Source organism: Blastococcus sp. CT_GayMR16 (assembly GCF_004570875.1).
Taxonomy (GTDB): Bacteria; Actinomycetota; Actinomycetes; order Mycobacteriales; family Geodermatophilaceae; genus Blastococcus_B.
On record NZ_SPQK01000005.1, the window covers coordinates 56703 to 114373 of the forward strand.

The window sequence follows — 57671 nt, forward strand, 5'->3', positions numbered from 1 at the left end:
GACACCGGCGGTGAGGTCGATGATCCCGGCGGTGGTGAGGATCGGCTGCTCGACGACGGAGAGGCAGCGCGCCGCCAGGCGATCGGCGTCGGCGTCGGTTCCCTCGGTGAGGACGGCGAACGCACCGCCGCCCATGCGTGCCACGGTGTCCTCGCCGCGCACGGTGGCCCGCAGCCGCCGGCCGACCTCGGCCACGACCGTGGAGACGATCTCGCGGCCGGCGTTCTCGCGGGCGGCCGCGAGGCCGTCCAGCTCGATCACCAGCAGTGTCATCGACGGGTCCGCGGCGTCGGCCAGCGTCTGGCGCACGAGGCCGAGGAAGCCGGCCCGGTTGGGCAGGCCCGTCATCGGGTCGGTGAAAGCGACGCTCTGCAGCGCCTGCTCGCGGGCATGGCGGTCGGTCATGTCGCGGCAGTGCAGGACGACCCCGGCGACGTCGGCGTCCCCGCGGAGATCGGAGACCCCGGCCTCGAGGTAGCGCCACTCCCCCGACGCGTCGGCCAGGCGCAGAGTGAGCAGGCCCGCGTCGGCCGGCACCGGGGCGGACTCCGCGCCCGACGTCGGCAGGACGGCGGCCAGCGCGGCGATGTCGTCGGGGTGCACCGCCGCGAGGAGCGGCCGGCCGAGGAGCGCGTCGGCCTCGGGGCCGAGCGAACGCTGCAGGGCCGGTGAGGACCACGTGATGCACAGGTCGTCGTCGAGGATCACGACGGCGTCGCCGGCGGTCTGGACGAGGGAGCGGAAGTGCGCCTCGCTGCGCCGCAGCCGCGCGCCCATCTGCTGCTCCTCGCGGGCGGTCAGCCAGCGGTGCACGGCGGCGAGGGTCACGCAGGCGACGAGGCCGACGATGGTGCCCGGGCTCGGCCGGACCCCGGTCAGGGCCACCGAGCCACACGTGACGACGGCGACCAGCAGGGCCACGTGCGGGAGCAGCTGGCCGACGTCGGCCAGCGAGCGGGCGGGCCGATCGGTCTGCGGAGCGGACGGCTGCCCGTCCAGGAGGGCGGCCCAGCCCAGCAGGAACAGGCCGGCACAGATCAGGAACCGGGCGGCATCGAGCGGGACCGCTGCGCCCGAGAGCATCGCCGATGTGCCGAGTCCACGGCCCATCGTGAGGAAGGCGGCGGCGGTCAGCAGCACGAGCGCCATCGGACGGCGCCCGGTCTCGATGACGCCCAGGACGGTCAGGGCAGCGGCCATCGTGGCCGACGTCGCCAGCACGGCGGCGGCGAGGATCAGCTTCTCGTCGAGCTCGAGCCCGGTCCAGCGGCCCGCAGGCCCCACGACGAGCAGCTGCATGACGACCAGGCAGGCGCCGAGGAACAGCGCGACCTCGGCGGCGAGCCTCGGGCCGGTCCGCAGCCGGGCCCGATCGACCATGGCCAGCAGCGCCAGGATCGAGATCAGGTAGCCCGGGACGGTGGGGATCCACCGCAGGACGGCGAGCTGCACGGGTTCGTGCGTCCCGACGATCGCCGCGCTGATCGCGCCGGCGACCGGGAAGAGCGGGGCGATGGCCATCAGGCGCCAGGCCCGCGGCCTCGTCGTCCGCCCGGCGTAGGCCAGGATCAGGACGGCGACGAGGAGTCCGCCGGTGGAGACGGCGAGATCGCCGAGAACGCGCAGGGCAGGGTTGCTGGCTGCGACGGCACAGGCGACGAGCACCGGCACGGCGCAGACGAGCAGCCACCATCGACGCGGGTCCACACCCGTTGTCTCGGCACGATCACCCAGCGTGACAAGCCGGGCCGGTACCTCCGTCACCCGTTCGGGGGAGTGCCCCCGATCGGGCTCAGCGGCTGGTGCTCAGCCGCAGACGGCTCCCTGGGAGGCGGACCCGACCAGCTTCGCGTACTTCGCGAGCACACCGCGGGTGTAGCGGGGCGGGGGCGGGGCCCAGCCCTCCCTGCGACGGGCCAGCTCGGCGTCGTCCACCTGCAGGTCGAGCGTGCGGGCCACGAGGTCCAGGCGGATCCGGTCCCCGTCGCGGACGAAGGCGATCGGCCCGCCGTCGGTCGCCTCGGGGGCGACATGGCCGATGCACAGGCCCGTCGTCCCGCCGGAGAATCGGCCGTCGGTCAGCAGCAGGACGTCCTTGCCGAGGCCGGCGCCCTTGATCGCGCCGGTGACGGCCAGCATCTCCCGCATGCCGGGGCCACCGCGTGGGCCCTCGTACCGGATCACCACGACGTCACCGGGCTTCAGGGTGCCCTCGGTGACGGCGTCCATCGCGCCCTGCTCGCCGTCGAAGACGCGAGCGGTGCCCTCGAACGCCTCGGAGTCGAATCCGGCCGACTTGACGACCGCACCCTCGGGGGCCAGCGAGCCGCGCAGCACGACCAGCCCCCCGGTCGCGTGGATCGGGTTGTTCATCGCGTGGATGATCGCGCCGTCGGGGTCCGGCGGAGCGATCTCGGCCAGGTTCTCGGCCATCGTCTTCCCCGTGACGGTCAGCGTGTCGCCGTGCAGCAGACCAGCGTCGAGCAGCGCCCGCAGGACGACCGGCACCCCGCCGATGCGGTCCACGTCGGTCATCACGAACCGGCCGAACGGCTTCACGTCGGCCAGCAGCGGGGTCCGGTCGCCGATCCGGTTGAAGTCCTCGAGTGCGAGGTCGACCTCCGCCTCGTGGGCGATCGCCATCAGGTGCAGCACCGCGTTGGTCGAGCCACCGAGCGCCATGACGATGGTGATGGCGTTCTCGAATGCCTCCTTGGTCATGATCTGCCGCGCGGTGATGCCCTTGTGCAGCAGGTTGACCACGGCCTCGCCCGAGGCGACGGCGAAGGCGTCGCGGCGGCTGTCGGGAGCCGGCGGCGCGGCACTGCCGGGGAGCGCCATGCCCAGGGCCTCGGCGACGCTGGCCATCGTGTTCGCGGTGTACATGCCGCCGCAGGACCCCTGGCCGGGGCAGGCTGCCTTCTCGATGGCCGTGAGCTCGTCGCGCGTGATCAGGCCGCGGGCGCAGGCCCCGACGGCCTCGAAGACGTCGATGATCGTCAGGTCACGATCGCCGAGCTTGCCGGGCATCGTCGACCCGGAGTAGAGGAAGACGCTGGCGAGGTCGAGGCGCGCGGCGGCCATCAGCATCCCGGGCAGCGACTTGTCGCAGCCGGCCAGCAGCACCGAGCCGTCGAGCCGCTCGGCGAACATGACCGTCTCCACCGAGTCCGCGATGACCTCGCGGCTCACCAGGGAGGCACGCATGCCCTCGTGGCCCATCGAGATGCCGTCGGAGACCGAGATCGTGCCGAACTCCAGCGGGTAGCCGCCGGCGGCGAACACGCCCTCCTTGGCCCGCTTGGCCAGCCGGTCCAGGGACAGGTTGCAGGGCGTGATCTCGTTCCAGGACGACGCGACGCCGATCTGCGGCTTGGCGAAGTCGTCGTCGCCCATGCCGACGGCGCGGAGCATGGCGCGGGCCGGCGCCTTCGTGTCGCCGTCGGTCACCTCCCAGCTGCGCGGCTTGAGCGGGCTGTGGGTCTGGCTGCCGGCGTGGTCACCAGCGGGGCGGTCCTCGACGGTCGTCACGAGGATGGATGCTAGGCCGGTGCCCGGCGGGGACAAGGAGAGCGGTGATACTGGTACCAACACCACCACCGACCTCCGGAGCGCTCGTGCCGTCCCCTGCCCGCCGTGAGCTGGCCGAGTTCCTCGTGTCGCGCCGCCGTCAGGTCGATCCCCGCGAGTCCGGCCTCCCGGCCGGCGGGGCCCGCCGCACTCCCGGCCTGCGCCGCGAGGAGGTCGCGCTCCTGTCCGGGGTGAGTCACACCTGGTACACGTGGCTGGAGCAGGGCCGCGACATCCGGCCGTCGCGGCAGGTGATCGACGCCCTCGCGCGAACGCTGCGGATGTCCCCCGCCGAGCACGAGTACGTCCGCCGCCTGGCCGGCCACGGGGGGTCGGTCCCGGCGAGTGCGCCGGAGGGCATGCCCGCCCACGTCCAGCGGCTGGTGGACGCCCTCGGCTCCTCCCCGGCCTACGTGATCACCTCGAGCTGGTCGATCCTCGGCTGGAACCGGGCCTACGAGCGGTTCTACCCGGGCGTGGCAACGGTGCCGCCCGCCGACCGGAACCTGCTGTGGCTGGTCTTCACCGACCCCGGCGTGCGGACCCTGCTGGGCGACTGGACGACCGACAGCCGTCGCTTCCTGACCCAGTTCCGCGCCGAGGTCGGACCACGTCTGGCCGACCGCGAGGTGGTGGACCTCGTCGCCCGGCTGGAGGCAGCCAGCCCGCACTTCCGCTCCGGTTGGGCCAGCCACGACGTCGACCGGTTCAGCTCGGGCGAACGACGCTTCGAGCACCCGGAGGTCGGCACGCTGCTCCTCGAGCACCATCAGCTGACCCCCGCCGACGCGCCCGGCCTGCAGCTCGTCGTCTACACGGCCGCCGAGGACAGCGACGCCGCCGCCAAGCTCAGTCGCTTGACGGCGTGAGCCGGGGCGCGCCGCCCGGCTGACCGCGCTCTCGCGGGTGGGAGGATGGGCGGTCGTGGACGCCCCTGCCCGCCTGCGGATGAACCGGACCGCGCTGTTCCCGGTCGGTCTCCTGGCCCTCTGCACGGTGCCCCTGGCCTTCGCCGCGCCCTGGACGCCGATCCTGCTGCTCATCCCCCTGGCGGTCGCCGTCTGGGTGCTGCGCGTCGGCGTGGACATCTCCGACGACGGGCTGACCGTGCGGTCCCTGGTCGGCGAGCGTCGGGTGCCGTGGGGTGAGGTCGCCGGCATCCGGGTGGCGCCGCGCGGCGAGCTGTGGCTGGTCACCACCGGCGGCACCGAGGTGCGCATGCCGGTCGTGCGCGCCCGCGACCTGCCCCGCCTGGCCGCTGTCTCCGGCGGCCGGATCGACGTTCCGCAGCCGCCAGCCTGAGCCTCAGTAGCGGTCGACCACGTTCACCAGCGGCTCCCCGGCCAGCACCCGGGTCAGCTGGTCGGTCACCGCGGCCGCGGCCCGCGCGTTGGTGTCCGGCACCGCTCCCGCGACGTGCGGCGTCAGCAGCAGGCCCGGAGCCGACCACAGCGGATGACCCTCGGGCAGCGGTTCGGGGTCGGTGACGTCGAGGGCCGCGCGCAGCCGGCCCGACGTCAGCTCGGCGAGGAGGGCGTCGGTGTCGACGACGACGCCCCGCGCGGCGTTGACCAGCAGCGCGCCATCGGGCATCGCGGCGAGGAAGGCGGCGTCGACCAGGCCGGTGGTCTCCGGTGTCACGGGAACGATGACGATCACCACGTCGGCATGCGGCAGCAGCCGGGGCAGCTCGACGGTGCCGCGCACGCCCTCGCGCGCGGTCCGGCCGACGTAGGTCAGCTCGACGTCGAAGCCGGCCAGCATCCGGCCGATCGCCGTCCCGATGTCACCGGCGCCGACGACGAGGACGCGGGCGCCGACCAGCGAGCGGTGCGTCGAGGACGACCACCGCCCGGCCTCCTGCTCGCGGACGAAGAAGGGGATGCCGCGCTGGGCGGCGAGGATCGCCGCCACCGCCCACTCCGCGGTCGACGGCGTGTGCGCACCGCGGGCGTTGGCCAGCACGACGCCGTCGGGCAGCCGGCCGACGAACGTCTCCGCGCCCGCGCTCAGCAGCTGGACCAGCTGCAACCGCGGCAGCCCCTCCAGGAAACCGTTGCCCGGGATCTCCGCCCCGCCCCCGCGGGGCACCCACACCTGCGCAGCGGCTGCCTCCCCGGTCGGGGCGCCGTCGGCGGGGTCGATGCGGTGGGCGCGGACCCGGGGCGAGAGGCCCTCCACCGCGGCCGCGAGGGCGCGGGAGGGCACGAGCACGTGGAGGAGTTCGTCGGGAGCGAGGTTCAGGCGTGGCACGGAGGGCGACTCTAGGCGGACCTCCGGCGAGCGCACGTACTGTCGTCGGGGTGCGGAGAGCGGCGGCGCGAGTGTTCGGGGTCCTCCTCGCGGGCGCGCTGCTCAGCGGCTGCGGCGACGACGGGTACCACCCGGTCGGCCCGTTCCGCCCGCTCCCCGAGGGCGCGCCGCCCGAGGTGGGGCCACCGACGTCCCAGGCCCCGATCCCGGGAGACCCCGCCCAGCCGGAATCGGGTGGCGACGGCGGCGATCCCAGCGTCGTCGCCTCCGGGCTGAACGTGCCGACCGGGCTGGTGGTCCTGTCCGACGGCAGCGCGATCGTCGGCGAGCGGGAGACCGGCCGCCTCCTGCACGTCTTTCCCGACCGGTCGCCCGCGAAGGAGCTCATGACGGTCCCCGGGGTCGACACCGCCGGTGACGGAGGACTGCTCGGGCTGGCCCTCTCCCCCACCTACCTCGAGGACGGGCTGCTCTACGCCTACCTCTCCACCGCGACCGACAACCGGGTGGTCCGCTTCCCCCTGGGAGGCACCCCGAACCCGGTGCTCACCGGCATCCCGCGCGGGGAGACCGACAACGGCGGCGCCCTGCTTTTCGGGCCCGACGGCGCCCTGTTCGTCGGCACGGGCGACACCGGGAACCCGGCCCTGGCCGCGGACCCGAACTCGCTGGCCGGGAAGGTCCTCCGCATCGACGTCTTCGGGCGGGCCCTCGGGGCCACCCCGGTGTACAGCCGCGGCCACCGCGACGTCACCGCGCTCTGCCACGACGGAGCCGACACCCTGTACGCCACGGACGCCACGCTGGACGGGCCGGACGAGCTGAACACGATCACCGACGGGGGCGACTACGCCGCCCCGCGGGGAACGGCGCCGGTGGCCGAGATCCGTGCCGACGAGGGGGGTCTCGGTGGCTGTGCGGCCGCGGGCGGCGGGGTGTTCCTCGGCGCCATGGACGGCCAGCGGGTGCACGCCCTCCTGGTCGACGACAGCGGGGCGGCGACCGGGGATCCCGAGGAGTTCCTCACCGGCGAGTACGGCCGGCTGCGCACCGTGGTGCTCGACCCGGAGGGCGCCCTCTGGATCACCACGTCCAACCGCGACGGCATCGGGACGCCGGGCGAGGACGACGACAAGGTGCTGCGCATCCAGCCGCCGAGCACCGCCGGCAACTCGCCGCTATGACATTGCGGCCCTCCGGACCGCACCGCGGCCAGGAGCCGTCCCCCAAGTGAGCTGAGCCGATCCGTCGTCCCCGGCGGGAGCCTTCCGGGCCCCGCGCCGGGTACGACCATCACCCTGCCGTCAACCTTGCTTCGAGCATGCGCTTGACGGTTGCGGCGTCGGCCTTGCCGCGGGTGGTCTTCATGACGGCGCCGACCAGCGCGCCGATGGCCTGCACCTTGCCGCCGCGCACCTTCTCGGCGACGTCCGGGTTGCCCTCGATCGCGGCGTCCACGGCGGCGACCAGCTCGTCGGACTCACCCATGACGGCCAGTCCGCGGGAGGCCACGACCTCGGTGGGGCTGCCCTCGCCGGCCAGCACGCCGTCGAGGGTCTGGCGGGCGAGCTGGTCGTTGATCGTGCCGGCGCCCACCAGCGCCACGAGCTCGGCCACCTGGGCCGGCGTCACGGCGAGTTCGGCCAGCTCGACGTTCGCGTCGTTCGCGCGGCGGGCCAGCTCGCCGAGCCACCACTTGCGGGCGTCGGCCGGCGTCGCCCCGGCCGCGACCGTGTCGCTGACGAGTTCGACCGCGCCGGCGTTGACCAGCCAGGCCATCTCGGTCGGGGCGATGCCCCACTCCTCCGACAGGCGCGTCCGGCGGGCGGCGGGCAGCTCCGGCAGGGCCGCGGCGAGCTTCTCGACCCATTCCTCGTCGGGTGCGATCGGCACCAGGTCGGGCTCGGGGAAGTACCGGTAGTCGGTCGCCTCCTCCTTGCTGCGACCGGGCGAGGTGCTGCCGGTGTCCTCGTGGAAGTGCCGGGTCTCCTGCACGATCCGCCCGCCGTCGTCGAGGACGGCGGCCTGGCGGCGCATCTCGAAGCGCACCGCCCGCTCGACCGAGCGCAGCGAGTTCACGTTCTTGGTCTCGGTACGGGTGCCCCACTCCAGGCTGCCGATCGGGGCGAGGGAGACATTGACGTCGCAGCGCAGGTTGCCCTGCTCCATCTTGACCTCGGAGACGCCGAGCGCCAGCAGGATCTCGCGCAGCTCGGCGACGTAGGCCTTGGCCACCTCGGGAGCCTTGGCGCCGGCTCCCGGGATCGGCCGGGTGACGATCTCGACCAGGGGGATGCCGGCCCGGTTGTAGTCGATCAGCGAGTGGTCGGCGCCGTGGATGCGGCCCGTGGCACCACCGACGTGCAGGTTCTTGCCGGTGTCCTCCTCGAGGTGCACCCGCTCGATCTCCACGCGGTAGGTCTCGCCGTCGACCTCGACGTCCAGGTGCCCGGCCGTGCTGAACGGCTCGTCGTACTGGGTGGTCTGGAAGCCCTTGGGGATGTCCGGGTAGAAGTAGTTCTTGCGCGAGAATCGGGACCAGGTGGCGATCCGGCACCCCAGCGCGAGTCCGATGCGGATCGCGGACTCGATCGCGACGGCATTGGCGGCCGGCAGCGAGCCGGGCAGCCCGAGGCACACCGGACAGGTCTGGGTGTTGGGCTCAGCACCGAAGGTCGTCGAGCACCCGCAGAACATCTTGGAGACCGTGCCGAGCTCGACGTGGGTCTCCAGGCCGATGACCGGCTCGTACCGGGTGAGGACCTCGTCGAAGTCGACCAGCTTGTCGGTGCTCACGGCGTGGGGCCCTCCTCGGATGCGGTGCGACCGGTCACCAGTGCCCCGATGCCGGTCAGCACCCCGAGCACGATGAAGACGGCGAAGACGGGGCGGTCGTAGACGATCCAGAGCACGATGCCCGCGACGACGACGAACGCCGTCAGTGCCCAGGCGGCCTTGAGCGCGCCGTTCATGCGGCACTCCCCCGTCGAGTCGCGAGCTGGTCGAGGAACCCGCGGTCGCCACGGTCGGCGGTGAGCGCGGCCTCCAGCGCGGCGGCCACGCGGTAGCAGCGGTCGTCGGCGAGGGCCGGGGCCATGATCTGGAACCCGACCGGCAGTCCCTCGGAGAGTCCGCACGGCACCGAGATGGCCGGCACGCCGGCCAGGCTCGCCGGCAGCGTGCACAGGTCGGCGGCGTACATCGCGATCGGGTCGTCGACCCGCGCGCCGATGGGGAAGGCGACGGTCGGCGTGGTCGGGCTGACCAGCACGTCGACGCCCTCGAACGCGGCCGAGAAGTCACGGCTGATCAGCGTGCGCACCTTCTGCGCCTGGCCGTAGTAGGCGTCGTAGTAGCCGCTGGACAGCGCGTAGGTGCCGAGGATGATCCGGCGCTTGACCTCTGGGCCGAAGCCCTGCTCGCGGGTGAGCGCCATGACCTCGTCGAGGTCGCGGCTGCCGTCGTCCCCGATGCGCAGGCCGTAGCGGACGCCGTCGAAACGCGCGAGGTTGGACGACGCCTCGCTCGGCGCGATCAGGTAGTACGCGGCGAGGGCCAGGTCGAACGCCGGGCAGGAGATCTCCCGGACGTCGGCACCCATCGCCTCCAGCCGGGAGACGGCCCCACCGACGCCGGACAGGACGCCGTCCTCGTAGCCGTCGGTGTGTCCCTCGCCGCCGAGCTCACGGACGACGCCGACCCGGAGGCCGGCCAGGTCGCCGCCGGCACCGCGCCGGGCCGCCTCGGCGAGCACCGGCTGGGGGGCGTCGATGCTGGTGGAGTCCAGCGGGTCGTGCCCGCCGATCGCCTCGTGCAGCAGCGCCGCGTCGAGCACGGTGCGGGCCATCGGACCGGCCTGGTCGAGGCTCGAGGAGAACGCGATGAGGCCGTACCGGGAGACCGAGCCGTACGTCGGCTTGTGCCCGACGAGCCCGGTGAGGGCCGCGGGCTGGCGGATCGAGCCGCCGGTGTCGGTGCCGATCGCCCACGGCGCGAGGCCGCCGGCGACCGCGGCGGACGAGCCGCCGGAGGAACCCCCGGGGATCCGGTCGAGGTCCCAGGGGTTGCGGGTGACGCCGTAGGCGGAGTTCTCGGTGGAGGAGCCCATGGCGAACTCGTCCATGTTGGTCTTGCCCAGCAGGACGGTGCCGGCCGCCTTGAGCCGGGCCGCAACGGTCGCGTCGTACGGCGGCTTCCAGCCCTCGAGGATCTTCGAGCCGCTCGTGGTCGGGACGCCCTCGGTGACGACGACATCCTTGAGCGCGACGGGGAGGCCGGCGAGGCCGGTGCCCCGCGTGCCGCCGGCGTCGATCTCGGCCGCCCGCGCCAGGGCGGCCTCGGGGTCGACGTGCAGGTACGCGCGGAGCTCGCCGTCGGCGGCGTCGATGCGGTCGAGGTAGGCCTGCGTGAGGTCGACCGAGGTCGTGCCGTCGGCCAGGGCGGCCTGCAGCTCGTCGACGTTCATCGCCGTGAGGTCGCTGCTCACACCTCCTCCTGCAGGATCCGCGGCACCCGGATCCGGCCGTCCTCGGCCGCGGGGGCGCCGGCCAGGACGACGTCACGGGGCAGGCTCGGGCGGACGACGTCCTCGCGCATGACGTTGGTCATCGGCACCGCGTGCGTGGTCGGCGGGACGTCCTCGACCGCGGCCTTTCCCACCTGCGCGACGGCATCGAGCACGGCGGCGAGCTGGCCGGCGAAGAGGTCGAGCTCCTCGTCGGTCACCGCCAGCCGGGCGAGGTGCGCCAGGTGCGCCACCTCGTCACGGGAGAGTTGGCCCTTCCGGGAAGGCGTGCTCATGCTGGGGCGGGACTCCACTTCGGCGGTGCGACGGCTCGGTTCTCGGCCGGGGACGTGACCGGGCCACTCTACGTGGGGCCGTCCGGGCGCCGTCCGCCGCGGAACCGGCGTGAGAGGCTGCACGCATCGCGATCGACGGAGATCGAACAAGGACCCCCTGCACCCCCGCCGCTCGCGCGCTCGCGTCGGGCCCCTGCGGGGGGCCGACGACCCGGAGGAACCGTGTCCTATCTCCTGCGCCTCGTGGTGCCCGACCGGCCCGGCATCCTGGGCGCCGTCGCGACGGCGCTCGGTGACGCGGGGATCGACATCGTCTCCCTCGACGTCCTGGAACGGGGCAACGGCGTCGCCGTGGACGACGTCGTCGTCGAGCTCCCCCGTGACCGGCTTCCCGACAGCCTCATCACCGCCGCCCAGGCCGTGCCGGGAGTGACCGTGGAGTCGTTGCGGCCCTTCGCCGGTCCGCTGGACACCCACCGCGAGCTCGAACTCCTCGATGCCCTCGCGCGGACCGACCAGGGGACGACGGCGAAGCTGCTGGCCGCCGAGCTGCCCCGGGTCTTCCACAGCGCGTGGGCTGTCGTCCTGGCGTGCGGGCCCGACACGTGGGCTGTGGCCGCCGCCTCGGACGCCGCCCCGGCCTTCGAGGGCGTACCGCTGCCGTGGATGCCCTTGCGGGCCCCGCGGCTGCTGCCGAGCGACGACGACTGGCTTCCCGAGCGCTGGCGGGACATGGCCATCGAGATGATGGCCGCGCCCTACGGCGGCGAGGCGTGCGCGGTGGTGCTCGGCCGCTCGGGCGGGCCGGCGTTCCGTCGGTCGGAGCTGCTGCGGCTGGTGCACCTCACCGGCATCGCGTCGACCGTCGCCGAGCTCCCGCCCGTCTAGCTCCCGTCGCCGACCGAGGCGACCTCGCGGGCGGCGTCCGGACCGTCCTCGAGCAGCACCCGGAACCCGTCGTCGTCCAGGACCGGCGCCTTCACCTGGACGGCCTTGTCGTACTTGCTGCCGGGATCGGCCCCGACCACGACGAATCCGGTCTTCTTCGACACCGAGCCGGTGACCTTGCCGCCGCGCTCCTGGATCGCCGCGATGGCCTGGTCCCGGCTGTAGTCGCGCAGCGACCCGGTCACGACGACGGTGACGCCGGTCAGCGGCCCGGGCGGGGCGTCCTCCCCCGCGTCGGCCATGCGCACGCCCGCGCTGCGCCACTTCTCGACGAGGTCGCGGTGCCAGTCGACGGTGAACCAGTCGGCGACCGCCTTGGCGATCGTCGGGCCCACGCCGTCGGCGGCGGCGAGCTCCTCCTCGGTGGCGGCGACGATGCGGTCCATCGAGCGGAAGTCGCGGGCGAGCGCCTGCGCCGCGGTCGGCCCGACGTGCCGGATCGAGAGCGCCACCAGCACCCGCCACAGCGGGACGTCCTTGCGGCTCTCCAGGTTGGTCAGCAGCTTGGCCCCGTTGGCCGACAGGGCGCCGTCCTTCTTCGTGAAGAACGCCGAGCGGGACAGCTTCTCGGCGTCGAGGAAGAAGAAGTCGCCCTCGTCCTGCAGGAGTTGGCTCTGCAGGAGCGCGATCGCCGCCTCGTAGCCGAGGTTCTCGATGTCGAACGCGCCGCGGCCGGCGACGTGGAAGACCCGCTCCCGGAGCTGCGCCGGGCACGACCGGGCGTTCGGGCAGCGGATGTCTGCGTCGCCCTCCTTCTCCGGGCGCAGTTCCGTGCCGCACTCGGGGCAGTGCGACGGCATGACGAACTCGCGCTCGGAGCCGTCCCGAGCCGCCACCACCGGGCCGAGCACCTCGGGGATCACGTCGCCGGCCTTGCGGATGACGACGGTGTCGCCGATCAGCACCCCCTTGCGCCGGACCTCGGAGGCGTTGTGGAGGGTGGCGAGCTGGACGGTCGACCCGGCCACCTTCACCGGCTCCATGTAGGCGAACGGCGTGACCCGGCCGGTACGCCCCACGTTGACCTTGATGTCGAGGAGCTTGGTCGTCGCCTCCTCCGGCGGGTACTTGAAGGCGATCGCCCAGCGGGGGGCGCGCGAGGTCGAGCCGAGCCGCCGCTGCAGGGCGTACTGGTCGACCTTCACCACGACGCCGTCGATCTCGTGCGCGACCGAGTGCCGCTGCTCCTTGGTCTGCTCGATGAAGGCCCAGACCGCCTCGAGGTCGTCGACGACCCGGAAGCGGTCGCTCACCGGCAGTCCGAGATCGCGCAGCCGGTCGTAGGCCGCGGACTGACGGTCGGCGTCGAAGCCGCGGTGCGCCCCCACCCCGTGCACGACGAGCCGCAGCGGCCGGGAGGCGGTGACCCGCGGGTCCTTCTGCCGCAGGGAGCCGGCGGCGGCGTTGCGCGGATTGGCGAAGGGCGCCTTGCCCTGGGAGACCATGCCGGCGTTGACGTCGGCGAACGCGGCGACCGGGAAGTAGATCTCGCCGCGCACCTCGAGCAGCTCGGGCACGTCGTCCCCGGTCAGCTGCTGCGGGACGTTCTCCATCGTGCGGACGTTCGCGGTGACGTCCTCCCCCGTCGTCCCGTCGCCCCGCGTCGCGGCGCGGACCATGCGGCCCTGCTCGTAGACGATGGCGACCGCGACGCCGTCGACCTTCAGCTCGCACAGGTAGCTCGCCCCCGCCGCGCCCTCCCGCTCGACGCGGGCGGCCCAGGCCGACAGCTCGTCGCTGGAGAACGCGTTGTCCAGGCTCTGCATCCGCTCCAGGTGCTGGACCGGGGAGAACGTGGCGGTGAACCCGCCGTTGACCTTCTGGCTGGGCGACTCGGGGGTCACCAGCGCCGGGTGGGCGGCCTCGATCGTCTTGAGCTCGCCCATCAGCTCGTCGTACTGGCCGTCGCTGACCAGCGGCTCGTCGCGGACGTAGTAGGCGAAGGCGTAGCCGTCGAGCTCCTCGGAGAGGTCGCGGTGCCGGGTGCGGGCGTCGTCGGGGACCTCGGTCAGGTCCTCCCGGTCGGCCGCGGCGCCGACCGCGGGCTGGTCCAGTTCCGCCTCTGTGCTCACGGGCGAACGGTATCCGCCCGGTACGACGACGAACCGGCTGTCACCCGGACGGCGTCACGTCCGCGGGTGCGCGCTGGGCGGCCTGCTGGGGATCGACGCCGCGCCGGCGCGGCGGCAGCGTGCCCCAGAGCGAGCCCAGCAGGCCGATGATCACCAGCCCGGTGAGGGTGCCGAAGAGCCGGCCCTGGAGGCCGTGCGAGCCGGCGAACAGCAGCACGAGCAGCACGGCGCAGACCACGGCACTCGCGCCGTTCGCGATGCGGTACCACGGCGGCCGGTCCCGGTTGAGCCGCTCCCACTGCGCGATGCCCCCCGTCGTCCCCGGCGGCGGGTCGAACTCACCGCGCACCGATGCCCGGAAACCGCCCAGCGCACCTCGCCCGACGACGTGCTCGCCGGCGACCGGTGCGCCGGCCAGCAGGGCGGGCACCTCCGGAGGCAGCGCGAGCGCCTGGACCGCGTGGGCGGCGACCTCGTCGGGCGTGCCGATGACACCATGCAGGTAGGTGATGTGGTGGTCCGGCCGACCGGTGGCCTCCGCCAGCGGCCGCGGGTCGCCAGGCGTCACGCCCCACTGGTGGCGGGCGATCTCCGTGCCGCCCCGAAGCAGGACGTACGCCAGGTCGGCGTGGGTGCGCCGGAGCACGAGCGCGACGGAACGACGGCCGAGGACCGCGGTCAGCTCGCCGAGGCGAACGGCGGTGGACACCGTCCCGTCGGGCACGACCACCGTCCACTCCCCGTTGTAGACGATCGTCGCGTCGTGCTTGGACAGGCCGACGGCCTCGCGCACCTTGTATGCCGGGGCCCGGACCACGAGGAGGCCCTCCCCCTCGTCCGCGTCGTCGTCGGTCACCTGGAGCTCCCCCGGGACCGCCGCCTGGACGAGGGCGACCGCCTGGTCGCCGTCCCGCCAGTCGGCGGCGGAGACCGGCAGGGTGAACCCGTCCCGGCCGAGCAGGAGGAATTCCCCCGGCTCGGTCTCCACCAGCCCGACGGCCTCGGCCCACCGGACCGTGCTGCGCTCGGTCTCGCTCAGCACCACGCTCGCGCCCTGGGTCCCGACGACCAGGCGTGCGTCCTTCGGGACACCCCGGAGCCTCTTGCGCGTGAAGACCCGGCCCTCGACCACGTCGGCGGACCACTTCGGCAGGCGGGGCAGATCGCCCGGCGCCGGTTCCAGGGGCTCGGGAACACCCAGCACGGCGGCATCACGCATGGTCGCGGCGGCGTCGCGCACTTGGTCGGCGGTCAGCGCGGCCACGTCGCGGCGGAGGTCCGCGGTGCTGCGGGCGGGGATCCCGGTCACGTGGGCCTCGGCGACGGCGCGTGCCTCCTCCGCACCGCACCGCGGGTCGTCCAGCTGGCCGGTCAGCACCGCGCGCTCGTGGTCCAGCTCCCCTGGTGTCGGGCCCTCGTGCGCCAGGCGCTGCAGTTCCCGCCACAGCACCGTCGCGGCGAGGGCCTCGTTGCCGGGGCGCACATCGCTCACCACGACGGCGAGACGGTGCGCGGCGTCCAGTGGGAGACGATCTGCCTCGACGGCGTAGGCCACCCCGCGGCGGTGGCGCAGCTCGTCCTCGACCCTGCGGCGCAGTACCTCGAGCCCGACGGCAAAGTGCGTCCCGGGTGGGATCTCCGCGGCCAGTGCGACCTGGCCCTCGATGGGCAGCTCGGTCCACGCCGGTGTCCGGAGGGCCGTCCGGTGCCGGGCCGTCCGGGCGGGAGGAACACCCTCGGGCAGGGGGAGCGTGATGCCCTCCGGCACCGGTCCGGCCAGCCACAGCGCCGCGTTCTGCCGCGTGAACCAGCTGCTCGTCCAGTGACGTACGTCGTCCGTCGTCAGTGACCGCAGCGCGGGCTCGCGCACCGAGGCCAGGCCCGGGCCGGTCATGCCGTAGAGCTCACCGAGCAGGCCACCGACGACGGGCGGGGCAGCACGGCCGCCCTCGGCCCGCAGGACGTCGACCTCGACGGCCAGTCGGTCGGTGGGGAGGTCGCTGAGCGCCGCACAGACCCGGCGCAGGAAATCGACGACCTGGTCGGGTGCGCCCGACGCGACGAACTCCGTCCTCGAGAGGTCCACGGAGGCGTTGGAGTCGATCGTCGTCCGGCCGACCGCGCCCATGGCCAGGTGCTCGACCAGGTGGGTCAGGCCCCCGCGGACGAACGTCTCGTCCGCTCGTCCCACGCCGAAGACCAGGCCGGCGGTCAGGGGCGGCGGGGCGTCGGCGACGAACACGGGGATGCCGTCGATGGAGGTCTGCAGCACCGCCGCAGGTTAGGGGTTGACGCGCCGGGTCGGCGCGTAGCACCGGGACGTCGTCGCGTCGGTCATTCCGGTTGCAGGTACTTCGCCGCCTCGCGGACGTGAGCCATCGCTGCCCGGGCGTAGTCGGGAGTTGCCCCCGCCAGTCCGCAGGAGGGGGTGAGCGTGACGGCGGAGGGCAGCTGGTCGGCCAGGAAGCCGAGCTCGTTCCACCATGCCCGCACCCGGGACGCCGTCGCCTTCGGTGCGGGTAGCGGAGTGTCGGTGCCCGGCACGACACCGGGGAACAGGTGGGTTCCGGCCTCGATCGCGGTGCCCACGGCGTCGAGGTCCTGGACGAGCCCCAGGTCGAAGGAGAGCCCGGCGGCCCCGGCCGCCCGGAAGAGGTCCATCGGCATGCGTGCCGCGCAGCAGTGCAGGACCACCGGGACGGCGAGCCGCCGCACCAGGTCGGCGAGCTCCTGCTCGACCACGTGGGACTCGACGGCGGCCAGCTTGCCGAAGCCGCTCACCGTCGGCAGCCCGCCCTGCAGGACCGCCGGGAGCGAGGGCTCGTCGAGCTGGACGAGCACGGTCGCACCGGGCACCCGGGCGGCGACGGCGGCCACGTGCCCGGCGAGGCCCTCGGCCAGGGACTGCGCCAGGTCGCGGCGGGCGCCCGGGTCGACGACGGCCCGGTCGCCGCGAGTGCGTTCGAGCCCGGCCGCCAGGGTCCACGGTCCGGCCGCCTGCAGCTTCAGCGGACCGTCGTAGCTGCCCGCGACGTCGTAGAGGGCGTCGAGGTCCCGCTCGAGGAACTCCTGCGCGCGCCGCTGGTCCACGCCGGGACGCGGGACCAGCCGCCAGCCGGCGGGGGTCAGGTCGAAGGCGAGGTCGACCAGCAGCGCCGCGCTCCGGCCGATCAGGTCTGCCCCGGGCCCGCGTGCGGGGAGTTCGGGCAGGTGGGCGAAGCCCGGCAGCTCACCCACCACGAGGCGGACGGCCTCGGCCGGGTCCGCGCCGGGGAGGGAACCGACACCTGAGGCCGGCCCCCACGGGATGGGGACCGGCCTCAGGTCGTCAGTGCTGTCCGGGTCGTTCCGGTCGTTCGGGGAGGCCACGACGGCGACGGTAGCCCGCCGCCGTCGTGGCTCCGATCAGCCCGTCGGTCAGCGGCCGCGCAGCCAGGCGAGCAGCTTCGTGATGAGGGCGGTGACCACCGTCTTCACGTCCGAGCCGACCGTGCCGAGGGTGAAGGTGGTGGACGCCTTCTCCCCCGAGGTGCTGGTCAGCGTCACGGTCTGCTGACCGGCCGGCAGGTCGACCGGCACCCGGAACGCCACGGTGACGGCGCCGGTCGCGTCCGCGGTCGCGGTGCCGAGCACCCGACGGTCGGCCAGGGTCGCCGTCACCGGCTGGTTCGGCGCGAACCCCGCACCGGTGACCGTCACCGACTCGCCACGGGTCGGGGTGGCCTTGCTGATCGTCGCTGTCGCGTCGCACACCGGGCTTTCGAGGCCAGGGTCGGCGTCGACCGTGGTCACCGGGGCGACCGGGGCCGTGGGCAGGTTCACCGGGTCGGCCGGACGGCTCGATGGGGTAGGCACGCCGTGGTCGGCGGCCGGCGGCGTCGTCGGGTTGTGGGCCTTGAAGAAGCTCACCGCCGTGTCGACGTCCATCGGGCCCGTCGCCTGGCCCGTGCCCTTGGTAAAGGAGGTGAAGCTGTCCCCCCCGTTGATGAGGAACGAGTTGGCGACGACGCGGTACTTCTGCGTCGGAACGATCGCCGTGCCGTTCAGCGTGATGGAGGCCGGGTCGACCTTGTCTCCGTACGGACGGCTCGCGTCGTACTGGTAGCGGAAGCCGTTCGAGGTGCCCAGGATCAGTTGGGTCGTCCGGCCGCCGCCGACGAACTGCTGCTCCAGCAGGCCGCGGATATCGGTACCGGTCAACGTGATGCTGTTGACGCTGTTGCTGAACGGCTGGACGGCGAATGCCTCGGCGTAGGTCACCGCGCCGGCGTCGATGTCCGCCCGGAGACCGCCGGGGTTCATGAACGCGATGGTCGGTGCACCCACGGCCGGGTCGGCGTGGGCCGGGTCTGCCACCAGCGCCTCGAGCTGGGCCTGCGCGACCAGGTTCCCCAGCCGGGACTCCGCGCCACGGTTCTCCGTCCCGTTGGCGTTCTTGGCCCGCGCCGCCGCCTCGACGAGCGAACCGACGACCACGTTGCCCGTCTCCGCCGCACGGGTCGTCCAGTACTGGACGATTGACGCGACCTCGGGGTCACCCGTGCCGCTCCGGTACACCGGGAGGTTGTTGGCCTCGTAGCCGGCGGAGCAGTAGCGCACGACGTCACCGGTGGTGCCGTCCAGCGTTAGCCGGATGTCGCTGACCAGGCGGCCGTAGTAGCCGGCCTGCGTCACGAGCCGCGGCTGGCCGGCGGAGTCGGTGAGCATGCAGTTGTATGCCTGGTGGCTGTGCGCACTGATGATCAGGTCGACCGCCGGGACGACGGCATTGTTGATGTCGACGACCGGACCACTGAGCTTGTCGCAGCCGTTCGCGAACTTGCTGTCCGCCGTTGCTTTGCCGTCAGCACCGGCGTTCGTACCGCCCTCGTGGACGAGCACACCGATGGCCTGGACGCCCTGCCGCTGCAGCTCCGGGACCCAGCGGTTGACCGCCTCCGCCTCGTCGATGAACGTGACGTCGGCGACTCCCGCGCCGGCGACGATCGTGGGTGTGGTGTCGGTGACGACACCGATCAGCCCGACCTTCTTGCCGCCGCCGACGTTGAAGACCTGGTACGGCGGGAGCATCGGCTGCTGCGTCGTCTTCGAGATCACGTTGGCCGCGAGGTAGGGGAAGTCCGCGCCGTCGAACGCGTGCTCGCCGGTGCCGAAGCATCCGGTCGAGCCCACCACGATGCCCTCGCAGGCGGTGACGTCGTCGGTGTAAGTGCCGTCGGTCGCGCCGGAGATGCGGCGGAGCTCCTCGGTGCCACGGTCGAACTCGTGGTTGCCGACGGACGAGACGTCGAGTCCCATCGCGTTGAGCACCTCGATGGTGGGCTCGTCCTTGAAGGCGCTGGAGTTGAACGGGGAGGCACTGATGAGGTCACCCGCGCCAACGAACAGCGACGATGCGTCCGTGCCTCCCGCGCCGATGAACGCGCTGCGAGCGTTGTTCACCGTGGTCGCAATGTGCGCTGCGCCGCCGACGCTCTCGATACCGTCGTCGGCGGTCCCCGCAGTCTTGTCGGGACCGGGGCCGACACCCGTGAACAACTGGCTGTCACCGGCGGTGGTCTCGGAGATCCGGCCGTGGAAGTCGTTCATGGCCAGGAGCTGGACGGGTACGTCCGCCGAAGGCGTGGCGGGCGCCGGCGCGGCGGAGGCTGCGGTCGGCAGCGCCACCACAGCGGCGGAGGTCGTCAGCGCCAGGGCGACGACCAGGGAGAGGCGCGATCTGCGCAAGGGGGTCCTCCAGAGGACATGCGGGAACAGGCCACCCCGCGGGGCGACCTCGTCAGCGGCGTAATTCGTGAGCCGAGCTCAGATGTTCACGCTCGGGAAGCGGCTCGTCACAGAAGCTAGCCGCTCTCCGGCTGGAAGCCAAGACCTAGTGACGAACCGTTTCGTTACGTTCGCGTGCCGTCTGCACGGCGGCCTGCCCGAGTACACGGTCGCCCCGCGCCGGGTCCGGCTCGTAGAGCACCGCGGACTGTCCAGGAGCCACCCCGCGCTGCTCCTCGGCGAGCACGATCCGCAGTCCGCCGTCGTCGGCCAGGACCTCGCACGGCACCGGGGTGCCGTGCGCACGCAGCTGGACGTGGGCGGCGAGCGGCAGCGCGGGCGCCGGACCGGTCCACGTCGGCACGCCGGTACGCACCTCGCCGATCCCGGTCAGGTCCTGCGTCCCGATCGTCACCGTCCGGGTCACCGGCTCGATGCCCAGCACGTAGCGGGGCCGCTGGTCACCGACGCTCACCCCGAGCCCCTTCCGCTGCCCGACGGTGAACCCGTAGGTCCCGTCGTGCTGCCCCACCGTCGCCCCGGTGGCGGCGTCGACGACCGGACCGGGCCGGCTGCCGAGCGTGCGGGCCAGGAACCCCCGGGTGTCGCCGTCGGGGATGAAGCAGATGTCGTGCGAGTCCGGCTTCCCGGCCACCGCGAAACCGCGCTCGGCGGCGATCTCGCGGACCCGGTCCTTCGTGATCGACCCGAGCGGGAACATCGCCGAGGCCAGCTGGTCGGGCCGCAGCACCCCGAGGACGTAGGACTGGTCCTTGCCCGCGTCGACCGAGCGACGCAGCTCGCCCTCGTGCAGCCGCGCGTGGTGGCCGGTGACGACGGCGTCGAAGCCCAGCGCCTGCGCCCGGTCCAGGACCGCGGAGAACTTGATCTTCTCGTTGCAGCGCAGGCACGGGTTCGGCGTCCGGCCGGCCGCGTACTCGGCGACGAAGTCGTCGACGACGTCCTCGCGGAACCGGTCGGCGAGGTCCCAGACGTAGAACGGGATGCCCAGCTCGTCGGCCACCCGGCGGGCGTCGTGGGCGTCCTCCACGCTGCAGCACCCCCGGGCGCCGCTGCGCAGCATCTGCCGGTCCGGCGACAGCGCGAGGTGGACGCCGGTCACGTCGTGGCCCGCGTCGACCGCGAGCGCGGCGGCGACCGCGGAGTCCACTCCCCCGCTCATCGCGGCGAGCACCCTCATCGCTGATTCATCCCGGCCCGCCGGGCGCGCTCGACCACCGGCCCGATCACCTCGAGCACCGCGTCGACGTCGTCGTCGGTCGAGGTGTGCCCGAGGCTGAACCGCAGGGAGCTGCGGGCCCGGTCGGTGTCGGCACCGGTCGCCAGCAGGACGTGGCTCGGCCGCGCCACGCCCGCGCTGCAGGCCGAGCCGGTGGAGCACTCGATGCCGCGCGCGTCGAGCAGCATGAGCAGGGCGTCGCCCTCGGCACCCGGGAACGACAGGTGCGCGTTGCCGGGCAGCCGGCCCGGGCCGCCGCCGATCCGGTCGTCCAGCGGCGCCCCGTTGAGCTGGACGTCGGGCACCTGGGCGACCACCCCGGCCACCAGTCGGCCGCGGAGGTCCGCAAGTCGGGCGGCACGCTCCTCGCGGGAGTTCACCGAGGCCACGGTGGCCACGGCGAGCCCGACGATCGCGGCGACGTCGAGTGTGCCGGACCGCACGTCGCGCTCCTGACCGCCACCGTGGAGCAGCGGCGTGCACTCGGCGTCGCGGCGCAGGAGCAGTGCCCCGGCGCCCATCGGGCCGCCGAGCTTGTGCCCGGTCATGGTCAGCGCGTCGGCGCCACTGGCACCGAAGTCGACCGGCACCTGCCCGACGGCCTGGACGGCGTCGGTGTGCAGTGGGACTCCCACCTCGCGGGCGAGGGCGGCCAGCGCCGCGATGTCGGTGACGGTGCCGATCTCGTTGTTGGCCCACATGACGCTCGCGACCGCGACGTCGCTGCCGTCCCCGAGCGCCTCGGCGAACGCGTCGGGGGTGATCCGGCCGGTCGGCTCGACCCGCAGCCAGGTGACGTCGGCGCCGTCGTGCTTCGCCAGCCATTCGACGCTGTCGAGGACGGCGTGGTGCTCCGCGGGGCTGACCACGATCCGGCGTCGGCGGGAGTCGGCCTGCCGCCGGGCCCAGAACAGCCCCTTGACCGCGAGGTTGTCGCTCTCGGTGCCGCCCCCGGTGAACACCACCTCCGAGGGCCGCGCGCCGAGCGCCTCGGCCAGCCGCTCGCGCGACTGCTCGGCGGACCGGCGGGCGGCGCGGCCGCTGGCGTGCAGCGACGAGGCGTTGCCCACCCGGCCCAGCTGCTCGGTCATGGTGGCCAGCACCTCGGGCAGCATCGGCGTCGTGGCCGCGTGGTCGAGGTAGGTCATGGCGCTCCCGAGGGTAGACGCGCGTCGAGCGCCGACCCCTGGGGGATCGGCGCTCGACTGGCTGTTCGGCCCCGTCCCGGGGCTCGCGGCGAGCGAAGCGAGTCGGGAGGAGGACGGGTCCTCTACTTGCGGGCGGTGATCTGCTCGGTGGCCGCCGGGACGACCGCGTTCAGGTCACCGATGACCCCGAAGTCGGCCAGCTCGAAGATCGGCGCCTCGGGGTCCTTGTTGATGGCGACGATCGTCTTCGAGGTCTGCATGCCGGCCCGGTGCTGGATCGCACCGGAGATGCCGACGGCGACGTAGAGCTGCGGGGAGACGGTCTTGCCCGTCTGCCCCACCTGGAAGCTGTGCGGGTAGAAGCCGGAGTCCACCGCGGCGCGGGAGGCGCCGACGGCCGCGCCGAGGGAGTCGGCGAGGGCCTCGATGATCGAGAAGTTCTCCGCGCTGGCGACACCGCGGCCACCGGAGACGACGATCGATGCCTCGGTGAGCTCGGGGCGGCTGCTCTTCTGCTCGACGACGCGGTCGGTCACGCGGGCCTGCTTGGCCGCGTCGGACAGCGAGACCGACACCTCCTGCTCCGTACCCGCCGCGGGGGCCGGCTCGGGGGTGACCGAGTTGCCGCGCAGCGTGTAGATCGGCGTCCCGGTGGTGACCTTCGAGTGCACGATGACCTGGCCGGCGAAGGCCGCCTGGGTCGCGGTGCCGTCGGCGGCGATCTCGGTCACGTCGGTCAGGAAGCCGCTGTTGGTCTTGACGGCCAGCCGGGCGGCGATCTCCTTCCCCTCCGGAGAGGACGGGATGACGACGGCGGCGGGCGACTTCTCGCCGACCAACTGCGCCAGCACCTCGGCCTTGGGGGCCACGAGGTACTCGTCGATCTCGGGGGACTCGGCGACGTAGACGGTCGCGGCGCCGTACTCCGCGAGGCTGTCCTTCACGCCGGCTGCGGTGCCGGGCGCGGCGATGACGACCGCCGAGGGCTCACCCAGCGCACGCGCCGCGGTGAGAGCTTCCAGAGTGGTCTTGCGGACTCCGCCGCCGGCCGGGTTGAGCTCGACCAGAACCAGGATCTCTGCCATGGGATGTGTCTCCTCTTCCTGTGATCCGGGCCGGGTCAGACGATCTTCTGGGCAGCGAGGAAGCCGACGAACTTCTCGGCACCGTCGCCCTCGTCGGTGACCTTCACGCCCTCGCCCTTGGGCGGGCGGCCGGCGAAGTCGAGCACCTGGCTGGCGGCGTTCGCCAGGCCCACGGCGCCGGCGTCGATCCCGAGGTCGGCCAGGGACTTGGTCTCGACCGGCTTCTTCTTGGCGGCCATGATCCCCTTGAACGAGGGGTAGCGCGGCTCGTTGATGGTGTCCCAGGTGGACACGATCGCCGGGAGCGGCGCCTCGACGGCCCAGTAGCCGCCGTCGGTCTGCCGCTCGATCTTCGCGGTCGAGCCCTCGATGGTGAGCTTGCGCGCACCGGACAGCTGCGGGATGCCCAGCCGCTCCGACAGCAGCGCGGCCATGACGCTCATCTGGCTGTCGGTGGCCTCGGCGCCGGTCACGACGAGGTCGTACTCCAGCTGGCCCAGCGCGGCGGCGAGGACGGCGCTGGTCTGCAGCGCATCCGAGCCGTGCAGCGCGTCGTCCACCACGTGGACGGCCTTGTCGGCACCCATGGAGAGCGCCTTGCGGATGGCGTCGGTGGCCGAGTCGGGGCCGACGGACAGCACGGTGACCTCGCCGCCCTGCGCCTCCTTCACCGCCAGCGCTTCCTCGATGGCGTACTCGTCCATCTCGTTGATGACGTTGTCGGCCGAGGCACGGGCGACGGTGTTGTCGGACGGGTCGAGCTTGCGCTCACTGCCCGAGTCCGGGACCTGCTTGACAAGAACGACGATGTTCATCGCCAGATCAACCTCCGACGGTTCAGGACGCGGGCAGAAAACCCGCCTGGCTCCGATGATGGAGGTTACTGGGACGTAACGCGGTAGCGGACCGAGGGGCCGGTGACGCCGGTCACCCTGCGGCTGCCCACTCCCCCGTCGCTGCGAACCGCTGAACCGTCGCCGTGTGGGGCGCCAGGTCCAGTCCCTGGCCGGCCACCCAGGCGTCGGAGTAGTACGTGTGGGCGTACCGCTCGCCGCCGTCGCAGAGCAGGGTGACGACGCTGCCGGTGCGCCCGGCCGCCACCATCTCGGCGACGAGCTGGAAGGCCCCCCAGAGGTTGGTGCCCGTGGAGCCGCCGGCCCGCCGTCCGGTGGTGCGTTCCAGCTCGCGCATGGCGGCCAGCGACGCCGCGTCGGGCACGCAGATCATGCGGTCGACGATCGTCGGGACGAACGACGGTTCGACCCGCGGCCGGCCGATGCCCTCGATGCGCGAGGACCGCCCGGTCGTCGTCCCGGGGTCGCCGTCCCGCCAGCCGGGGAAGAACGACGAACCCTCCGGGTCGACGACGGCCAGCCGGGTCGGGAGCCGCCGGTAGCGGAGGTACCTGCCGATGGTCGCGCTGGTGCCGCCCGTGCCGGCGCCGACGACGACCCACTCCGGTACCGGATGACGCTCCAGGGCGAGCTGGCTGAAGATCGACTCGGCGATGTTGTTGTTGCCCCGCCAGTCGGTGGCCCGCTCGGCATAGGTGAACTGGTCGAGGTAGTGGCCGCCGGCCTCGGTCGCGATCCGCCGCGCCTCGTCGTAGACGCTGCCGGCGTCGGCCACGAGATGGCAGCGCGCTCCGTAGAACTCGATCAGGGCGATCTTCTCCGGGCTGGTCGCCGCGGGCATGACCGCGACGAAGGGCAGTCCGAGCATGCGGGCGAAGTACGCCTCGCTGACCGCCGTCGACCCGCTCGAGGCCTCCACGACCGTGCTGCCCTCGGTGATCTGCCCCGAGCACAGGCCGTACAGGAACAGCGACCGGGCGAGCCGGTGCTTGAGGCTGCCGGTCGGGTGGGTCGACTCGTCCTTGAGGTACAGCTCGACACCCCACTCCGGCGGGAGGGGATAGAGCAGCAGGTGGGTGTCCGCGCTGCGCCGCGCGTCGGCCTCCACGGCCGCCACGGCGCGGTCGACCCACGCCCGGCAGGCGGGATCGGAACGGTCGACGTCGCCGGGCGACGGGTTCGGTGCGGCAGTCACCCCCGCATGATCACGCACCCGGGCGTCACTTCGCGGGGCAGACGCACCCGCGGGTCGTGGCTGCCTGCGCCTCGGTGGCGCGGCAGTAGCGGAGCGAGATGGCGTCGTGGGCGACGAGCGGGTGCGGGCAGACCGCGCACCCGCCGTCGGAGACGGGGCCGTCGGTCTGGACGACGGGAACGGTCGTGGGAGCGGTCGGGGCTGACGTCATGACGGGAACCTGACTGAGCCGGACCTGCCGGCACGCAGAAGGCGTGCTCCCGATCCGGCGCCGCTGGAAGCCGGCGCGCGAGGTGGATCGGGACGACCTCGACGCTACGCCCCGGCCCGCGCCTCCTCCGCCATCTCCGGGAGTGGCTCGGGCGGGGCCACGAGTACCGGGCGCTCCGCGGGCCGCACGGTCACCGCCGCACCCGGGGTGAGCTCGCCGCTGACCGCGCTGGGGAGGTCGACCCGCACCTCGACACCGTCGGCCAGGGCGACGAGCACCCGCGTCGAGGCGCCGGAGAACGTGCGGGTCACCACCCGCCCGCTCCCTGCGGGGTCGGCGGTCACGATCAGCCCCTCGGGACGGACGAGCGCGACCACCACGCCCTCGGGCGGGGCCGCGCCGGCGACCGGCCGCCGGGTGCCCAGCAGCTGCACCTCGCCGCCCGCCAGGATCGCCGGCACCCGGTTCATCGTGCCGACGAACTCCGCGACGAAGGCGGTCGCCGGGCGCTCGTACAACTCGTCCGGGCTCGCGACCTGCTCCAGCCGGCCGGCCCGCAGCACACCCACGCGGTCGGCCACCGAGAGCGCCTCGGCCTGGTCGTGGGTGACGAAGACGGTCGTGATGCCTAGTTCCAGCTGGATCCGCCGGATCTCCTCGCGCAGCTGCACCCGCACCTGGGCGTCCAGCGCCGACAGCGGCTCGTCGAGCAGGAGCACCTGTGGCGCCACCGCGAGGGCGCGGGCCAGCGCGACGCGCTGCTGCTGCCCGCCGGAGAGCTGGTGGGGATATCGGTCGCCCCGGTCGGCGAGGCCGACCAGCTCCAGGAGCTCCCCCGCCCGGCCCGCCCGTTCGGACTTGGCCCGGCGCCGCACCCGCAGTCCGAAGGCCACGTTCTCGGCGACGGTGAGGTTCGGGAACAGGCTGTAGGCCTGGAACACCATCCCCATGTCGCGCTTGTTGGCCGGCACGTCGGTGATGTCCCGGCCGTCCAGGAGCACCCGTCCGCCGTCCGGCCGGTCGAAGCCGGCGATGGCCCGCAGCGCCGTCGTCTTGCCGCAGCCCGACGGCCCGAGCAGGGCGATCAGCTCGCCACCGGAGATGTCGAGGTCGAGGCCGTCGAGCGCCACGACCGACCCGTACCGGCGGGTCAGCCCGTCCAGCCGGATCGGGACGCCGGGCCGCTCCCGCAGGTCGGCGGGCCCGGAGGACCGGGCGGACACGGCGGTCATGAGTTCTCCTTCGTGCCGCGCCGGCGGTCCAGCGCGGAGATCAGCAGCAGCAGCATCCAGGTGATCAGCAGCGAGAGCACCGAGACGGCCACCGACAACCGCGGCTCCGATCCCGAGATCCGCACGATCCACGTCGGGAAGGTCTCGAAGCCGAGGATCGCGGCCACCGTGAACTCCCCCAGGACGAGGGCGAGGGTGAGGAACGCGGCGTTGAGCACCGACGTCCGCAGCACGGGCAGGACGACGGAGACGATCACCCGTGGCCAGGAGGCACCGAGGTTGCGCGCCGCCTCGGTGAGCGTGCGCAGGTCGGCGCCGCGCACCCCGGCGTCCAGGGCCCGGTAGACGAACGGCAGCGCCAGGACGACGTAGACGAACACGAGGATCCAGGGCAGCGCCGGCTCCTGGAGGGCGAAGAACGCCTCGGCCAGCGGCGTGTTCAGGAAGTAGTCGGGCGCCCAGGAGAGGACGCTGCGCACCCCGACGACGAGGGCGATGGGCGGCAGCACGAGCGGCATGAGGGTCAGCAGCTCGACCGTCGTCCGCAGGCGGGGCAGCCGGAGGTTCACCAGGACGACGGTCGGCACCATCAGGACCAGCACCAGGACGACGGTGAGTCCGGCCAGCACCAGGGACCGGGTGAAGGCGTCGGCGAACCCCGCGGCCCCGGGGATCTCGGCGTAGGTGCCGAGGGTGACCCCGCCGTTCCTGCGGTCGCGGATCGTGTACCAGACCGAGGCGCCGATGGGCACGAGGAAGTACACGCCCAGCACACCGAGGACGACGAAGCGCCAGGCTCCCGCACCGCGGCGGCCGGCCCGCACCGGGGTCTCCGGCGCGGCGGTTCCCATGCTGGTCAGGCCCTCGGTCAACGTCATGACAGCCACCGCTGGGTCCGGCGCTGGACCCACGCGTAGAAGATCATCACCAGGCCGATGAGCACCACCATGCCGAGTGCGAGGGCCTTGCCGAGGTTCTCCGAACCGACGACGACGTTGCTCGACAGCGCGTCGGCGATCTGCAGCGTTACCAGCGGGATGCTGCTGCCCACCAGCGCCCTGGCCGTGGCGTAGGCGGCGAAGGCCGACGCGAAGAGCAGCATCGTCGCGCCGATCACCGGCGGTGCGAGCACCGGGCCGCCGACGTAGCGCCAGTACTGCCAGCCGCTGGCCCCGAGGTTGTCCGCGGCCTCCCGCCACTGCGGCCGCAGCGCCTCCAGGGCCGGGATGATCGTCAGGACCATGAGCGGGATCAGGAAGTACAGGTAGACCAGCGCCAGACCTGTCAGCGAGGCCAGCGAGAACCCGCCGAGCCCGAGGCCCAGGGTGTCGGTCAGCAGCGCGGTGACGACGCCGGCGGTGCCGATGGTGGCCAGGAAGGCGAAGGCCAGCGGAACGCCGCCGAAGTTCGCCAGCACCCCGGACGCGGTCAGCACCAGGCGGCGCAGGAGCCGGCCGCGACGGGCCCGCAGCACCGCCACCGCGAGCGCCAGCCCCAGCACGCCACCGAGGACGGCGGTGATGATCGACAGCTGCAGGCTGCCCACGTAGGCCCGCCGGTAGGGACCCTCGGTGATCGCCGCGAGGGAGGCGGTCGACCAGGATTCCTCGAAGGTGACCGGGTCGGTCGCCCGGAACGCCTCGACGGCGAGCACGCCGATGGGCAGCAGCAGGAAGACCGCGACGTAGAGGAAGAACGGGAGCGCCCCCAGGACGACGAGCACGCGGCCGCGCCGGCCCCTCCTGCGAGGGACCGGCGCGACCGTGGCGTCGGGCGTTCGGCCCGGGGCTGCGGTACTCAGCCGGAGATCTCCGCGTTCCAGCGCTCGGCGACGACCGCCTGGGCCGCCGTCTGCTGCTCGTCGTCGGGGAACTCGACGTCGCCGGACACCTCCGGCAGGGCAGCGAGGGCCTCCTCGTCGACGGTGCCGGCCTCGGTCATCGCGTCGAGCCGGACGGGGCGGGACAGCCCCTTCAGCCAGATGTTCTGGCCCTCGTCGCTGTAGAGGAACTCCTGCCACAGCCGGGCGGCGGCGGGGTGCGGGGCGAACTTGCTGATCGCCTGGCTGTAGAAGCTGCCGAACACGCCGTCGGAGGGGACGTTGACCTCCCACTCGACGCCGTCCTCGGCGAGCGTGGAGGTCAGCCCGGCGTTCACGTAGTCCCAGTCGATCGCGATCGGCGTCTCGCCGTTCTGCACCGTCGCGGGGGTGACCTCGACCGGGTTGAAGTTGCCCGCCTCCTTCACCTGGACGAAGAAGTCGATGCCCGGACCGATGTCGTCGAGGCTGCCGTCGTTGGCCAGGGACGCGGCCCAGACCCCGCTGAACGCGGCCGCGGCCTGGGTCGGGTTGCCGTTCAGCGACACCTGCCCGGCGTACTGCGGGTCGAGCAGGTCGGCGAAGGCGGTCGGGCACTCCGCGACGACCGAGGCGTTGCAGCCGATGGAGATGAAGCCGCCGTAGTCGTTGTACCAGCGGCCGTCGGCGTCCTTCTGGTTGTCCGGGATGTCGTCCCAGGTCTCCACCTGATACGGGGCGAGCAGGTCCTGCGCAGCCGCCTGCTTGGCGAAGCTGGTGCCGAGGTCGAGGACGTCGGGAGCGCGGTCCTGGCCCTTCTGGCTCTCGACGGCGTTGACCTCGTCCTGGCTGGACCCGTCGGGGTTGGCGCTGTTGATCTCGATGTCGTACTTCTCGCTGAAGGTCGAGAGCATCTCTTCGTAGTTGGCCCAGCTCGGGGGGAGGGCGATGACGTTGAGGGTGCCCTCGGCCTGCGCGGCCTCGATGAGGGCGTCCATGCCACCGAAGTCCTCGGCGGAGGTCGCGGTCGCGGCCTCGGTGTCACTGCCGCTGCCGCTCCCGCCCGACCCGCCGTCATCGGACCCGCAGGCGGTCAGGATGAGTCCGGCCGTCACGACTGCGACGGTGGTCCGGATGGTGCTGGGTCGCACGTGTCCTCCTGTGGTGGTGCCACGCCGTCCCCGGGCCCCGTTGACCCCGAGCCGTACGGCTCCGCGATTGTGGCCGACCGCGGTCGATCAGGGGCGGTTACGGCACACGAACGTGTGGTGAACCCTCGGCGAAAGACGCGCTCAGCCCTCAGCGGCCGGTGAACTGCGCCTTGCCCGGGCCGTTCTCGATGAAGGAGGTCATGCCGATCTTCTGGTCCTCGGTGCCGAACAGCTCGGCGAACAGACGACTCTCCAGGGTGAGCCCGTCGGTCAGCGGGCCCTCCAGACCCTCGTCGATCGCCTGCTTCGCAGCGGCCATCGCCCGCGGCGGGCCGGCGGCGAACTTGCGCGCCATCGCCACGGCGGTCGAGTACACCTCGTCGTCCGGCACGACGGCGTCGGCCATGCCGATCTCGAGGGCCTCCTCGGCCCCGACGTGCCGGCCGGTGAAGATCAGGTCCTTGGCCTTCGCCGGGCCGACCAGCCGGGCCAGGCGCTGGGTGCCGCCGGCGCCGGGGATGACGCCGAGCTGGATCTCGGGCTGCCCGAGCTTCGCGGAGGCACCGATGACCCGGAAGTCCGCGCACAGGGCCAGCTCGTAGCCGCCGCCGAGGGCGTAGCCGGTGATCGCGGCGATGACCGGCTTGGGGATCTGGGCGACCTGCGTGAAGGAGTGGGTGAGCTCGCGACCCCAGTCGGCCATGCCGGTGGCGTCGAGCTGGGACATCTGCTTGATGTCGGCGCCGGCGGCGAAGACCCGTTCCCCGCCGTAGATGACGACGGCGCGGATGTCCGCACGCTCCGATGCCTCGATCGCCGCCCTGCGCACCTCCCAGTGGAGCTGCTCGTTGATCGCGTTCATCTTCGGCCGGTCGAGGCGGATCGTGCCGACCCCGCCCTCGACCTGCAGGGTCACGAATTCCGGTTCAGCCATGCAGGCACCCTATGGCCCGGCCCAGCGGCTCGCCGCGAGCCCGCGAAGGGGCGGGAGGACGGGGTCCCCCCTCAGGCAGCGCGCCGGGCCATGAACCGGCCGTCGGTGCGGGTGAGCGACAGGGACAGCCCGAAGGTCTCCGACAGGGCGCTCTCGGTGAGGACGTCGTCCGCGGCTCCGGCCGCCACCACCTGCCCGTCGCGCAGCAGCAGGGCATGGGTGTAGCCCGGCGGGATCTCCTCGACGTGGTGGGTGACCAGCACCTGGGCGGGCGCGTAGTGGTAGCGGGCGAGGTCGGACAACCGGGCGACCAGGTCCTCCCGGCCGCCCAGGTCGAGGCCGGCCCCGGGCTCGTCGAGCAGCAGCAGCTCGGGGTCGGGCATGAGGGCGCGGGCGATCTGGGTGCGCTTGCGCTCCCCCTCGCTCAGGGTTCCGAACGGGCGGTGGGCGAACTGCTCGACCCCCCACTGCTTCATCAGCATCCCGGCGCGGGTGAGGTCGTGGACGTCGTAGCGCTCCCGCCCCCGCCCGACGACGGCGTAACCGGCCGACACCACGATGTCGCCGGTCTTCTCCGCCGGAGCGATGCGCTGCGCCAGGGCGGCGCTGGTCAACCCGATCCGCGGGCGCAGCTCGAACACGTCGACGGCACCGAGGGTCTCCCCCAGCAGCCGCACCTCCCCGCGGGTCGGGTGCAGCAGTGCCGCGGCCAACTGCAGCAACGTCGTCTTCCCCGCCCCGTTCGGGCCGAGGACCACCCAGCGGTGGTCGGCCTCGACGGTCCAGTCCACGCCGCGCAGCAGGTAGGTCTCCCCCCGCACGACGTCGACCCCGGTCATCCCGACGACCGCCCCAGGGGCGGCTGAGCTCGACACGCCCCCATCCAATCAACCTCGCGGGTCGCCCCTGCGCCCCCACGCGGCCAGGAGTTGGCAGGATCGCGGTATGGGCGACAACGCAGGAGCCGAACGTCTCGCCCACGAGGTCCTGCCCGGGTCGCCGTCACCGCTCGGCGCCCTGTGGGACGGCACCGGCACGAACTTCGCCCTGTGGTCGGCCGGCGCCCACGCGGTCGACCTGTGCCTGTTCGACTCCGAGGGCGCCGAGCACCGGCACCGCCTGGAGGAGACGACCCACCAGGTCTGGCACGGCCGGCTCCCGGGGGTCGGCCCCGGCCAGCGCTACGGCTACCGGGTGCACGGCCCCTACGACCCGCAGTCCGGGCTGCGGCACAACCCGGCGAAGCTGCTGCTGGACCCCTACACCCGGGCCGTCGACGGCGCCGTGACGCTGCACCCGTCGCTGTTCGGTTACTCCGACAGCGCCGTCGACACCCCGCAGGCGAACCCGATCGACTCCGCGCCCTACGTGCCGCGCGGCGTCGTCGTCCACGATCCCTTCCCCTGGGACGGCGACCGGCCGCTGCGCACCTCGTGGTCGGACACCGTCATCTACGAGGTGCACGTCAAGGGCGCGACGGCGGCGCATCCGGACGTGCCGGCGCACCTGCGCGGCACCTATGCGGGGTTGGCGCACCCGGCGTTCGTGGAGCACCTCCAGTCGCTGGGCGCGACCGCCGTCGAACTGCTGCCGGTGCACCACTTCGTCAGCGAGCCGCACCTCATGCGCCGCGGCCTGACCAACTACTGGGGCTACAACACGCTCGGCTACTTCGCGCCGCACGCGGCCTACAGCTCCTCGGGCAGCGGCGGGAACCAGGTGCTCGAGTTCAAGACGATGGTCAAGGAACTGCACGCCGCCGGCATCGAGGTCATCCTCGACGTGGTCTACAACCACACCGCAGAAGGCGATCACACCGGGCCGACGCTGTCGCTCAAGGGCATCGACAACCCCGGCTACTACCGCCTGGACGGGCAGAACAACGCCCGCTACACCGACTACACCGGCTGCGGGAACACCCTCGACGTCCGCCGTCCCGCCGTCCTGGCGCTGCTCATGGACTCGCTGCGCTACTGGGTCACCGAGATGCACGTCGACGGGTTCCGCTTCGACCTCGCCTCGGCGCTGGCCCGCTCGATGCACGACGTCGACCGGCTCTCGGCGTTCTTCGACGTCGTCCACCAGGACCCGGTCGTGAGCAACGTCAAACTGATCGCCGAACCCTGGGACGTGGGCCCCGGCGGGTACCAGGTGGGCAACTTCCCGCCGCCGTGGACGGAGTGGAACGGCAAGTACCGCGACACGGTGCGCGACGTCTGGTCGGGGGCGCACGTCGGCATCCGCGACCTCGCCTACCGGCTGACCGGCTCCTCCGACCTGTACCGCTCCGACGGGCGGCGCCCCTTCGCGAGCATCAACTTCGTGACCGCCCACGACGGGTTCACCCTCACCGACCTCGTCACCTACGAGCACAAGCGCAACGAGGCCAACGGCGAGGACAACCGGGACGGCGAGAGCCACAACCGGAACTGGAACTGCGGCGTCGAGGGGCCGAGCAGCGATCCGGAGATCGAGGCATTGCGGGCCCGCCAGGTGCGCAACCTCCTGACCACCCTGCTGCTGTCGACGGGCGTGCCGATGCTGACCGCCGGCGACGAGCTCGGCCGCACGCAGCAGGGCAACAACAACGCCTACTGCCAGGACAACGAGCTCTCCTGGATCGACTGGAAGGACGTCGACGAGGACCTGCTCGCGTTCGTCTCCCGGCTGGTCCGGCTCCGGCGCTCCTCGCCGGTGCTGCGTCAGGAGGCGTTCTTCGAGGGCTCGGAGATCCCGGGCGCCGGCGGCACGCGCGACCTCGCCTGGTTCGCGCCTGCCGGGGGCCAGTTGACCACCGCCGACTGGTTCGACGCCGGGCTGCAGACCCTGGGCATGTACCTCGACGGCCGGGGCATCCGGCACCGCGACGAGCACGGCCGCCCGGTCGTCGACGACTCCTACCTCGTGCAGCTGCACGCCGGCCCAGACCCGGTCGCGGTGCAGCTCCCCGGCCCGCCGTGGGCCGACGGATACGAGCTGGTCCTCTCCACCGAGTACCTCACCGGCGCACCACCGGAGAAGACGGTGGTCGCCCCGGGCCCCATCGAGCTCCCCGGCCGCACCGTCTGGCTGCTCAGAGTCCTTCGGCGTCCCTGAGCACGAGCCCGCCAGCGACGAGCGCGGGGAAAAGATCCTCTGGCCCGCGGCCATGTAGCCGAGATCCCCGCGCTCGACAGGCCCTGTGGACGCCGACCGCGACGGACCTGCACATTCGGGCAGGCTGCCTCGGTGCTTCCGCCGGCCCGCCCGCCCTCGCTGCGGAGCAAGGTCTTCCGCGGCTCCACCGCGGTGGCCGCACAGTTGCTGACGGGGCACAACTGACGTCGACGGCCTGGCGGCGGCTCTTCCGCGATGTGTACGCCGACGCGGCGCTTCCGGACACGCATGAGACCGCCGTAGCCGGCGCCACGCTGATCATTCCGCCCTCGGCCGTCTTCGCCGGCAGGTCCGCCGCCTACCTCCTCGGCGCGGAGTCTCTGGCCCCGGCCTCGACGCCGGTGGAGGTCATCGTCCCGGAGACCGACCGGTTCGGGCCGGTCACCGGCCTGCGCATCCGTCGCACGCTGTTACCCGAGCACGACGTCCGCAGCGTGCGCCGGATCCTCTGCACGACCCCGGTACGCACCGCCCTGGACCTGGCCCGCTTCGAGGACCTCATGGAGTCGGTTCCCGCGCTCGACGTCCTGCTCGCGCGGGGCCTGGTGAACGCCGAGCAGCTGTCGGAGGAGGCCGCGACGCTGACCAGCGGCAGGGGCACCTGCCGCGCACGCAGGGCGGTCGCTCTCGCCGACGGACGTGCCGAGTCGCCACCGGAGTCGAGGCTGCGGGTGATCCTCCGACGCGCTGGGCTCACGCCCGAACCCCAGTACGTCATCTGCGACCCCGACGGAAACTTCATCGCCCGGGTCGATCTCGCCTTCCCAGAACACCGTGTGGCGGTCGAGTACGACGGCGCGTGGCACGGGAGGCCGGGCCAGTTGGCCCGCGACCGCAAGCGGCTGAACGCACTGGTCGCAGCAGGGTGGACGGTCCTGCACGTGACGGCGGCAGACCTGCACGAGCCTGGTGCTCTGGTCCTCGGGGTCCGCACGCTGCTGTCCACGCGCGACCGCGGGGTTGTCGATCTCTCGATTGCTTCGATGAGGCGACATTCCCCGCGCTGGCCATGAACGCGGAGAGCCCCGGCCGATCGGCCGGGGCTCTCCGTGCTTCTCAGGTCGAGCGGATCAGTCCTGCGGCTGCTCGAAGGTGATGACCGTCCAGCCGAGGAGCAGGCGGTCGCCGTCGGCGAGCGGGTGCGCGACGCCGGGCTCGAGCTGGGTCCACTCGGTGGCCTCCGGGCCGGCGACGTGCGTGCCGTTGAGCGACCCGAGGTCGACCAGGGACACCTCGCGGCCGGAGCGCTGCAGAGCCGCGTGCGCCGAGGAGAGGACGTTCTGGGTGTCGGCGATCGGTACCGGGCGGGCCGAGCCGGCGGAGACCAGCTCGTGGTTGTCGGGACGCCGACCGAGCACGAGGTCCTCGTCGACGGTCACCACCATGCCGTCGTCGAAGCGGAGCACCGGCGCCGCCGTCTGCTCCGGCCGCCAGAAGGCGGTCTGCTCACCGGACTCCACCGCGGCGCTCGGCGCGCGGCTCGATCCGGCGCCCGAGCCGAAGCCGGCGTCCGACGCCGCGGTGAACGGCGACGGTCCGGGGGCGGGGGCGGCGGCCGGCACGGCCGAGGACGACGACGGCGCCGCCTTCGCCAGCTGCAGCATCGCGCCGGACCCCGGCACCGTCCCGTCGACGAGGTCGAAGGCGACACCCGGCGGCATCTGCGGCGCGGCCGCGCCCGGCCCCACGTAGAGCGTCTGGCCCAGGGTGAAGCCGGAGGCGAGCGTGCAGCCCTCCACCGACGACCCGGACACGGGGACACCGTCGACGGCCGGCTGGCCCTTGCCCGACCACAGGGCGACACCGGTACCGGTGCCCCCCGACGTGTCGGCCAGGACGAGCGCGAACGAGGCGGACCCGTGAGCGAGCGAGCTCACCTGGCCGGCGACGGCGGACAGCACTCGGTCGGCACCGGGACCCGACACCCCCAGGCAGGCGTGGAGGGCCGCGACGAGGGCGGGCGAGCCGGGTGCGTCGACCCAGAGCAGCCCGCCGCCGCGGCGGGCGACGACGGAGTCTCCGGGGAGGACTTCACAGCGGTCAGGCATGGCCTCCAGCCTAGTGATCGACGGGCGGTCTGGCTGACCGCGCGATGCCGCCACGCCGGGCGTTCACCAGGTCACACGGGGTCCATGGGACCTGCGTGAGTGAAGTTTCACGCGATTCGATCTCAGGCACTCGTGACCACCCCGAGCTCCGCCGGGTCGGCCATTCGCTCGGAGTGCGGGAGCACGCGCACCGTGTAACCGAAAGCGCCCGTGCGCTCCAGCGGCAGGGTGGCGGTGAACCAGTGCCGGGAGCCGTCAGTGTGCTCGTGGGCCATCGGCACGGTGGTCACGTCGTGCAGGCCGTCGGCGTCGTCCACCCGGCCGTAGGCGGCCTGGACCTCGATGTCGGCCGGGGCCAGGCCCGGGAGCTCGACCTCGGCGCGCAGATCCAGCGTCGACCCGATCTGGGGGGTGTCGCCCCCGCCGGTCGCCTCCACGTGCGCCACCCGCACCGCGGGCCAGTTGTGCAGCAGGTGTGAACGCCAGGACGCCTCTTCGCGCGCCGGCGCATACCCCTCGACGGTCATCGCCCGGGCGGAGCCGGCCGCCGGCACGTACAGCTTCTGCACGTAGTCGCGGACCATTCGCGTGGCCAGCACCTTCGGCCCGGTCTCCCGGAGCGTGTGCCGGACCATCTCCACCCACCGAGCGGGCACGTTGTCCCGGCCGGTCTCGTAGAAGCGGGGCACCACCTGGTTGCTCAGCAGGTCGTAGATGGCCCGCGCCTCGACCTCGTCACGGCGGTCGGCGTCGGCCACGCCGTCGGCGGTCGGGATCGCCCAGCCGTTCTGCCCGTCGAACCACTCGTCCCACCAGCCGTCGCGGATGGAGAGGTTGAGCCCGCCGTTGAGCGCGGCCTTCATGCCGGACGTGCCGCAGGCCTCCAACGGGCGCAGCGGGTTGTTCAGCCAGACGTCGCATCCCCAGTACAGGTAGCGGGCCATCCCGATGTCGTAGCCGGGCAGGAACGCGATCCTGTGCCGGATGTCCGGGTCGTCGGCGAACGTCACCATCTGCTGGATCAGTTCCTTGCCGCCGTCGTCCGCGGGGTGGCTCTTGCCGGCGATGATCAGCTGGATCGGCCGCTCGGGGTCGAGCAGCAGCGCCTTGAGCCGCTCGGGGTCGCGCAGCATCAGCGTCAGTCGCTTGTAGGACGGGACGCGCCGGGCGAACCCGATCGTCAGGACGTCGGGGTCGAAGGCCTTCGCCGTCCAGCCGACCTCGGCCTCCGTGGCGCCGCGCGAGAGCGCCGTGTCCTTGATCCGGCGGCGCACCTCCTCGACGAGGCGGGCGCGCAGCGTCCGGCGGATGCTCCACAGGTCGCGCGCGGCGATCTTGTCGACGCCGTCGAAGTGGACCGGGCCGTCGATGTCGACCGGGTCACCCTGACTGGAGGTCTGGGTGCCCATCTCGACCAGCTCGCGGGCGGTCCAGGTCGGGGCGTGCACCCCGTTGGTGATCGAGGAGATCGGCACGTCGCTCTCGTCGAACCCGGGCCACAGGTCGGAGAACATGCCGCGGCTGACGTGCCCGTGCAGCTCGCTCACGCCGTTGGCCCGCTGACCGAGCCGCAGGCCCATGTGCGCCATGTTGAACTTGGTGGGGTCCTCCTCTGCGCCGAGCGTGAGCAGCTCCTGCAGCGGGACGCCGAACCCGGCGAAGTAGCGCTCGATCAGCGCCCGGGGGAAGCGGTCGATGCCGGCCGGGACCGGGGTGTGCGTGGTGAACACCGTGCCCGCCCGCACCGCCTGCAGCGCCTCGGGGAAGCTCAGCCCGTGCGCCTCGCTCAGCTCGCGGATGCGCTCGACACCCTGGAATCCGGCGTGGCCCTCGTTGGCATGGAAGACCTCCGGCGCCGGCGTCTCCGTCAGCCCGCAGTAGGCCCGCACGGCACGGACGCCGCCGATGCCGAGCAGCATCTCCTGACGCAGGCGGTGGTCCTCGTCGCCGCCGTAGAGGCGGTCGGTGACCACGCGTTCGGCCGGCGCGTTCTCCTCGATGTCGGTGTCCAGCAGCAGCAGTGACACCCGGCCGACCTGGGCGCGCCACACGTGGGCGTGCAGCGCACGCCCCTCCGGCAGCGGCACGGTGATGACGACGGCGGAGTCGTCGGGCTGGCGCAGCAGCTTCACCGGCAGGCCGTGCGGGTCGAGCGACGGGTAGTGCTCGAGCTGCCAGCCGTCGGCGGACAGGCCCTGCGCGAAGTAACCGGCGCGGTAGAGCAGGCCTACGCCGATCAGCGGCACGCCGAGGTCGGACGCCGCCTTGAGGTGGTCACCGGCCAGGATGCCCAGGCCGCCGGAGTACTGCGGCAGCACCTCCGTGATGCCGAACTCGGCGGAGAAGTACGCGATGCCGGCCGGCGCCTCGGGCCCGAGGGACTGGTACCAGCGCGGCGTCGACAGGTACTCCTCGAGGTCGTCGACGGCGTCCTGGAGCCGGCGGACGAACTTGCGGTCCTTGGCGAGCTGGGCCAGCCGCTCGGCCGAGACCTCACCGAGGACCTTGACCGGGTCGCCGCCGCAGCGCTGCCACAGGTCGGGGTCCAGCGCCTCGAAGAGGTCGCGGGTCTCCACGTGCCACGACCACCGGAGGTTCATCACGAGCTGGGACAGGGGGGTCAGGGGTTCGGGCAGCGCCGCACGGACGGTGAACCGACGAAGAGCTCGCACCGGACGAGACTAACCAGCAGGCGCCGGACCGCCAGGGGGCCGGAGGAATCAACCGCTTCCCCCGACACCACGCTCCCCGAGAGCCCCAACGGGTGAGACAGGTGTGACGTGATCGCAGCCGAGGTGCTGGTGGGGCGGGCACTCGATAGCGTGGCGGGGATGACTGGCCGCGCTGACCTCCGCCTCGGCATCTCCGATGTCGCCCCCGTCGTGTCCTGCGGGTCGTTCTCGGCCCGCGCAGTGGTCGGCGAGCACCTGCCGATCACCGCCACCGTGTTCCGCGAGGGCCACGACGCCGTGGCGGCGAATGTCGTCTGGAGCCCGCCGGGTGCGGACGACGCTCCCCCGCTGGTCCGCATGGCGAAGCTCCCTCCGGAGCCCGACCGCTGGCTGGCCACCGTCGTGCCCGACCGCGAGGGGCTGTGGTCCTTCCGCATCGAGGCGTGGAGCGACCCGCTGGCCACCTGGCACCACGCCGTCGAGGTCAAGGTCGAGGCCGGGCAGGGCGCCGAGGACCTCGCCAACGACCTCGAGGAAGGCGCCCGCCTGCTCGACCGGGTCGCTGCCGAGGCCGACTCCGCGCACCGGGACGCCCTCGCGGCCGCCGCGACCGCCCTGCGCGACACCTCGCTGGAGCTCACCGCCCGCATCGCGCCGTCGTTCACCGCGTCCCTGCAGGACTACCTGCACGAGCACCCCGTGCGCGAGCTGGTAACGCCCTCCCCCACGTACGAGGTCTGGGTCGACCGCCCGACCGCGCTCTACGGATCGTGGTACGAGTTCTTCCCGCGGTCGGAGGGCCCCGTCGTCGGCGGGAAGGCCACCCACGGCACTTTCGCGAACGCTCAGGACCGGCTGCCGGCGGTGGCCGAGATGGGCTTCGACGTCGTCTACCTGCCGCCGATCCACCCGATCGGCACGGTCAACCGCAAGGGCCCGAACTCGGCGCAGTTCCCGGGCGGCAACCCGACCGACGTGGGGCCCGACGAGGTCGGCTCACCGTGGGCGATCGGCAGCGCCGAGGGCGGGCACGACGCCGTCCACCCGCAGCTGGGCACGATGGAGGACTTCAGGGCCTTCGTCGCCCGCACCCGCGAGCTGGGCATGGAGGTGGCGCTGGACTTCGCGCTGCAGGCCGCGCCGGACCACCCGTGGGTGGAGAGCCACCCCGAGTGGTTCACCACCAAGCCCGACGGCACGATCGCCTACGCGGAGAACCCGCCGAAGAAGTACCAGGACATCTACCCGGTCAACTTCGACAACGACCCCGAGGGCATCTACGCCGAGTGCCTCCGGGTGATCCGCGTGTGGATCGAGGCGGGCGTGAAGATCTTCCGCGTCGACAACCCGCACACCAAGCCGCTGAGCTTCTGGCACTGGCTGATCTGGGAGGTCAAGAAGACCGACCCCGACGTGCTGTTCCTCGCCGAGGCCTTCACCCGGCCGGCGATGATGCACCAGCTCGCGCGCATCGGGTTCACGCAGTCGTACACGTACTTCACCTGGCGTACCGAGCGGCAGGAGCTCGAGGAGTACGGCCGGGAGCTGGCCACGAACAGCCACTACATGCGGCCCAATTTCTTCGTGAACACCCCGGACATCCTGCACGAGTCGCTGCAGTTCGGCGGCCCGCCGATGTTCAAGATCCGTGCCGTCCTCGCATCGATGATGAGCCCGACCTGGGGCGTCTACTCCGGGTTCGAGCTGTTCGAGCACGTCGCCGTCCGGCCCGGCAGCGAGGAGTACCTCGACAGCGAGAAGTACCAGCTGCGCCCGCGGGACTGGGCCGCCGCCGAGGCCGCCGGCCGGAGCCTCGCGCCCTACCTGCGCCGGCTCAACGAGATCCGGCGGGCCCATCCGGCGCTGCAGCAGCTGCGCACGCTGCACTTCCACGCCGTCGACAACCCGAACCTGCTGTGTTTTTCCAAGACGGCCGACCGAGGGACCGACCCGGGGTCGCAGGACGCCGTCCTCGTCGTCGTGAACCTGTCGAGCCACAACACCCAGATCGGGACGACGTCCCTCGACCTCCCGGTGCTCGGCCTGGACTGGCACGAGCGGTTCGCCGTCACCGACGAGATCGGTGGCGCGAGCTACGACTGGGGCCAGTTCAACTACCTGGAGCTGGACCCCTACCGCGAGCCCGCCCACGTCTTCGCGGTCACCCTGCCGCGACCGGTGACGTTCCCGCCGCCGGTCGCGTAATCCGCCCCTTCCCCTGACCGCACCCCGCCGATGAACGAGGGCCACCCCCAGCGATGACCGTTCCCGTCCCCGACTCCCCTTCCAACCGCTCCGCGCTCCCGCCGCCCGGCACCGATCCGGAGTGGTTCAAGCGTGCGGTCTTCTACGAGGTCCTCGTCCGCGGCTTCGCCGACAGCAACGCCGACGGCGTCGGCGACCTGCGCGGCATGATCGACAAGCTGGACTACCTGCAGTGGCTCGGCGTGGACTGCCTCTGGCTGCCACCGTTCTTCGCCTCCCCGCTGCGCGACGGCGGCTATGACGTCAGCGACTACACGGCCGTCCTGCCGGAGTTCGGCGACATCGAGGACTTCAAGGACTTCCTGAACGCGGCCCACTCCCGGGGCATGCGGGTGATCATCGACTTCGTCATGAACCACACCTCGGACCAGCACCCGTGGTTCCAGGCCAGCCGCAGCGACCCCGACGGCGAGTACGGCGACTTCTACGTCTGGGCCGACGACGACTCCGGGTACGCCGACGCGCGGATCATCTTCGTCGACACGGAGTCCTCGAACTGGACCTTCGACCCGGTCCGCCGGCAGTACTTCTGGCACCGGTTCTTCTCCCACCAGCCGGATCTCAACTTCGAGAACCCGAAGGTGCAGGAGGCGATCATCGATGCCCTGCGCTTCTGGCTGGACCTCGGTGTCGACGGCTTCCGTCTCGACGCCGTCCCCTACCTGTTCGAGGAGGAGGGGACCAACGGCGAGAACCTCCCCAAGACCCACGAGTTCCTCAAGCACGTGCGCAAGGTGGTCGACGCCGACTACCCCGACACCGTGCTCCTGTGCGAGGCCAACCAGTGGCCGGCCGATGTCGTCGAGTACTTCGGCGAGGACGGCGACGAGTGCCAGATGGCCTTTCACTTCCCGGTGATGCCGCGCCTGTTCATGGCCGTCCGGCGGGAGCAGCGCTTCCCGATCTCGGAGATCATGGCGCAGACGCCGGACATTCCGGACAACTGCCAGTGGGGCATCTTCCTGCGCAACCACGACGAGCTGACCCTCGAGATGGTCACCGACGAGGAGCGGGACTACATGTGGGGTGAGTACGCGAAGGACCCCCGCATGAAGGCCAACATCGGCATCCGCCGGCGGCTGGCCCCGCTGCTGGACAACGACACCAACACCCTCGAACTGTTCAACGCGTTGCTGTTCTCCCTCCCCGGCTCCCCCGTCCTCTACTACGGGGACGAGATCGGCATGGGCGACAACATCTGGCTCGGAGACCGCGACGGCGTCCGCACCCCGATGCAGTGGACGCCGGACCGCAACGGCGGCTTCTCCAGTGCCGACCCCCAGCGGATGTACCTGCCACTGAACCAGGACCCGGTCTACGGCTACCAGGTGACCAACGTCGAGTCCCAGCTGCGCAACACCAACTCGCTGCTGCAGTGGGTCCGCCGGATGATCCGCGTCCGCAACGAGCACCCGACGTTCGGCCTGGGCACGTTCGAGGAGGTCGGGTCGCGCAACCCCACGGTGCTGTCGTTCGTGCGGAGGTTCGGCGACGACATCGTGCTGTGTGTCAACAACCTGTCCCGGTTCCCGCAGCCGGTGGAGCTGGACCTGCGCCAGTTCGAGGGCTACACGCCGATCGAGCTCACCGGCCGGGTCGAGTTCCCACAGATCGGCGTCCTGCCGTACATGCTCACGCTGGCCGGGCACGGCTTCTACTGGTTCGAGCTGTCCAAGCCGGTCGAGCCGGCCGCGGACGAGCACGAGGACTGGGAGCAGGCTCCGTCGAGGATGCTGTCCAGCTCCGTCGCCGACTCGCTGCTGGCCGCGGGTGTGGTCAGCGCCGCCGAGGAGACGCCCGGCGACAACGCACCGAGCGCGTCCGAGCCCGACACGGAGGGGGACTCCCGATGAAGGTGCTCACCGACCTGTTCCGCGAGTGGATGCCGCACCAGCGCTGGTTCGGTGGCAAGGGCCGCGAGTGGGCCGACGTCTCCGAGGACGGCTTCTTCCTCGACCGCGGCAACCCCGTGCTCTCGGTGCACCGGGTCCGGGTGTCCTACACCGACGGGCACAAGGAGACCTACCTCGTCCCGCTCTCCTGGCGCGACCACCCGGCCGACGACCTCGAGTCGGCCTTCGTCGGCGCCGTACCCAACGAGAACGGCGAGAGCTACGCCTACGACGCGATGCGGGATCGCGATGCGACCCCGCCGTGGCTGATCCACCTGGTCAACGCCTCGACGATCGGGCCGATGCACTTCCACCCGGCCGGCGTCGCCTACATCCCCGAGGGGCTGCCCGGCGACATCGTCTCGGGCGAGCAGAGCAACACCTCGCTCATCTACGGCTCCGAGGCGATCCTCAAGCTGTTCCGCCGGCTCGAGCCGGGCCTCAACCCCGACGTCGAGATCCACGACGCGCTCCGGCAGACGAACAACAAGCACATCGCCCCCCTGCTGGGCCACATCGAGATCGACGACGCCGATCCCGCTCATCCGCCTGCGACGGTCGCGATGCTGCAGACCTTCGTGCCCAACGCGAGCGACGGCTGGCGCCTGGCGACGGCGAGCGTCCGCGACCTCTACGCCGAGGGCGACCTGCACGCCGACGAGGTCGGGGGCGACTTCGCCGCGGACAGTGAGCGGCTCGGTGCGGCCACCGCCTCGGTGCACGCCGACATGGCCTCGGTGCTGCCGACGGAGCCGGCCGGGCCCGAGTGGTTCGCGACCGTCGCCGAGCAGATGGCCGAGCGGCTGACGGCGGCCACCGAGGTCGTGCCCCAGCTGGCCGAGCACGCCGACGGCCTGCGCGAGCTCTACGCCGCCGTGGCCGCGACCACCGAGCAGGTGGTGCGCCAGCGCGTCCACGGCGATCTGCACCTCGGGCAGGTGCTGCGAACCGCGACCGGGTGGATCGTGCTCGACTTCGAGGGCGAGCCCGCCCGCCCGCTGGCCGCCCGGCGGGAGCTCGACAGCCCGCTGCGCGACGTCGCCGGGATGCTGCGGAGCTTCGACTACGCCGCCCGGCACATGCTGGTCGAGCAGCCCGACGACGCGCAGCGCGCCTACCGGGCGCAGGAGTGGGCGGCCCGCAACCGCGCCGCGTTCTGCGCCGGGTACTCCACCGCCGGCGGCCTCGACCCGTGCGGCGAATCACCACTCCTTCGGGCGTTCGAGGCGGACAAGTGCGTTTACGAGTGCGTCTACGAGGCACGGAACCGTCCGCATTGGCTGATGATCCCGCTCAACAGCCTGTCCCGGCTGACCAGCCGCGAGTGACGCGCCCGCAGCACGACCGAGCACCCAAGAGGACGGCGAGACGATGACGACCGACGACCGAGGTGTAGTCCCTCCGGGGTCCTCCGCCGACGACAAGGACGCCCTCCAGCGCGCCGTGGACGAGAAGACCGCCGCCGCGCAGGCGGCCGCCGGCGACGAGCCGATCGTGAACGCCGACCCGCCGGCCAAACGGACCGCGAAGAAGGCGCCGGCGAAGGCTGTGGCGAAGAAGGTCGCGGCGAAGAAGGTCGCGGCGAAGAAGGCTGCGCCCACCAAGGCGGCTGCCAAGAAGGCCGCGACGAAGGCCACCCCGACCAAGCGGGCGGCGGCGACGGCCACGCCCGTCGTGGCGCCGGCCCCGATCGCGGAGCCGGGCGACCCGACCGCGGCGTCGGCCCAGCCGCCCGCGCCGCGGGGCCCGGAGGAGGCCGGCCACGCCGCCCCGTCCGGGCAGGCGCGGGAGGTCAGCGGCGACGACCTGCGGGCGGTCGTCGAGGGCTGGTCACACGACCCGCACGGCGTCCTCGGCACCCACCTGACCGCGTCCGGTTGGGTGGTCCGCACGCTGCGGCCCGACGCCGTCGCGGTCGCCGTCCTGGACGAGGACGGCACCCGCCACGAGGCCCGTCAGCTGCACGGCGGCGGGATCTACGAGGCGCAGCTTCCCCAGCAGCCGGGCGACTACCGCATCGAGGTCGCCTACCTCGACGGCGAGGGCAGCTCGACCAGCTACACCGTCGACGACCCCTACCGGTGGATGCCGACGCTGGGCGAGCTCGACCAGCACCTCATCCGCGAGGGCCGCCACGAGCGGCTGTGGGACGTCCTCGGTGCGCACGTGCGGCGCTACGACACCCCGCGCGGCACCGTCGAGGGCGTCTCCTTCGCGGTGTGGGCGCCGAACGCCCGGGGCGTCAAGGTCACCGGAGACTTCGACTACTGGGAGGCGCGCGCCTACCCGATGCGGTCGCTGGGCTCCTCCGGCGTCTGGGAGATCTTCGTCCCCGGCGTGCAGGTCGGCAGCCGGTACCGGTACCACGTGCTCGGCGCCGACGGGACGTGGCGGGAGAAGTCCGACCCGCTGGCCTTCGCCACCGAGGTCCCGCCGCTCAACTCCTCCGTCGTCACCGAGTCGACCTACGAGTGGACCGACGACGCTTGGCTGGCGGAGCGCGCGAGCGCCGGCTGGCACGAGCGGCCGATGAGCGTCTACGAGGTGCACGCCGGCTCCTGGCGGCAGGGGCTCTCCTACCGCCAGATGGCCGACGAGCTCGTCGACTACGTGGTCTCCGCCGGGTTCACCCACATCGAGTTCATGCCGCTCGCCGAGCACCCCTTCGGTGGCTCCTGGGGCTACCAGGTGACCTCCTACTACGCGCCCACGTCGCGGTTCGGGAGCCCGGACGACCTGCGCTACCTCATCGACCGCGCCCACCAGGCCGGCATCGGCGTCATCGTCGACTGGGTGCCCGCGCACTTCCCGAAGGACGAGTGGGCGCTGGCCCGCTTCGACGGCACGCCGCTGTACGAGCACGCCGACCCTCGCCGCGGCGAGCAGCTGGACTGGGGCACCTACGTGTTCGACTTCGGCCGCTCGGAGGTCCGGAACTTCCTCGTCGCCAACGCGCTGTTCTGGTGCAAGGAGTTCCACATCGACGGCATCCGCGTCGACGCCGTGGCCTCGATGCTCTACCTAGACTACTCCCGCACGGACTGGGTCCCCAACATCCACGGCGGCCGCGAGAATCTCGAGGCGGTGGCGTTCCTGCAGGAGATGAACGCGACGGTCTACCGCGAGATCCCCGGCGTGGTCACCATCGCCGAGGAGTCGACGGCGTGGCCCGGCGTCACCCGGCCGACGCACCTCGGGGGCCTGGGCTTCGGCTTCAAGTGGAACATGGGCTGGATGCACGACTCGCTGGGCTACATGGAACGGGCGCCGGTCCACCGCAGCTACCACCACGGCCAGCTGACGTTCTCGATGATGTACGCCTACTCCGAGAACTACGTGCTGCCCATCAGCCACGACGAGGTCGTCTACGGCAAGGGCTCGCTGCTCCGGAAGATGCCCGGGGACCGCTGGCAGCAGCTGGCCAACCTGCGCTCCTACCTCGCCTACATGTGGGCGCACCCGGGCAAGCAGCTGCTGTTCATGGGCTCGGAGTTCGGCCAGGACGCGGAGTGGGCCGAGAGCCGCTCACTGGACTGGTGGCACCTCGACGACCCGGCACACCGCGGGATCCTGCAACTGGTGACCGACCTCAACAGCCGCTACCAGGAGATCGACGCGCTGTGGTCGCTGGACGTCGACCCGGCGGGGTTCCAGTGGATCGACGCCAACGACGCGACCGGCAACGTGCTGTCGTTCCTGCGGTACGGCAAGCCGGCGGCGTCGGACAACGGCGCGAGCGAGGGCACGGGCTCGGCCCTGGCCTGCGTCTCGAACTTCTCGGGCTCCGCGCACCACGGGTACCGGATCGGGCTGCCCCGCCCCGGCCCCTGGCGGGAGGTGCTGAACTCCGACTTCGACGGCTACGGCGGCTCAGGGGTCGGCAACTTCGGCGGCATCGAGGCGGTCGCGGAACCCTGGCACGGTCAGCCGTACTCCGCGACGGTGGCCGCTCCGCCGCTGGGCACCGTCTGGTTCCTGCACGGGGGCTGAGCGGCCCGGGCCGTCCCCACCCGCTGCGGAACTCCGGCGCGCCGCATCCCGCGGCGCGCCGGAGGCTCCCCAAGTGGCTCCCGACCGGGCATTCTGTGCCGACTCCGATCGCACCGCCGGCACCGCCCCACGGCCGGCCTTCCCAGACAAGGGGACGAGCCCCGATGAGGCAGGTCCTGCGCCGCGCACTGCCGCTGGCTCTCGCGGGCGTGCTGCTCGCCGGTTGCGCCGCCGACGTCGTCGTCGGCCAGGCCTCCCCCGGTCCGGGCGAGCCGGTGGACGTCGCTCCTGACGCGTTCCCGATCATCGGCGTCAGCGACACGGGGATCGACCAGTTCGCGCGCAATGCGCTCACCGATCTGAACGACTTCTGGGCCGAGGCCTATCCGGAGTTCTTCGGCGAGGAGTTCACGCCGCTGGAGAACGGCTACTTCTCGGTCGACTCCAACGCGATCGACGAGGGCGCCTACCCCGAGAACGGCATCGGCTGCGAGGGCTCGCGGACCGATCCGGAGGAGGTCGCCGGGAACGCGTTCTACGACCCCGCGTGCGACCTCATCGCCTACGACCGGGCGCTGCTCGAGGAGCTCTCCACCGACTACGGCCGCTTCCTCGGACCGGTCGTGATGGCGCACGAGTTCGGCCACGCCATGCAGGGCCGGTTCGGCTTCGCCGAGAACGGCCGGAGCATCCAGGACGAGACCCAGGCCGACTGCCTGGCCGGCGCGTGGACCCGGTGGGTCGCCGACGGCGAGGCCCAGCACGTCGCGCTGCGCACCCCCGAGCTCGACGACGTGATCCGCGGCTTCCTGCTGCTGCGCGACGACGTCGGCAGCGACCCCGCCGACAGCCAGGCGCACGGCTCCTACTTCGACCGCGTCTCGGCCTTCTACGAGGGGTTCGACGGCGGCGTCGGCCCGTGCCGGGACGACTTCGGCGCCGACCGGCTGTACACCGCCGCCGCATTCGCCAACGACCTCGAGTACGACAGTCAGGGCAACGCCGCCTTCGACCAGATCGTCGACTGGGTCGGCACCACGCTGCCGGAGTTCTGGACCGAGGTGTTCCCGAGCGCCTTCGGCAGCGAGTTCACCCCTCCCGCGGTCGAGGGCTTCGACGGGACGGCGCCGGACTGCGAGGGCCTCGAGGACCGCGACCTGGGCTACTGCGCCGACACGACCACGGTCTATCTCGACGAGACCGAACTGGCGACGCCGGCCTACGACGAGATCGGCGACTTCGCGCTGACCACCGCGCTGTCCCTGCCCTACTCGCTGGCCGTCCGCGAGCAGGCCGGCCTCTCGATCGACGACGGTGCCGCCACCCAGTCGGCGGTCTGCCTCACCGGCTGGTACGAGGCCCAGTGGTACAACGGCGCCTTCACCGAGAGCACCGGCGCCAGCATCAGCCCCGGTGACATCGACGAGGCCGTGCAGTTCCTGCTCGAGTACGGCGTCCGCCCCGAGGTCTTCCCGAACACGTCGGCGTCCGGCTTCCAGCTCGTCGGCGCGTTCCGGACCGGCTTCCTCCTCGGCGGGGACGCCTGCGAACTCGGGCGTTAGGCCCCGTCCCGGGCACCGCCCTGAGCCTGCGAAGGGTGGGGAGGACGGGGTCCTTTGTCAGAACAGGGCGAGGGTGAGCTGACGGCGGGCGGCGCTGACTCTCGGGTCCTCGTCACCGACGACGGCGAACAGCTCGACCAGGTGCTTGCGGGCCTGGTCGCGGTCCTCTCCCGCGGTGCGCCGCACGACCGCCAGCAGGTGGTCGAAGGACTCCTGCACATTGCCGGTGCCGAGCAGGAAGTCCGCCGCCCGGGTCTGGGCGGTGATGTCGTCCGGCGCGGCCTCGGCGGCGGCCAGCGCGTCGGGTCCGGCCTCGTCGGCTCGGCGGAAGAGCTGCACCTGACGCAGCGCCAGCCCGGCCTCGGGGTGGTCGGGCTCGGTCTCGAGGATGGCTCGGTAGGCCTCCTCGGCCGCGGCCAGGTCACCCTGCTCCAGGGCCGCCTCGGCGGCGTCCAGGCGCGGGTCCTCTGCCTCGGCCGGGATCTCGCCGTCCCCACCCGGCAGGACGCCCCCGGTGGTGGCCTTCACCAGCTCGTCCACGAACTGGCGGGCCTGCTCCTCGGGGATCGCCCCGTTGAACTCCGCGACCAGCTGCCCCTGCCAGACGGCCTTCACCGCCGGGATCCCCTGCACGCGCAGGCCCTGGGCCAGTGTCGGGTTCGCGTCGACGTCGACCTTCGCCAGCACCCAGGAGCCGCCACCCTCGGCGGCCAGCCGCTCCAGCACCGGGGAGAGCTGCTTGCACGGACCGCACCACTCGGCCCACAGGTCCAGCACGACGGGCACCTGGAAGGAGCGGTCGAGCACCTCGGCCTGAAAGGTGGCCTCGGTGACGTCGACGACGGCAGAGCCGGGTGCACCGGCGGGGACGTCGGCACTCGGCGGCGGGGCGGCCTGCGCGCGGGCGGCGGCGTCGGACCGGGCCTTGACCGCGGCGAGGTCGACGGCGCCGGCCATCGCGGCGGCCATCTGGGCCTGCTGGGCGGCGGCCCGCGGGTCGGGACGTCCAGGACGAGAAGGCTGCATGGAGAGATTGTCCCAGAGGTGAGCCGCCCTGCGAGGGGGGTCCCGCGGGGCGGGGCCGGAGGCTCCCCACGCGGGGCGCCGAACCGGGTCAGCGCAGCGGGGGGACGGCTCCTGGCCGCGGTGTCACCGCGGGCGGTGACTGGAGTAATCGACCACCTGCTGGAACGTCGGGCGGTTCTGCCAGTCGATCGGCCGGGAGGCGACCAGGCCGGCGGTGGTCGCCCGGATGTCGTCGAGGTGCTTGTCGTAGGTCAGCTGGTCCACCGAGGAGACCCCCTGCTCGGCGAGCACGCCGTCCACCGCTGCCCGCAGCGACGTGCGCAGGTCGGCCTGGCAGGTCGCGAGGTCACCGCCACCGCAGTAGGCCCGCGACCAGGCGCCGGGGTCGATGCCACGGACGACGTCGAGGTCCTTGAGGACGTAGCCGTACCAGGCGACGCCGTTCCAGGACGAGCCGAGTCCCTGACGCGGGTGGTCGTCGACCCGTTGCGGGAGCTCGCCGACGAGATCGCCGAGGGTGCCGCGGAGCAGGTCCTGTGCGACCCCCTGCTCGTCGGCGGCTCCCCACCACGCGTCGAACAGTGCGATGGCGGCCTGCTCCTCGTACGCGCCGTCCCGGTCCTGGTCCAGCCGGTGGGCGCCGCGCTGCTGCCAGCCGCGCAGGAGGGACACCGCGTCGGCGAGCTCGGGATCGTCGCCGACCACGTCGAGCAGCGACGGCAGCGTGTAGAACGCCCGGGAGTCGACGGTGGCGGCGTCCTGGACGGCGGCGACGACGTCCGTCGTCGTCACCCCGCCGGTCGCGGCGAGATCGGCGAGCCGGTCGGAGATCGCCTGGCTCCGGTGCACCGGCCCGTAGCCCCACTGGTCGTCGGCGGCGCTGAACCCGGGTGCCTGCTTGTTGTTCCAGGACACGAGGAAGCCCGACGGCGGGTTGGCCTGCTGCGGGTGGTCGTCCACGGCCAGCCAGCCCTGCCAGTCGTAGGCCGCGTCGCCCCACCGCGGCAGGTGCCCGTCGACGCCGTCGGCCCGCACCGGGAGCCGGCCGGAGGAGTAGTAGGCGATGTCGCGGTCGTCGACGTAGAACCAGTTGAACGTGTAGTCGATGGCCGCCGCGGCGTCGCGGAAGGTCGCAGCGTCCTGCACGTAGTCAGGATTGCCGAGCCGCTCGAACCCGAGTGCCGAGTCCAGCTCCCGACCGTAGGTGCTGCGCTCGAGCACGACGGCGACGGGCCGGCCGTCGACGGTCGTGCGCACCTGCACGATGCCGTGCTCGGTCCGCAGCACGAGGAAGCGGTAGGTCTGCGGGAGCCCGGGCGCGGCCGCGTTCGGGAGCGCCGTCTCCTCGTGCACGTCCTTGTCCATCGGCCGGCACTCGTTCCCGACCAGGTACCCCTCGGACTCGACGGTCGCCTCGCCGCCGGCCAGGTCGCAGAGCCGCTCGACGACCGTGTCCACGAGGTCACTGCCGGCACTGGTGGCCGACCAGGCGTAGTCGACGCCGCGGCCGAGCTGGACGACGAGACTGGTGCCGGCGAACGACACCCCGCGGGCCCGGATGCCGGGTGCAACGACGGCCTGCTCGGTGAGCAGCTGCGGGGTGAAGTACCCCGTCTGCGGGCCGAAGACCACCCGGGGGTGGCCGTCGACGGTCCGGTCACCGGCGACCAGCGCGGCGTTGCTCATCATGTCGGGCACGCCACCGAGGTCGATCGGCCCGAACGGCCCCTGGACGACCGTCGCGCGGTCCTGGGTGCCGAACCGGCCCTGGAGCGATCCCAGCCCTGGGTCGGGCAGCCCGCCGTTACCGGCATCGGCGCCGGTGCCGGGCGCGGTCGGACCGTCGAGGTCGGGCAGCGCCACCCCGGGCAGCGTCGGGTCCACCGGGCCGCTGCCGTACGGCGCCGGCGTGCTCGCCGTGGTGGGTGCCTCCGGGTCGTCGGCCAGGGCGAGGTCGTCGAAGATCCGCTTGGCCTCGTCGGCGCCGAAGCGCGCCTCGAGCTGCTGCAGCCAGCGCGCGTTCGCGAACTCCGCACCGCCGCCCTTGCCGAAGATGCCGCCCACCAGGGACGCCACGTAGACGACGTCGGCGCGGGTCCAGGGCTCGGGCTTCTTCTGCAGCGCCGCGTACTCGGCCGGGCACTCCGGACCGGTCACCACGGCCGGGCACAGCTCCTGCTGCGCGGCGTTGATGCCGGCGATGTAGGCGTCGAGCGCGGCCACGAGGCGCCGGCCCTCGGCACCGAAGCGCTCGGCGGCCTGGTCGATCTGGGCCGCGGCCTCCTCAGGCGTGTAGAACGCCGCCCGCAGCTGCTCCTGGTCCATCGCCACGTTGGCCTCGTCCGGGCCGAGGAACTCCGCGGCCCGGGCGGCGCCGACGTGACGCAGCAGGTCCATGAGGAACATCCGGTCCTTGGTACCGGCGTAGCCGGAGCCGAACGCCGCGTCCTCCCGGGTCTTGCCCTCGATGTAGGGCACCGCGAAGGAGTCCCAGCGGATGATGACGCCGAACTTCGGCCGGTCCGTGCGGACTGCGTCCCTGTTGCTGAGCGTCAGCGGGGCGTCCTTGTAGAACGCCGAGAGCTGTCCGTCGGTCAGCCCGCCGAGATCGGCGTGGTTGAGCGCGTCGTACATCTCGAGCTGGTCGGCGAAGTTGGCCGGAGCATTCTGGCCGTCGACCGCCACCCGGCCCTGCGGATCTCCGGCGGCGACCTGCGCCGCCTCGGCGGCATTGATCGACCCCGACTGGCCGGGCGGGAGGATGTTGCGCACGCCGGGGTACTCCCCCGGGCCGGCCGGCGTGGCACCCGCCGGAGCCATCACCCCGGCCAGGACGGCCGTACCGAGTGCCACGATCGCCAGCCTGCGCATGCGCCTACCTCCGGGTGCGGGTGTCGTGCCGTGTGAACGACGACACACCCCGGACGGTTACGCGCGGGTAACTTACGGCCGATCAGGTTCCCTGCACCGCGCTGACGTGCGCTTCCACGGTCGGCTTGTCGACGCCGAGACCGGCCAGCACCCCGGTTCCGTCGTCGGCCTCCAGGACGGCGAGCAGCACGTGGCCGGTCCCGATCGCGGGCGATCCCAGCCGCAGCGCCTCCCGGAACGTGAGCTCGAGGGCGCGGCGGGCGTGCGCGTCGAACGGGACGAGGGCGGGCATCTGCTCCGAGCGGGCAGGCAGTGTCGCGGTCGCCGTCCGGCGGGCGTCGTCCAGGTCGATCCCCTGGGCCGCGATCGCCGCCGCCGACGTGCTGTCCGGGTCGGCCACCAGCCCGAGCACGAGGTAGGCGACGCCGATCGTCTCGTTCCCCGCCGTCCGGGCCTCCTCCTGCGCGCGGACGACCACGGCCCGCGCCCGGTCGGTGAACCGGCTGAACCCCTCGCTCGGATCGGGCGCGCCCTTCGCGACGAAGCGCTGCTGCGCGGCCTGCTTGCTGACCCCCATGCTGCTGCCGATGTCGGCCCCGGAGGCCCCGGACCGCGAGGGCAGTCGGGCGAGGCGGGGCCGGAGGCTCCCCGCGGGCGACGGCGGATGGGCTCAGTTTCGATCGGGGACGGCTCCTGGCCGCGGTTGGAGCCCGGAGGGCGACAGTGTGCTCAGAAGCGGGCGGGCTCGGTGTAGCTGCCCCACTCGGCACGCAGGGCGTCGCAGATCTCGCCGAGCGTGGCCTCGGCCCGGACGGCGTCGAGCATCGCCGGGAGCATGTTCGCCTCCGTGCGGCCCACCTCGACCATGTGAGCGACGGCGGCACGCGCGGCGTCGTCGTCCCGGCTCGTCCGGCGCCCGGCCAGCTCGGCCTTCTGATCGATCTCCACCTGATGGCTGACGCGGAGGATGTCGAGCTTGTCGTGGGCCTCCACCGAGCCGGTCAGGGTGTTGACGCCGACGACCTTCTTGTCGCCCTTCTCCAGCGCCCGCTGGTAGACGAACGCGGCCTCGGCGATCTCGCCGGTGAACCAGCCGTCCTCGATGCCGCGCAGGATGCCGGACGTCATGGGATAGGGCGAGGCGCCGTCGGACATCTCCCGGATGCGGGTGAAGATCTCCTCGGCCTGGCGCTCCAGCTCGTCGGTGAGCGCTTCGACGTACCAGGAGCCGCCGAGCGGGTCGGCCACGTTCATGACCCCCGTCTCCTCCATGATCAGCTGCTGGGTGCGCAGGGCGATCTGGGCGGCCTTCGCACTCGGCAGCGCCAGCACCTCGTCGAGTGCGTTGGTGTGCAGCGACTGGGTGCCGCCGAGGATCGCGGCCAGGGCCTCGACCGCCGTCCGGGTGATGTTGTTGTCCGGCTGCTGGGCGGTCAGCGAGACGCCGGCGGTCTGGGTGTGGAAGCGGAGCTGCTGGGCCTTGTCGGTCGTCGCGCCGTAGACGTCGCGCAGCCACCGGGCCCAGATCCGGCGGGCGGCGCGGAACTTGGCGATCTCCTCGAAGAAGTCCAGGTGGGAGTCGAAGAAGAACGACAGCCCGGGCGCGAACTGCTCGATGTCCAGGCCGCGGGACAGGCCCAGCTCCACATAGGCGAACCCGTCGGCGAGGGTGAAGGCGAGCTCCTGCGCGGCGGTCGAGCCGGCCTCCCGGATGTGGTAGCCGGAGACCGAGATCGGCTTGTAGGCCGGGATGTTCTCGGCGCAGTACTCCATGAGGTCGCCGATCAGGCGCAGGTGCGGCTCGGGTGCGAAGAGCCACTCCTTCTGCGCGATGTACTCCTTGAAGATGTCGGTCTGCAGGGTGCCGTTGAGCTTGCCGATGTCGACGCCCTGCCGCTCGGCGGCGACCAGGTACATGCAGAACACCGGGACGGCGGGGCCGCTGATGGTCATCGACGTCGTGGTCTCGTCGAGCGGGATGTCGGCGAAGAGGACGTCCATGTCGGCGACGGTGTCGATCGCGACGCCGCAGTGGCCGACTTCGCCGAGCGCCCGCGGGTCGTCGGAGTCCTTGCCCATGAGCGTGGGCATGTCGAAGGCGACGGATAATCCGCCCCCGCCCTCGGCCAGGATCATCTTGTAGCGCTCGTTGGTCTGCTGGGCGTTGCCGAATCCGGCGAACTGCCGGATGGTCCAGGCCCGGCCGCGGTACCCGGTGGCGTGCAGGCCGCGGGTGAACGGGAACTCACCCGGATAGCCGATCCGCTCGAAACCGGGGACGGCCGACTCGTCGGAGGGGCCGTAGACCGGGTCCACCTCGACGCCGGAGAGCGTGGTGAAGTCCGCGTCCCGGACCTTGCCCCCACTGAGCGCCGCGTCGTACCGCTGCTGCCACCGCTGCCGGGCGTCCTGGGTCATGCCCTAGATAGTAGGACGTCCAACTATCCTTCGTCGATCGTCACGTCGGCCACGTCACCCGCGCCGAGCCGGACCCGGCGGAGGATGTCGAAGAGGTCGGCCCGCTCGCCCTCGGGCAGGTCGCCGAGGCCGAAGTCGAGGCCCGTCAGAGCGCTCGTCGCCTTCTCCACGACCGCGCGCCCGTCCTCGGTGATGCCGGCCAGCACCCCTCGGCCGTCGTCCGGATTGGGCCGGCGGCGCACGTAGCCCGCGGCCGCCAGCCGGTCGATCGCGTTCGTGACGCTCGTCGGGTGGACCATCAGGCGACTGCCGATCACCTTCAGCGGCAGTTCCCCGGTGCGACTGAAGGTGAGCAGGACCAGCACCTCGTACCGGGCGAAGGTGAGCTCGTGGGGCTTGAGGACCTCGTCGAAGCGGGCGAGCAGGATCTGCTGCACGCGGAAGACCGAGGTCGCGGCCCGCATCGACGACGCGGGGCCGAACCGCTTCTCCCACGTCTGCCCCGCCCGTTCGATCGGGTCGAAGGGCAGTCCCAGCGGTCGGACCATGCCCGGCACGCTACCGGGGCAGGCCCCGACGACGGCCGAGGGAGGAGCAGTGCCCGAGGACGGCGGCGACATCTCGACGTGTCGACACGAGCTATCCGGGCCGGCGCCGGGACTCGATGACGCCGTCGCTCTGCAGGTGCGTCCGGAGCAGGTCCATGTCTCCCCCGACGTCGGACTCCTCCAGGACCGCCGTCCCCCGGCCCGGCTCGTCGGGCAGGTCGACCTCGTACCGGAAGGCGTCGGGATGGGGCGGCACTCCGGCGGGAGCGCCCCACGGCAGGGCCTCGAGAGCGCCCTCCAGCCGCGTCGCGTCGGAGGCCGGCAGCTGGGCCGTGTCCAGTTCCGCCGCGAGGGCGATGTTTCCCGCTATGCCGCCCACACGGCGGACCCGGATGCGCACCGGCTCAGAGTGGCACCTGCACCGCTTCCCAGGACCCGCGCACGGCGTCGGCCTCGGAACTCGTCTGGCCGTAGATCATCAGGGCGTTGCGCAGGGTCAGCCGCGCGAACTCCTGGAAGGTGGCCGTCGGGGTGAGCCGGGCATCGCGCAGGGCCGCGTACCAGATCGGGCCGGCCGCGTCCCACGCGTTCCCACCCAGGGTCGTCGCGAGCACGTAGAAGGCGCGGTTCGGGATGCCCGAGTTGGTGTGCACGTCTCCCCCGGGGACGTAGTCGTCCATCGTCGCCGGCTGGTCGTCGTGCGGGTTGGCCTGCCCGGGGTCCTTCATCGATCGCAGCGCCGGCTGGAGCGCCGGACCCACGATGTCGGCGCCGATGAGCCAGTCCGAGGTGGTGACGTCCTGACCGAGGGCGCGCTGCTTGACCTGGATCCCGAACACGTCGGAGACGGACTCGTTGAGCGCGCCCGACTGTCCGGAGTAGACGAGGTTGGCCTCGTACTGCGTCACGCCGTGGGTGAGCTCGTGGCCGATGACGTCGACCCCCGCCGTGGTCCGGGTGAGCATCTGCCCGTCGCCGTCGCCGAAGAACATGGCGCGGCCGTCCCAGAACGCGTTCGGATAGTTCTCGCCCTGGTGCACGCAGCCGTGCAGCGTCCGGCCCTGCCCGTCGATGGAATCCCGCTGGAACGTCGACCAGTAGTACTCATACGTCCGCCCGAGGCCTTCATAGGCCTCGGTGGCCGCGATGTCGTCGGTCTCGGGCTGGCCCTCGGCGCGCACCACGCGCCCGAGCGTCTGGCTCGAGCCGTGCTCCTGGTCGTAGATCGTCCGGTTCGGTGCGCCGCCGATGCGGGCGAACGTCACCGGGGCGGTCGTGCGACCGCCCGTCCGGGACGCCGACTCCGCCCGGGCGATGCGGAAGCGAGCGTCGATCCTGAGGGCGTCCAGCGCCGACGCCCGTAGGTCCGGGTCGTCCGACCGGGCCAGCCTGTCCAGCACGTTCGGCGGCAGGATGCACCGCAAAGGATTGTGTTCGCGCACTGTGTCCCCCAGCTCCGCACGGCGCCCGGGCCCGGAACCGGGCCCGCGGCTGGAGCTACCCGACCGCCGAACGGGCCCCGCTGTCAACGAGTTCCGGCGCGCCGCATATCCGTTTCAGCGCGCCGTCCGTTCAGCGCGCCGGGGGGCGCAGCGGCGGGACCTTCCGGACGCCGAAGACCTCGCGCAACGCCACGCGCGCCGCGTTGTCCCCGCATTGGCCGTGCACCGCGGGCCCGGGCGGAGTGGCGGCCGAGGCGAGGTACGTCCCGGGCACCGGCGTCTTGTAGGTGTTCCACCGCGGCACCGGGCGGGCCAGCATCTGCCGGAACGACGCCTCGCCGTTGGAGATGTCCCCGCCGACGTGGTTCGGGTTCCACGCCTCCATCTGCACGGCGTTCTTCGTGACCCGCTCGACCACGGTGTCCCGGAACCCCGGCGCGAAGCGCTCCACCTGGTTCTCGATCGCCTCGGTCATGTCGCCGTCCGAACCGTGCGGGACGTGCACGTAGGCCCAGAAGATGTGCCCGCCCTCGGGTGCCCGGGTCGGGTCGACCACGGTCGGCTGGACGGCGAGGACATAGGGCTTGTCGGTCAGCCGCCCGTGCGCGGGCGCCGCCTCGCCGGCCAAGGTCTCCTCCAGCGTGCCGGCGATGTGGATGGTCCCGGCCCGCCGGACCTCGGCGTTCGTCCACGGCACCGGCTCCGAGAGCACCCAGTCGACCTTGAACACCCCGGGGCCGTGCTTGTAGCGCGACACCCACTTCTTGTAGCCCTCGTTGACCCGGTCGCCGGCCATCGCGACGAAGGCGCGGGGCGTGGTGTCGAGCAGGACCGCCGGCACCCCCTCGAACTCGCGCAGGTCGGTCACCTCGTGCCCGGTGACGACCTCGCCGCCCTGCTCCTCGAGCGCGGCCACCATCGCGTCGGCCAGTGCCTGCGAGCCCCCCTCGACCAGCGGCCAGCCCACGTGGTGGGCGAGCATGCCGAGGAGCATCCCCAGGCTGGCGGTCAGCGGGCGGGCGAGATCGAGCATGCCGTGGGCCGCGGCGCCGGCGAGCAGCGCCTGCCCCTCGGTCGTGTCGAAGTACCGGCGGGCCAGCCAGCGCACGTTCGGCAGCCCGTTGAGGGCGAAGTGGACGATCTGCGGCGCGCTCTTCGTCGGCGGACGGCGCAGCCGGCTGGTGAGGAAGAAGTCGATGACGTCGGTGCCGTGCTCGACGAGGGGCTCGAACAGCCGGCGGTAGGCCGCCGCGTCCGTCCCGAGCCCCGCCGCGGTCTCCTCCAACGAGCGCCGCGACACCGCGGCGCGACCGCCGTCCAGGGGGTGGGCGTAGCTGATCTCCGGCTGCACGAGCCGCACGCCGCGGCTGGGCAGGTCGAACTCCCGGAAGAACGGCGCCGCGGCGGCCATCGGCTGCACGGTCGAGCAGACGTCGTGCCGGTAGCCCGGTCTGGTCAGCTCCTCGGTGCGCATGCCGCCGCCGGGACGGTCGGCCTGCTCGAGCACCTGCACCCGGAGCCCGG

44 protein-coding genes (2 of these 44 cut by a window edge) are annotated in these 57671 nt (G+C 72.5%); 11 read left to right on the plus strand and 33 right to left on the minus strand.

Annotated elements, in window-relative coordinates; all coding sequences use genetic code 11:
* Nucleotides 1–1707 carry the 5' portion of a GGDEF domain-containing phosphodiesterase gene (locus E4P38_RS08010; RefSeq protein ID WP_135131252.1) on the minus strand. The gene continues 942 nt to the left of window position 1, outside the view, so only the first 1707 of its 2649 coding nucleotides appear in the window; it begins with the start codon at nt 1705–1707; its stop codon lies off the left edge, out of view.
* Nucleotides 1708–1806: 99 nt separating this feature from the next.
* On the minus strand, nt 1807–3531 hold the full coding sequence (gene ilvD / locus E4P38_RS08015; protein WP_135131253.1) for a dihydroxy-acid dehydratase: 1725 nt from the start codon (nt 3529–3531) through the stop codon (nt 1807–1809).
* A gap of 86 nt (nt 3532–3617) precedes the next feature.
* Between ilvD and E4P38_RS08020 the strand changes: the two genes are divergently transcribed.
* Both E4P38_RS08020 and E4P38_RS08025 read left to right on the plus strand, forming a co-directional pair.
* A complete protein-coding gene (locus tag E4P38_RS08020; protein WP_245160883.1) occupies nt 3618–4439 on the plus strand; it encodes a helix-turn-helix transcriptional regulator in 822 nt (273 codons plus the stop codon).
* Between the two features lie 55 nt (nt 4440–4494).
* Nucleotides 4495–4872 (plus strand): PH domain-containing protein, encoded by a 378-nt coding sequence (locus E4P38_RS08025; protein ID WP_245160884.1) that lies wholly within the window; start codon nt 4495–4497, stop codon nt 4870–4872.
* A gap of 3 nt (nt 4873–4875) precedes the next feature.
* On the opposite strand, the gene E4P38_RS08030 is transcribed toward E4P38_RS08025, so the two are convergent.
* Nucleotides 4876–5823: a 2-hydroxyacid dehydrogenase gene (locus E4P38_RS08030; protein ID WP_209309000.1), complete on the minus strand. Its 948-nt coding sequence runs from the start codon at nt 5821–5823 to the stop codon at nt 4876–4878.
* A gap of 71 nt (nt 5824–5894) precedes the next feature.
* Here E4P38_RS08030 and E4P38_RS08035 point away from each other — a divergent pair, with 71 nt between their 5' ends.
* Nucleotides 5895–7007 (plus strand): PQQ-dependent sugar dehydrogenase, encoded by a 1113-nt coding sequence (locus E4P38_RS08035; RefSeq protein WP_245160885.1) that lies wholly within the window; start codon nt 5895–5897, stop codon nt 7005–7007.
* 109 nt (nt 7008–7116) lie between these two features.
* On the opposite strand, the gene gatB is transcribed toward E4P38_RS08035, so the two are convergent.
* From gatB to gatC, 4 genes are read right to left on the minus strand one after another with little or no spacing between them, the layout of a single operon-like run.
* The gene (gene gatB, locus E4P38_RS08040; protein WP_135131256.1) at nt 7117–8619 is read right to left on the minus strand and encodes an Asp-tRNA(Asn)/Glu-tRNA(Gln) amidotransferase subunit GatB; all 1503 of its coding nucleotides are present in this window, start codon (nt 8617–8619) and stop codon (nt 7117–7119) included.
* Nucleotides 8616–8795 carry a hypothetical protein gene (locus E4P38_RS08045; RefSeq protein ID WP_135131257.1) on the minus strand — a complete coding sequence of 60 codons (180 nt, stop codon included), beginning with the start codon at nt 8793–8795 and terminating at the stop codon, nt 8616–8618. The genes gatB and E4P38_RS08045 overlap by 4 nt, the downstream gene beginning before the upstream one ends.
* The gene (gene gatA / locus E4P38_RS08050; RefSeq protein WP_135131405.1) at nt 8792–10288 is read right to left on the minus strand and encodes an Asp-tRNA(Asn)/Glu-tRNA(Gln) amidotransferase subunit GatA; all 1497 of its coding nucleotides are present in this window, start codon (nt 10286–10288) and stop codon (nt 8792–8794) included. The genes E4P38_RS08045 and gatA overlap by 4 nt, the downstream gene beginning before the upstream one ends.
* A 17-nt stretch (nt 10289–10305) precedes the next feature.
* Entirely contained in the window at nt 10306–10623 is a 318-nt protein-coding gene (gene gatC / locus E4P38_RS08055; protein ID WP_135131258.1) for an Asp-tRNA(Asn)/Glu-tRNA(Gln) amidotransferase subunit GatC, read from the minus strand.
* A 222-nt stretch (nt 10624–10845) separates the two neighbouring features.
* Here gatC and E4P38_RS08060 point away from each other — a divergent pair, with 222 nt between their 5' ends.
* Nucleotides 10846–11511 (plus strand): ACT domain-containing protein, encoded by a 666-nt coding sequence (locus tag E4P38_RS08060; RefSeq protein WP_135131259.1) that lies wholly within the window; start codon nt 10846–10848, stop codon nt 11509–11511.
* Here the strand turns inward: E4P38_RS08060 and ligA are convergent.
* From ligA to E4P38_RS08140, 16 genes are all read right to left on the minus strand, one after another.
* A complete protein-coding gene (ligA, locus tag E4P38_RS08065; protein WP_135131260.1) occupies nt 11508–13643 on the minus strand; it encodes an NAD-dependent DNA ligase LigA in 2136 nt (711 codons plus the stop codon). The two genes, E4P38_RS08060 and ligA, sit on opposite strands and share 4 nt — an antisense overlap.
* 40 nt (nt 13644–13683) lie before the next feature.
* Nucleotides 13684–15915 (minus strand): insulinase family protein, encoded by a 2232-nt coding sequence (locus E4P38_RS22855; RefSeq protein WP_167760493.1) that lies wholly within the window; start codon nt 15913–15915, stop codon nt 13684–13686.
* A gap of 62 nt (nt 15916–15977) precedes the next feature.
* Entirely contained in the window at nt 15978–17012 is a 1035-nt protein-coding gene (locus tag E4P38_RS08075; protein WP_209309001.1) for a methionine synthase, read from the minus strand.
* Nucleotides 17013–17060: 48 nt separating this feature from the next.
* The gene (locus E4P38_RS08080) at nt 17061–19370 is read right to left on the minus strand and encodes a bifunctional metallophosphatase/5'-nucleotidase (RefSeq protein ID WP_135131261.1); all 2310 of its coding nucleotides are present in this window, start codon (nt 19368–19370) and stop codon (nt 17061–17063) included.
* A 145-nt stretch (nt 19371–19515) separates the two neighbouring features.
* Nucleotides 19516–20610, minus strand: coding sequence for a tRNA 2-thiouridine(34) synthase MnmA (gene mnmA, locus E4P38_RS08085; RefSeq protein ID WP_135131262.1), 1095 nt, complete (start codon nt 20608–20610; stop codon nt 19516–19518).
* Nucleotides 20607–21797, minus strand: a complete 1191-nt coding sequence (locus E4P38_RS08090; RefSeq protein ID WP_135131263.1) for a cysteine desulfurase family protein — start codon at nt 21795–21797, stop codon at nt 20607–20609. Before E4P38_RS08090 ends, mnmA begins: the two co-directional genes overlap by 4 nt.
* Nucleotides 21798–21919: 122 nt before the next feature.
* Nucleotides 21920–22882, minus strand: a complete 963-nt coding sequence (locus E4P38_RS08095; RefSeq protein WP_135131264.1) for an electron transfer flavoprotein subunit alpha/FixB family protein — start codon at nt 22880–22882, stop codon at nt 21920–21922.
* Nucleotides 22883–22917: 35 nt separating this feature from the next.
* Nucleotides 22918–23697, minus strand: a complete 780-nt coding sequence (locus E4P38_RS08100; RefSeq protein ID WP_135131265.1) for an electron transfer flavoprotein subunit beta/FixA family protein — start codon at nt 23695–23697, stop codon at nt 22918–22920.
* 112 nt (nt 23698–23809) lie between these two features.
* Nucleotides 23810–24931, minus strand: a complete 1122-nt coding sequence (locus E4P38_RS08105) for a PLP-dependent cysteine synthase family protein (RefSeq protein ID WP_135131266.1) — start codon at nt 24929–24931, stop codon at nt 23810–23812.
* Between the two features lie 25 nt (nt 24932–24956).
* On the minus strand, nt 24957–25142 hold the full coding sequence (locus tag E4P38_RS08110) for an RGCVC family protein (protein ID WP_135131267.1): 186 nt from the start codon (nt 25140–25142) through the stop codon (nt 24957–24959).
* Between the two features lie 104 nt (nt 25143–25246).
* On the minus strand, nt 25247–26374 hold the full coding sequence (locus E4P38_RS08115; protein ID WP_135131268.1) for an ABC transporter ATP-binding protein: 1128 nt from the start codon (nt 26372–26374) through the stop codon (nt 25247–25249).
* Nucleotides 26371–27252, minus strand: a complete 882-nt coding sequence (locus E4P38_RS08120; RefSeq protein WP_209309002.1) for an ABC transporter permease — start codon at nt 27250–27252, stop codon at nt 26371–26373. Before E4P38_RS08120 ends, E4P38_RS08115 begins: the two co-directional genes overlap by 4 nt.
* Entirely contained in the window at nt 27249–28097 is an 849-nt protein-coding gene (locus E4P38_RS08125; protein ID WP_135131269.1) for an ABC transporter permease subunit, read from the minus strand. The genes E4P38_RS08120 and E4P38_RS08125 overlap by 4 nt, the downstream gene beginning before the upstream one ends.
* A gap of 74 nt (nt 28098–28171) precedes the next feature.
* Entirely contained in the window at nt 28172–29323 is a 1152-nt protein-coding gene (locus tag E4P38_RS08130; protein ID WP_135131270.1) for an extracellular solute-binding protein, read from the minus strand.
* Between the two features lie 148 nt (nt 29324–29471).
* Nucleotides 29472–30257 (minus strand): enoyl-CoA hydratase-related protein, encoded by a 786-nt coding sequence (locus E4P38_RS08135; RefSeq protein WP_135131271.1) that lies wholly within the window; start codon nt 30255–30257, stop codon nt 29472–29474.
* A 71-nt stretch (nt 30258–30328) separates the two neighbouring features.
* Nucleotides 30329–31132 (minus strand): ATP-binding cassette domain-containing protein, encoded by an 804-nt coding sequence (locus E4P38_RS08140; RefSeq protein WP_245160887.1) that lies wholly within the window; start codon nt 31130–31132, stop codon nt 30329–30331.
* A gap of 70 nt (nt 31133–31202) precedes the next feature.
* Here E4P38_RS08140 and glgX point away from each other — a divergent pair, with 70 nt between their 5' ends.
* Together glgX and E4P38_RS08150 are read left to right on the plus strand one after the other, a co-directional pair.
* Nucleotides 31203–33353 (plus strand): glycogen debranching protein GlgX, encoded by a 2151-nt coding sequence (gene glgX, locus E4P38_RS08145; RefSeq protein WP_135131272.1) that lies wholly within the window; start codon nt 31203–31205, stop codon nt 33351–33353.
* Between the two features lie 257 nt (nt 33354–33610).
* Nucleotides 33611–34426 (plus strand): DUF559 domain-containing protein, encoded by an 816-nt coding sequence (locus E4P38_RS08150; RefSeq protein WP_135131273.1) that lies wholly within the window; start codon nt 33611–33613, stop codon nt 34424–34426.
* 57 nt (nt 34427–34483) lie between these two features.
* Here E4P38_RS08150 and E4P38_RS08155 read toward each other — a convergent pair whose 3' ends face one another.
* Together E4P38_RS08155 and glgP are read right to left on the minus strand one after the other, a co-directional pair.
* Nucleotides 34484–35461 (minus strand): FHA domain-containing protein, encoded by a 978-nt coding sequence (locus E4P38_RS08155; RefSeq protein WP_135131274.1) that lies wholly within the window; start codon nt 35459–35461, stop codon nt 34484–34486.
* Between the two features lie 122 nt (nt 35462–35583).
* A complete protein-coding gene (gene glgP / locus E4P38_RS08160) occupies nt 35584–38133 on the minus strand; it encodes an alpha-glucan family phosphorylase (RefSeq protein WP_135131275.1) in 2550 nt (849 codons plus the stop codon).
* Nucleotides 38134–38292: 159 nt separating this feature from the next.
* Here glgP and E4P38_RS08165 point away from each other — a divergent pair, with 159 nt between their 5' ends.
* The 5 genes from E4P38_RS08165 (at nt 38293) to E4P38_RS22860 (ending at nt 47842) form a co-directional block, all read left to right on the plus strand.
* Nucleotides 38293–40338, plus strand: a complete 2046-nt coding sequence (locus E4P38_RS08165; protein WP_135131276.1) for an alpha-1,4-glucan--maltose-1-phosphate maltosyltransferase — start codon at nt 38293–38295, stop codon at nt 40336–40338.
* Between the two features lie 53 nt (nt 40339–40391).
* Entirely contained in the window at nt 40392–42251 is a 1860-nt protein-coding gene (gene treS / locus E4P38_RS08170) for a maltose alpha-D-glucosyltransferase (protein WP_135131277.1), read from the plus strand.
* Entirely contained in the window at nt 42248–43618 is a 1371-nt protein-coding gene (locus E4P38_RS08175; protein WP_135131278.1) for a hypothetical protein, read from the plus strand. The genes treS and E4P38_RS08175 overlap by 4 nt, the downstream gene beginning before the upstream one ends.
* Before the next feature lie 43 nt (nt 43619–43661).
* Nucleotides 43662–46280 (plus strand): 1,4-alpha-glucan branching protein GlgB, encoded by a 2619-nt coding sequence (gene glgB, locus E4P38_RS08180; protein WP_209309003.1) that lies wholly within the window; start codon nt 43662–43664, stop codon nt 46278–46280.
* 164 nt (nt 46281–46444) lie between these two features.
* A complete protein-coding gene (locus E4P38_RS22860) occupies nt 46445–47842 on the plus strand; it encodes a neutral zinc metallopeptidase (protein WP_167760494.1) in 1398 nt (465 codons plus the stop codon).
* A 57-nt stretch (nt 47843–47899) separates the two neighbouring features.
* Here E4P38_RS22860 and E4P38_RS08190 read toward each other — a convergent pair whose 3' ends face one another.
* From E4P38_RS08190 to E4P38_RS08225, 8 genes are all read right to left on the minus strand, one after another.
* Nucleotides 47900–48868, minus strand: coding sequence for a tetratricopeptide repeat protein (locus tag E4P38_RS08190; protein WP_135131280.1), 969 nt, complete (start codon nt 48866–48868; stop codon nt 47900–47902).
* Between the two features lie 123 nt (nt 48869–48991).
* Nucleotides 48992–51721, minus strand: coding sequence for a penicillin acylase family protein (locus tag E4P38_RS08195; RefSeq protein WP_167760495.1), 2730 nt, complete (start codon nt 51719–51721; stop codon nt 48992–48994).
* A 100-nt stretch (nt 51722–51821) separates the two neighbouring features.
* On the minus strand, nt 51822–52316 hold the full coding sequence (locus E4P38_RS08200) for a Clp protease N-terminal domain-containing protein (RefSeq protein WP_135131282.1): 495 nt from the start codon (nt 52314–52316) through the stop codon (nt 51822–51824).
* Nucleotides 52317–52468: 152 nt separating this feature from the next.
* Nucleotides 52469–54157, minus strand: a complete 1689-nt coding sequence (locus E4P38_RS08205) for a methylmalonyl-CoA mutase family protein (RefSeq protein ID WP_135131283.1) — start codon at nt 54155–54157, stop codon at nt 52469–52471.
* Between the two features lie 23 nt (nt 54158–54180).
* Nucleotides 54181–54705, minus strand: a complete 525-nt coding sequence (locus tag E4P38_RS08210) for a MarR family transcriptional regulator (RefSeq protein ID WP_135131284.1) — start codon at nt 54703–54705, stop codon at nt 54181–54183.
* A 91-nt stretch (nt 54706–54796) separates the two neighbouring features.
* Nucleotides 54797–55105 (minus strand): protealysin inhibitor emfourin, encoded by a 309-nt coding sequence (locus E4P38_RS08215; RefSeq protein ID WP_135131285.1) that lies wholly within the window; start codon nt 55103–55105, stop codon nt 54797–54799.
* A 4-nt stretch (nt 55106–55109) separates the two neighbouring features.
* Nucleotides 55110–56105, minus strand: a complete 996-nt coding sequence (locus E4P38_RS08220) for a M4 family metallopeptidase (protein ID WP_245160888.1) — start codon at nt 56103–56105, stop codon at nt 55110–55112.
* A 172-nt stretch (nt 56106–56277) separates the two neighbouring features.
* Nucleotides 56278–57671, minus strand: the 3' portion of a protein-coding gene (locus tag E4P38_RS08225; RefSeq protein WP_135131286.1) for an NAD(P)/FAD-dependent oxidoreductase. 76 nt of this gene lie beyond the right edge of the window; only the last 1394 of its 1470 coding nucleotides appear in the window; its start codon lies beyond the right edge, outside the window — the gene reads right to left on this strand; its stop codon occupies nt 56278–56280.

Excerpts from the sequence above, each read along its gene's own strand:
- E4P38_RS08045 (WP_135131257.1), bottom strand. The coding sequence starts at position 8,795 with ATGAACGGCGCGCTCAAGGCCGCCTGGGCACTGACGGCGTTCGTCGTC.
- gatA (WP_135131405.1), bottom strand. The coding sequence starts at position 10,288 with ATGAACGTCGACGAGCTGCAGGCCGCCCTGGCCGACGGCACGACCTCG.
- gatC (WP_135131258.1), bottom strand. The coding sequence starts at position 10,623 with ATGAGCACGCCTTCCCGGAAGGGCCAACTCTCCCGTGACGAGGTGGCG.
- mnmA (WP_135131262.1), bottom strand. The coding sequence starts at position 20,610 with ATGAGGGTGCTCGCCGCGATGAGCGGGGGAGTGGACTCCGCGGTCGCC.
- E4P38_RS08090 (WP_135131263.1), bottom strand. The coding sequence starts at position 21,797 with ATGACCTACCTCGACCACGCGGCCACGACGCCGATGCTGCCCGAGGTG.
- E4P38_RS08095 (WP_135131264.1), bottom strand. The coding sequence starts at position 22,882 with ATGGCAGAGATCCTGGTTCTGGTCGAGCTCAACCCGGCCGGCGGCGGA.
- E4P38_RS08100 (WP_135131265.1), bottom strand. The coding sequence starts at position 23,697 with ATGAACATCGTCGTTCTTGTCAAGCAGGTCCCGGACTCGGGCAGTGAG.
- E4P38_RS08110 (WP_135131267.1), bottom strand. The coding sequence starts at position 25,142 with ATGACGTCAGCCCCGACCGCTCCCACGACCGTTCCCGTCGTCCAGACC.
- E4P38_RS08115 (WP_135131268.1), bottom strand. The coding sequence starts at position 26,374 with ATGACCGCCGTGTCCGCCCGGTCCTCCGGGCCCGCCGACCTGCGGGAG.
- E4P38_RS08120 (WP_209309002.1), bottom strand. The coding sequence starts at position 27,252 with ATGACGTTGACCGAGGGCCTGACCAGCATGGGAACCGCCGCGCCGGAG.
- E4P38_RS08135 (WP_135131271.1), bottom strand. The coding sequence starts at position 30,257 with ATGGCTGAACCGGAATTCGTGACCCTGCAGGTCGAGGGCGGGGTCGGC.
- glgX (WP_135131272.1), top strand. The coding sequence starts at position 31,203 with ATGGGCGACAACGCAGGAGCCGAACGTCTCGCCCACGAGGTCCTGCCC.
- E4P38_RS08155 (WP_135131274.1), bottom strand. The coding sequence starts at position 35,461 with ATGCCTGACCGCTGTGAAGTCCTCCCCGGAGACTCCGTCGTCGCCCGC.
- E4P38_RS08165 (WP_135131276.1), top strand. The coding sequence starts at position 38,293 with ATGACTGGCCGCGCTGACCTCCGCCTCGGCATCTCCGATGTCGCCCCC.
- treS (WP_135131277.1), top strand. The coding sequence starts at position 40,392 with ATGACCGTTCCCGTCCCCGACTCCCCTTCCAACCGCTCCGCGCTCCCG.
- E4P38_RS08175 (WP_135131278.1), top strand. The coding sequence starts at position 42,248 with ATGAAGGTGCTCACCGACCTGTTCCGCGAGTGGATGCCGCACCAGCGC.
- glgB (WP_209309003.1), top strand. The coding sequence starts at position 43,662 with ATGACGACCGACGACCGAGGTGTAGTCCCTCCGGGGTCCTCCGCCGAC.
- E4P38_RS22860 (WP_167760494.1), top strand. The coding sequence starts at position 46,445 with ATGAGGCAGGTCCTGCGCCGCGCACTGCCGCTGGCTCTCGCGGGCGTG.
- E4P38_RS08190 (WP_135131280.1), bottom strand. The coding sequence starts at position 48,868 with ATGCAGCCTTCTCGTCCTGGACGTCCCGACCCGCGGGCCGCCGCCCAG.
- E4P38_RS08200 (WP_135131282.1), bottom strand. The coding sequence starts at position 52,316 with ATGGGGGTCAGCAAGCAGGCCGCGCAGCAGCGCTTCGTCGCGAAGGGC.
- E4P38_RS08205 (WP_135131283.1), bottom strand. The coding sequence starts at position 54,157 with ATGACCCAGGACGCCCGGCAGCGGTGGCAGCAGCGGTACGACGCGGCG.
- E4P38_RS08210 (WP_135131284.1), bottom strand. The coding sequence starts at position 54,705 with ATGGTCCGACCGCTGGGACTGCCCTTCGACCCGATCGAACGGGCGGGG.